Source organism: Brenneria alni, from assembly GCF_003666245.1.
Lineage (GTDB): Bacteria > Pseudomonadota > Gammaproteobacteria > Enterobacterales > Enterobacteriaceae > Brenneria > Brenneria alni.
The window spans coordinates 1-43586 of the sequence record NZ_MJLZ01000038.1 but is presented as its reverse complement, the minus strand read 5'-3'; the positions used below and the strand labels follow the sequence as shown (position 1 = coordinate 43586).

At 52.5% G+C, this 43586-nt stretch carries 32 protein-coding genes and 3 pseudogenes; 23 read left to right on the top strand and 12 right to left on the bottom strand.

Going from position 1 to position 43586, the window contains the following annotated elements; genetic code table 11:
- Positions 1–572: 572 nt before the first annotated feature.
- Together corA and BIY29_RS15360 are read left to right on the top strand one after the other, a co-directional pair.
- Positions 573–1523: a magnesium/cobalt transporter CorA gene (corA, locus tag BIY29_RS15365; protein WP_121575962.1), complete on the top strand. Its 951-nt coding sequence runs from the start codon at positions 573–575 to the stop codon at positions 1521–1523.
- A 134-nt stretch (positions 1524–1657) separates the two neighbouring features.
- Entirely contained in the window at positions 1658–2716 is a 1059-nt protein-coding gene (locus BIY29_RS15360; protein ID WP_121575961.1) for an AbrB family transcriptional regulator, read from the top strand.
- Here BIY29_RS15360 and rarD read toward each other — a convergent pair.
- Positions 2682–3611 carry an EamA family transporter RarD gene (gene rarD, locus BIY29_RS15355; RefSeq protein ID WP_121575960.1) on the bottom strand — a complete coding sequence of 310 codons (930 nt, stop codon included), beginning with the start codon at positions 3609–3611 and terminating at the stop codon, positions 2682–2684. The genes BIY29_RS15360 and rarD overlap by 35 nt on opposite strands.
- Positions 3612–3903: 292 nt before the next feature.
- On the opposite strand from rarD, the gene pldA reads away from it, so the two are divergent.
- Complete coding sequence (pldA, locus tag BIY29_RS15350) at positions 3904–4770, top strand: phospholipase A (protein ID WP_121575959.1); 867 nt, start codon at positions 3904–3906, stop codon at positions 4768–4770.
- 153 nt (positions 4771–4923) lie between these two features.
- On the top strand, positions 4924–6750 hold the full coding sequence (gene recQ / locus BIY29_RS15345; protein ID WP_121575958.1) for an ATP-dependent DNA helicase RecQ: 1827 nt from the start codon (positions 4924–4926) through the stop codon (positions 6748–6750).
- Between the two features lie 64 nt (positions 6751–6814).
- On the opposite strand, the pseudogene BIY29_RS15340 reads toward recQ, so the two are convergent.
- Positions 6815–7120: pseudogene (locus tag BIY29_RS15340) on the bottom strand (LysE family transporter); the annotation flags it as partial.
- 212 nt (positions 7121–7332) lie between these two features.
- Here BIY29_RS15340 and pldB point away from each other — a divergent pair.
- The 4 genes from pldB to BIY29_RS15320 all read left to right on the top strand — a co-directional run bounded on the left by pldB (position 7333) and on the right by BIY29_RS15320 (position 10442).
- On the top strand, positions 7333–8322 hold the full coding sequence (gene pldB, locus BIY29_RS15335) for a lysophospholipase L2 (RefSeq protein WP_121575957.1): 990 nt from the start codon (positions 7333–7335) through the stop codon (positions 8320–8322).
- 32 nt (positions 8323–8354) lie between these two features.
- The gene (yigL, locus tag BIY29_RS15330; RefSeq protein ID WP_121575956.1) at positions 8355–9155 is read left to right on the top strand and encodes a sugar/pyridoxal phosphate phosphatase YigL; all 801 of its coding nucleotides are present in this window, start codon (positions 8355–8357) and stop codon (positions 9153–9155) included.
- Between the two features lie 155 nt (positions 9156–9310).
- Entirely contained in the window at positions 9311–9748 is a 438-nt protein-coding gene (locus BIY29_RS15325) for a CesT family type III secretion system chaperone (RefSeq protein ID WP_147437165.1), read from the top strand.
- Positions 9749–9842: 94 nt separating this feature from the next.
- Positions 9843–10442: an AvrPphF family type III effector gene (locus BIY29_RS15320; protein ID WP_121575954.1), complete on the top strand. Its 600-nt coding sequence runs from the start codon at positions 9843–9845 to the stop codon at positions 10440–10442.
- A 197-nt stretch (positions 10443–10639) separates the two neighbouring features.
- Here the strand turns inward: BIY29_RS15320 and BIY29_RS15315 are convergent.
- Positions 10640–11059: pseudogene (locus tag BIY29_RS15315) on the bottom strand (MFS transporter); the annotation flags it as partial.
- A gap of 308 nt (positions 11060–11367) precedes the next feature.
- Here BIY29_RS15315 and glpA point away from each other — a divergent pair.
- The 5 genes from glpA (at position 11368) to gntR (ending at position 17934) form a co-directional block, all read left to right on the top strand.
- The gene (glpA, locus tag BIY29_RS15310) at positions 11368–13077 is read left to right on the top strand and encodes an anaerobic glycerol-3-phosphate dehydrogenase subunit A (protein WP_121575953.1); all 1710 of its coding nucleotides are present in this window, start codon (positions 11368–11370) and stop codon (positions 13075–13077) included.
- A complete protein-coding gene (gene glpB, locus BIY29_RS15305) occupies positions 13067–14329 on the top strand; it encodes a glycerol-3-phosphate dehydrogenase subunit GlpB (protein ID WP_121575952.1) in 1263 nt (420 codons plus the stop codon). Before glpA ends, glpB begins: the two co-directional genes overlap by 11 nt.
- Positions 14326–15534: an anaerobic glycerol-3-phosphate dehydrogenase subunit GlpC gene (gene glpC, locus BIY29_RS15300; protein ID WP_121575951.1), complete on the top strand. Its 1209-nt coding sequence runs from the start codon at positions 14326–14328 to the stop codon at positions 15532–15534. The genes glpB and glpC overlap by 4 nt, the downstream gene beginning before the upstream one ends.
- Before the next feature lie 568 nt (positions 15535–16102).
- Positions 16103–16798 (top strand): pirin family protein, encoded by a 696-nt coding sequence (locus tag BIY29_RS15285; RefSeq protein WP_121575949.1) that lies wholly within the window; start codon positions 16103–16105, stop codon positions 16796–16798.
- A gap of 140 nt (positions 16799–16938) precedes the next feature.
- On the top strand, positions 16939–17934 hold the full coding sequence (gene gntR, locus BIY29_RS15280; protein WP_121575948.1) for a gluconate operon transcriptional repressor GntR: 996 nt from the start codon (positions 16939–16941) through the stop codon (positions 17932–17934).
- 44 nt (positions 17935–17978) lie between these two features.
- On the opposite strand, the gene BIY29_RS15275 is transcribed toward gntR, so the two are convergent.
- On the bottom strand, positions 17979–18497 hold the full coding sequence (locus BIY29_RS15275; RefSeq protein WP_121575947.1) for a gluconokinase: 519 nt from the start codon (positions 18495–18497) through the stop codon (positions 17979–17981).
- A gap of 158 nt (positions 18498–18655) precedes the next feature.
- Between BIY29_RS15275 and BIY29_RS15270 the strand changes: the two genes are divergently transcribed.
- Complete coding sequence (locus tag BIY29_RS15270) at positions 18656–20032, top strand: GntP family permease (protein WP_121575946.1); 1377 nt, start codon at positions 18656–18658, stop codon at positions 20030–20032.
- A gap of 44 nt (positions 20033–20076) precedes the next feature.
- Here the strand turns inward: BIY29_RS15270 and BIY29_RS15265 are convergent, their stop codons facing one another.
- Positions 20077–20670 (bottom strand): YhgN family NAAT transporter, encoded by a 594-nt coding sequence (locus tag BIY29_RS15265; protein WP_121575945.1) that lies wholly within the window; start codon positions 20668–20670, stop codon positions 20077–20079.
- Between the two features lie 464 nt (positions 20671–21134).
- On the opposite strand from BIY29_RS15265, the gene asd reads away from it, so the two are divergent.
- The 4 genes and pseudogenes from asd to BIY29_RS15240 all read left to right on the top strand — a co-directional run.
- Positions 21135–22238 (top strand): aspartate-semialdehyde dehydrogenase, encoded by a 1104-nt coding sequence (gene asd, locus BIY29_RS15255; protein ID WP_121575944.1) that lies wholly within the window; start codon positions 21135–21137, stop codon positions 22236–22238.
- 110 nt (positions 22239–22348) lie between these two features.
- Positions 22349–22747, top strand: coding sequence for a nickel-responsive transcriptional regulator NikR (gene nikR, locus BIY29_RS15250; RefSeq protein WP_121575943.1), 399 nt, complete (start codon positions 22349–22351; stop codon positions 22745–22747).
- A 186-nt stretch (positions 22748–22933) separates the two neighbouring features.
- Positions 22934–23713 carry a class I SAM-dependent methyltransferase gene (locus BIY29_RS15245; RefSeq protein WP_121575942.1) on the top strand — a complete coding sequence of 260 codons (780 nt, stop codon included), beginning with the start codon at positions 22934–22936 and terminating at the stop codon, positions 23711–23713.
- Positions 23714–23840: 127 nt separating this feature from the next.
- Positions 23841–25145, top strand: a pseudogene (locus tag BIY29_RS15240) (ABC transporter substrate-binding protein); the annotation flags it as partial.
- A 351-nt stretch (positions 25146–25496) separates the two neighbouring features.
- On the opposite strand, the gene BIY29_RS15235 reads toward BIY29_RS15240, so the two are convergent.
- Complete coding sequence (locus tag BIY29_RS15235; RefSeq protein ID WP_121575941.1) at positions 25497–27215, bottom strand: sensor histidine kinase; 1719 nt, start codon at positions 27213–27215, stop codon at positions 25497–25499.
- 398 nt (positions 27216–27613) lie between these two features.
- Between BIY29_RS15235 and glgB the strand changes: the two genes are divergently transcribed.
- The 5 genes from glgB (at position 27614) to glgP (ending at position 37166) form a co-directional block, all read left to right on the top strand.
- Positions 27614–29791 (top strand): 1,4-alpha-glucan branching enzyme, encoded by a 2178-nt coding sequence (gene glgB, locus BIY29_RS15230; RefSeq protein ID WP_170158953.1) that lies wholly within the window; start codon positions 27614–27616, stop codon positions 29789–29791.
- Positions 29792–31765 carry a glycogen debranching protein GlgX gene (gene glgX, locus BIY29_RS15225; RefSeq protein ID WP_121575939.1) on the top strand — a complete coding sequence of 658 codons (1974 nt, stop codon included), beginning with the start codon at positions 29792–29794 and terminating at the stop codon, positions 31763–31765. It abuts the gene before it with no gap.
- Between the two features lie 13 nt (positions 31766–31778).
- Complete coding sequence (gene glgC, locus BIY29_RS15220; protein WP_121575938.1) at positions 31779–33059, top strand: glucose-1-phosphate adenylyltransferase; 1281 nt, start codon at positions 31779–31781, stop codon at positions 33057–33059.
- 157 nt (positions 33060–33216) lie between these two features.
- The gene (gene glgA, locus BIY29_RS15215) at positions 33217–34656 is read left to right on the top strand and encodes a glycogen synthase GlgA (protein WP_121575937.1); all 1440 of its coding nucleotides are present in this window, start codon (positions 33217–33219) and stop codon (positions 34654–34656) included.
- Between the two features lie 62 nt (positions 34657–34718).
- Positions 34719–37166, top strand: a complete 2448-nt coding sequence (gene glgP, locus BIY29_RS15210; RefSeq protein WP_121575964.1) for a glycogen phosphorylase — start codon at positions 34719–34721, stop codon at positions 37164–37166.
- A gap of 115 nt (positions 37167–37281) precedes the next feature.
- Here the strand turns inward: glgP and ydhT are convergent, their stop codons facing one another.
- The 6 genes from ydhT to BIY29_RS15180 all read right to left on the bottom strand — a co-directional run bounded on the left by ydhT (position 37282) and on the right by BIY29_RS15180 (position 43249).
- Positions 37282–38214, bottom strand: coding sequence for a protein YdhT (gene ydhT, locus BIY29_RS15205; protein WP_121575936.1), 933 nt, complete (start codon positions 38212–38214; stop codon positions 37282–37284).
- Between the two features lie 35 nt (positions 38215–38249).
- Positions 38250–39035: a thiosulfate reductase cytochrome B subunit gene (gene phsC, locus BIY29_RS15200; protein ID WP_121575935.1), complete on the bottom strand. Its 786-nt coding sequence runs from the start codon at positions 39033–39035 to the stop codon at positions 38250–38252.
- Entirely contained in the window at positions 39032–39703 is a 672-nt protein-coding gene (locus BIY29_RS15195) for a 4Fe-4S dicluster domain-containing protein (protein ID WP_121575934.1), read from the bottom strand. The genes phsC and BIY29_RS15195 overlap by 4 nt, the downstream gene beginning before the upstream one ends.
- A gap of 75 nt (positions 39704–39778) precedes the next feature.
- Positions 39779–40450: a YdhW family putative oxidoreductase system protein gene (locus BIY29_RS15190; protein WP_121575933.1), complete on the bottom strand. Its 672-nt coding sequence runs from the start codon at positions 40448–40450 to the stop codon at positions 39779–39781.
- Between the two features lie 11 nt (positions 40451–40461).
- The gene (locus BIY29_RS15185) at positions 40462–42564 is read right to left on the bottom strand and encodes an aldehyde ferredoxin oxidoreductase (RefSeq protein ID WP_121575932.1); all 2103 of its coding nucleotides are present in this window, start codon (positions 42562–42564) and stop codon (positions 40462–40464) included.
- A 55-nt stretch (positions 42565–42619) separates the two neighbouring features.
- Positions 42620–43249: a ferredoxin-like protein gene (locus tag BIY29_RS15180; RefSeq protein WP_121575931.1), complete on the bottom strand. Its 630-nt coding sequence runs from the start codon at positions 43247–43249 to the stop codon at positions 42620–42622.
- Positions 43250–43586 lie beyond the last annotated feature (337 nt).

Genomic DNA, 43586 nt, shown 5'->3' with positions numbered 1-43586 from the left:
TTGTAATCCATTAAGTAATAGGTGAATTTCATGATCATGATAATAATATTATGCGTAATATATTGATGGTTATTAACTTAGTGTGTTTTGTGAATATGAATGCTTATTTTTATCAATAAATTGAACGGTTTGATACGTTATCAGTCAACATTTTCCTTGTGCAGATTGGGCGGCTGATGATGCCTATACCCTTCGTTTAACCACTACTGCATCACGATTATCTGAGGGGAAAAACAGATTATTTATGCAATTGGCGGCAGAGTGTTGCAGCAGCGGTTTTGAAGTTGACAGCCTTTTTCATCTCGGCGTAACATGCGCGCATCATTATTCCCGGAGGACCCACGCCTTGGACACACCCAGTCGATGCTGGCTCAATAACCTGATCATTAGGTACAACTTCTAAGGCTATCTCCCTGTTGCTGATAGCCTTCGTGGTTGTCAGCGGCGCTACTCCATGTCGCTGCGAGTCAGATCCGTCGAACGGACTGAAACCTGCCGGTGACGCTTTCACCCTTGTTTCTGTGCTTCAATCGCGTTGTCCATCTCTGTTACTGTAAAAGGAGCTATGGCCTATGCTGAACGCATTTAAACTGGATAATTGCCGTTTATCTCGTCTGGAACTGGATGACTCCGATGATCTTATCTCGTCTGTCTGGGTCGATTTAATCGAGCCGGAAGATGACGAACGTGAGAAAGTACAAAAGGAACTGGGGCAGAGTCTGGCGACCCGGCCAGAGCTGGAAGACATTGAGGCATCTGCACGTTTCTTTGAGGATGAAGACGGATTACATATCCACTCCTTCTTCTTTTTCGAAGATGCCGAAGACCATGCCGGTAATGCCACTGTGGCATTTACCATCCGTGATGGCCGCCTCTATACGCTGCGTGAGCGTGAGCTGCCGGCGTTTCGCCTTTACCGGATGCGCGCTCGTAACCAGACGCTGGTGGATGGCAATGCCTACGAACTGCTGCTCGATCTGTTTGAAACCAAAATTGAACAACTGGCCGATGAAATTGAGAACATCTACAGCGATCTGGAATCACTGAGCCGCATTATTATGGAGGGGCGTCAGGGGGACGAATATGATGATGCGCTCTCCACGCTGGCTGAGTTGGAAGATGTGGGCTGGAAGGTTCGCCTGTGTCTGATGGATACCCAGCGTGCGCTGAACTTTCTGGTGCGCAAGGCCCGCTTGCCGTCCGGCCAGTTGGAGCAGGCCCGTGAGATCCTGCGCGATATCGAGTCGCTGCTGCCGCATAATGAATCGCTGTTCCAGAAGGTCAACTTTCTGATGCAGGCGGCGATGGGTTTCATCAATATCGAACAGAGCCGTATCATCAAGATCTTCTCGGTGGTATCCGTGGTGTTCCTGCCTCCGACGCTGGTGGCCTCCAGCTATGGGATGAACTTTGCCTTTATGCCGGAGCTTAAATGGTCGTTCGGTTATCCGGGGGCGATCGTGTTGATGATTCTGGCGGGTTTGGCGCCTTATCTTTATTTCAAACGTAAAAACTGGCTCTGATGTTGACCGCGCCCCGGAAGTTGCCTGGGGCGCGATACCGGTGTTTTACGTCTCCTTTGATTTCCTCATATTAATTATCAGGCTAATCTGTTTAGAATGACGGACGGTGTCTTATTTCTGAAACAGGTGTGTGCATGGGAAGGATTTCACCCTTAATGCAGTGGGGGATCCTGCTATCGGTCTCGTTGATCCTGGGCTTCGGGCTACAGATCTATCACGTTCCGGCAGCTCTGCTGCTTGGCCCCATGCTGATTGGCGCTGTAATGGGACTGAATGGCGCCACCATCCGTATTCCGCCTGTCTTTTTTGCCGGCAGCAATGCGGTGCTGGGTTGTCTGGTGGCGCAAAGCCTTTCCCTTTCCATCCTGAGTCCTTTGCTGAATAACTGGCTGCTGGTGCTGTTTATTTTACTGGCGACCCTTGCCGCCAGCGGTCTTTCCGGCTGGCTATTGGTGAAATTCAGCGAGTTGCCCGGCTCGACAGGCACATGGGGCGCTTCTCCCGGCGGCGCTTCAGCTATGGTGGCGATGGCGGGTGAATTTGGCGCCGATGTTCGGCTGGTCGCGTTTATGCAGTATCTGCGGGTGTTGATGGTGACGGCTGCGGCTGCTTTTGTCGCCCGTATCAGCCTGGGAGATGAAGCCGCACAGAACAGCGCCATGCTGGTGTGGTTTCCAGCGTTGGACTGGCGTTTTCCCGCTACCCTGTGCGTCGCGTTTGGCAGTGCATGGCTCGGCAGGCGCTTGCGCATTCCCTCTGGCCCTTTGCTGGGGCCGATGATCGTCGGTTCACTTTTGCATTCAACCGGAACACTGACGTTACAGACACCGGAATGGCTACTGGCGCTGGCCTATGCGTTTATTGGCTGGAGCGTTGGTTTATGTTTTACCCGTCCGATATTTCTGCTGGCGATACGCACACTGCCGCAGATGATGGCGTCGATTATCGGACTGATGCTGCTATGTGGCGGCATGGCGCTGATGGTAACGCGGATCCTGCCGGTTGATCTGCTGACGGCTTATCTGGCAACCAGTCCGGGCGGGCTGGATTCCATTGCCATTATTGCCGCAGGCAGCAATGTCGACATGGCATTTGTGATTGCGATTCAAACGCTGAGGCTGTTTTCTACCCTGATTTTCAGTCCGATACTGTCGCGCTTTATCTCTCGCCGTGTTGATCTTGGCGTGACGTGATTTGAATCTGCAGCCGCTTACGTTGTGTATAAAGCGCATCCAGAATAAACAGCGCCAGTGCGCTCCAGATAAAAACAAACGTAATCAACTTATCGTTACCAAAGGTTTCGCCATAAAAGATAACCGCCAGCAGAAACATCATGGTTGGGCCGAGATACTGAAAAAACCCTAATGTAGAAAGGGGTAAACGCATGGCGGCGGCGGTAAAGAACAGCAACGGCACGGTGGTGATAATACCGGCGGACATCAAGAGTAAATTCAATGACCAGGCGTTTTCAATCAAATGGCTGCTTGGGGTATCGGCAATAAAAAACAGATAAACGATAGCGATCGGCAATAGCCACAGTGTTTCAATTAACATGCCGGTCTGGCCGTCAATGCCGATTTTCTTTCGCAGCAGGCCATATACGGCAAAACTGAATGCCAGCGTCAGTGCGATGATCGGCAGCGATCCGAAAGCCCAGAGCTGGACAAATACACCAGCAACAGCCAGTAAAACGGCAAACCATTGCAGACGGCGAAAACGCTCACCAAAAAACAGCATCCCCAGTATGACGTTCACCAGCGGGTTAATAAAGTAACCCAGACTGGCTTCCAGCATATGATGATTATTGACGGCCCAGATATATAATAACCAGTTGCCGCCGATTAATACGGCTGTCAGCGCCAGTAACAACAGGTGTTTGACATTACGGCAGGCATAACGAACCTGACGCCATTTCCGGCTGATGGTCAACAGGATCAGCATAAAGAAAAACGACCAGATAATACGATGCGTCAGTATTTCATCGGCGGGAACATGCTCAAGCAGCTTAAAGTAAACCGGCGCAATTCCCCAGATGAAATAGGCGCCCAGCGCGAAAAAAATCCCCTTGCGGGTTTGCTGCGTATCCATTGGTGACTCAATAAAAACGGCGGGAAAATAGGAGTTTACCCAAAACGGCGTTCGTTTTCATCCTTACTATTAGCCAATGATATAAGTCGCCAGCCGTGCGGGTAATATCTCATCCTTGTTCATGGCGCTTAATATCAACCTGATAGTTAAATAATTTTTTGATGTGTCTGGTTTGTTTCTTTCCAGAAAAGACTGAGAAACAGTCGAACGTTGATTCATATACCGCTGAACTGTGTAGAATGGCGGGTTTTAGGTTGAGGTAATTATTATGATTGCTCAGGGGAGAAAATGAATGCGTAAAATAGTAGCCATGTTGGTTATGCTGCTGGCGACACAAGTTCAGGCGGAAGAAGCGAAAATAGAGCCAGTGCATGACAAACCTGCGGTACGTGGCAGCATCATTGCCAGCCTGTTACAAGAACATGATAGTCCGTTTATTCTCTATCCGTATGAGAGTAACTTTCTGCTGTACACCTATACCAGTAATATTAATAAAGCGGCGATACAGAGCTATAACTGGGGTGATGAAGCGCGCAAGGATGAAGTGAATTTCCAGCTTAGTCTGGGTTTCCCGCTCTGGCGCGGCATTTTCGGCGACAACTCCTTGCTGGGCGCTTCCTATACTCAGCGTTCCTGGTGGCAGTTATCCAATAAAAGCGAATCTTCGCCATTTCGTGAAACCAACTATGAGCCACAGGTTTTTCTTGGCTGGGCCACAGATTACTCTTTGGCAGGATGGACGTTGCGGGATGTGGAAGTCGGATTCAATCACCAATCGAACGGACGTTCGGAACCGACATCTCGCAGTTGGGATCGCGCCTATGTTCGCCTAATGGCGCAAAACGGCAACTGGCAGGTGGATCTAAAACCGTGGATTCGTTTCTCCGACAGTCAGGACGATAATCCAGATATCACCAAATATATGGGGCATTACCGTCTGCGCGTCGGTTACGTCTGGGGCAACAGCGTATTCAGCGCTGAAGGGCGTTATAACTGGAACAGCGGCTACGGCGGCGGTGAACTTGGCTGGAGCTACCCGCTGACGAACCATGTGCGCTTTTATACCAAAGTGTTCAGCGGCTATGGCGAGTCGCTGATTGACTATAATCACCGCCAAACCCGTTTTGGGGTTGGGGTGACGCTGAACGATATGTTTTGACCCTCCGCCAACCTTAATACAAATAGGATTGGGGACGTTGCGCGTCATGGCGTTGGTTAATATGTATTTAAAACATGAGCAGGTAAAATGTTGCGGTTTTACCGGGCGGCGCTGAAAATAGCGTCTGTTTGATTTCATTGGATTGGGGAAGGCGTGTCTACGGCGGAAGTATTAAATAAGGAAGCGCTGGCGGTTCAGGTTTTACGGGATACGTTCGGCTACCAGCAATTCCGACCGGGTCAGCAGGAAATTATTAACGCGACCATCAGCGGGCAGGACTGTCTGGTGATTATGCCGACCGGCGGTGGGAAATCACTGTGCTATCAAATTCCTGCTCTGGTGATGGACGGCCTGACGCTGGTGGTTTCCCCGCTCATTTCACTGATGAAAGATCAGGTCGATCAGCTACAGGCCTATGGCGTATCCGCGGCTTGCCTCAACTCGACCCAAACCCGTGAACAACAGCTTGACGTTATGGCTGGTTGCCGTTCCGGGCAGATCAAGCTGCTGTATATCGCCCCGGAGCGATTGACCACCGACAGCTTCCTCGACCATCTTATTCACTGGCGGCCTTCGCTGATTGCAGTGGATGAAGCGCACTGCATTTCGCAGTGGGGCCATGATTTCCGTCCTGAATACCGGGCGCTGGGGCAGGTTAAACAGCATTTTCCCGGTCTGCCGGTCATTGCGCTCACCGCCACCGCTGATGAAACCACCCGGCGGGATATTGTTCGCCTGCTTGATCTTCATGCTCCGCGGGTACAGATCAGCAGTTTTGACCGGCCAAATATCCGCTATACGCTGGTGGAAAAATTTAAGCCGCTCGACCAATTGTGGATGTTCGTACAGGGGCAGCGCGGCAAAAGCGGCATTATTTACTGTAACAGCCGGGCAAAGGTGGAAGATATCAGCGCCCGCTTGCAAAACCGTGGACTGAGCGTGGCGGCATACCATGCCGGGTTGGATAATGACCGTCGGGCGCAGGTGCAGGAAGCCTTCCAGCGCGATGATCTTCAGGTGGTGGTGGCTACCGTCGCATTCGGTATGGGGATTAACAAACCCAACGTCCGTTTTGTGGTGCATTTTGATATCCCGCGCAATATTGAATCCTACTATCAGGAAACCGGGCGAGCCGGGCGGGACGGTTTAGCGGCAGAAGCGGCATTATTTTACGATCCGGCGGATATGGCATGGCTGCGGCGTTGTCTGGAAGAGAAACCTGCCGGACAACAGTTGGAAATTGAACGTCATAAGCTGAATGCGATGGGCGCTTTTGCCGAGGCGCAAACCTGCCGCCGTTTGGTATTGCTCAACTATTTTGGTGAGGGGCGTCAGCAGCCGTGCGGTAACTGTGATATCTGCCTCGATCCACCCAAACGGTATGACGGATTGGTGGAGGCCCAGAAGGCGCTCTCTTGTGTTTATCGTGTGGGGCAGCGCTTTGGCATGGGATATATCGTCGATGTGTTGCGTGGCGCCAATAACCAGCGTATCCGCGAATTTGGCCATGACAAACTGCCGGTTTATGGTATTGGTCGGGATAAATCACAGGAGCACTGGGTCAGTGTGTTGCGTCAATTGATTCATCTGGGTCTGCTAAGTCAGAATATCGCCCAGCATTCGGCGCTGCAACTCACCGAGTCGGCCCGTCCTGTTCTGCGCGGCGAAATTCCGTTGCAGCTTGCAGTACCACGGGTCATTAACCTGAAGCCACGAGCCAGCCAGAAGTCTTACGGCGGTAACTATGATCGTAAGCTGTTTGCCAAACTGCGTAAGTTGCGTAAATCCATTGCTGATGATGCCAACATTCCACCCTATGTGGTGTTCAGTGATGCGACCTTGCTGGAGATGGCTGAACTGATGCCGATTACTGCCGCTGAACTGTTGAATATCAATGGCGTCGGGCACCGCAAACTTGAGCGTTTCGGTTCCTCTTTTATGATGATGATCCGCGATCATGTCGATAATGACGACGAATGATGTTTGCAACACGCAGGTATTAACGGCGTTATGGATGACGTACCGGGCTACCCGGTACGATTTGCTATGCCTTTCTGGCCGCAGCCAATAGCGCGCCGACCAGCATAAACAAGGAACCGAAAACCCGGTTCAGTAGCTGCATCTGTCGCGGTCCTTTCAGCCAGCCGGAAATGCGTGTCGCCAGTGTGGCATAGCCAATCATGACGATAATATCGACGACCACGGTGGTTGCGCCCAAAACCAGATACTGTGCCGCCTGAGGCTGGTGGGGAATGATGAACTGGGGAAACAACGCGGCTAAAAATACCATGCTTTTCGGATTGGTTAGATTAACCAGAACCGCACGTTTCAATAGCTTGCGGCGTGGTATGACGCTGGGCCGTCGTAAACGACGTTAAAAATTTCTCCCGGAAATTTTTTATGGCGGGCTATCCCTGCCCGCCACCCTCCGGGCCGTCGTAAACGACGTTAAAAATTTCTCCCGGAAATTTTTTATGTCACAATACGCGAATACTTATATTTGCGCCATAAAGCGTAAAGTCATTCCAATAGCTATACTGGCCTGCGCCGGAGACCTGTGTGATGCCCTATCACGATAGCCTGTTAACGCGAGAAGCGCAGTTTTCGGCGTTTGCAACCGGGGAGTTATTGGATTTCTGGCGCCAGCGTGAAGAAGGGGAATTTAGCGGCGTTGATAACGTGCCGATCCGCTTTGTGCGTTTTACGGCGCCGCAGCACGATAAAATCGTCGTTGTGTTTCCTGGGCGTATTGAAAGCTATGTAAAATACAGCGAAGTTGCTTACGATCTCTTCCACAACGGCTATGACGTGCTGGTGATGGATCACCGTGGGCAGGGGCGCTCCGGGAGGCTGCTCGACGATGGTCATCGTGGGCATGTATTGCGCTTCAGCGACTATGTGGATGATATCGAATGGCTGTGGCAACAGCAGATTGCTCCATATGCGCATACCCGGCGATTCGCACTGGCTCACTCTATGGGTGGAGTGATTCTGGCTCAGTTTCTGGCCCGCCAGCCGCAGGCTTTTGATGCCGTAGCACTGTGCGCCCCCATGTGCGGCATCCATCTGCCGATCCCGCACTGGCTGGCATGGCGGGTGGTTGACTGGGCGGAGCGTCACCCCTCGGTGCGTGACTATTATGCGATTGGTACGGGGCAGTGGCGGCCATTGCCCTATATGGTCAATATGCTGACTCACAGCCGTGAACGTTACCAGCGTAGCGTACGTTTTTATGCAGATTCCCCAGAGTTACGCGTTGGCGGACCGACCTATCATTGGGTGCGCGAAGCCATGCTGGTGGGTAAGCAATTACTGGCGCAGGCCGCCGATATCACGACACCGATACTGTTGTTGCAGGCGGAAGAAGATCGTGTGGTTGATAACCGTAGTCAGGATACGTTTTGCCAGGCCCTGGCGCAGAGTGGGCACCCTTGTGTAGGCAGAATTCCTCAGATTATTAAAGGGGCGCGGCATGAAATTCTGTTTGAAAAAGATAACATTCGTGCTCAGGCATTTGCGCTGATTCTGGCACATTTTGCTCATTATTATTAAATTAACATCACCAGAGGTTAGATCTCACCGTTATGTACCATGTCGTAGCTTCCGATTTAGATGGCACCTTATTGTCACCCGACCATACCCTTTCCCCGTATGCGAAAAAAATCCTCAGGTTGCTGACCGAAAAGGGAATTCATTTTGTATTTGCCACCGGGCGGCATCATATGGATGTGGCGCAAATCCGCGACGGTCTGGGTATCAGCGCGTTTATGATCACCTCCAACGGGGCGCGGGTGCACAACACGCAGGGCGATCTGATCTTCAGCCATAATCTGGATGCGGACATTGCCCGCGATCTTTACGGCGTAGCACACAATAACCCGGATATGCTGACGCATGTTTACCGCGATGATGACTGGTTTATGAACCGTCAGCGGCCGGAGGAAGAGCGCTTTTTTAAGGAGTCGGTGTTTAAATATAAGCTGTTCGAGCCAGCCTTACTGGAAACCGACGGCGTCAGCAAAATCTTTTTCACTTGTCATTATCATGAGCAACTTCTGGCGTTGGAAGAGGCGATCAATGCGCGTTGGGGCGATCGCGTCAATGTAAGTTTTTCGACACTGACCTGCCTGGAAGTCATGGCCGGTGGTGTATCCAAAGGGCATGCGCTGGAGCAGGTGGCGAAAATAATCGGCTTTTCGCTTAAAGAGTGCATTGCTTTCGGTGATGGCATGAATGATTACGAAATGCTGTCGATGGCAGGCAAAGGCTGCATCATGCAAAATGCCCATCAGCGGTTAAAGAATTTGCTGCCTGAACTGGAGGTGATCGGCGCCAACGCGGAAAACGCGGTGCCGAACTACCTGCGGGATTTATTTCTGGGATAATTGCCCCTCGCTATCCTCGTTTACACAAAGATGGCAAGCCTGGACACCGACGCCCACAAGATCGGGCGGGAACAGATAGCCGTCTTTTTCCACTCAGAGTCTATTAGCGCCCTCAGGGATGCCGAGTGCTGGGTCTGGCGGTGAAAGGGGGTAAAATGTCTACAGGCCGCATGTTTAATATCCTGATATCGCAGTTATTAACGCAATATAAAATAGAAAACAGCTATAGCCATTCTGATGAAGATAATATTTATGCATTTGAGCTGGCTAATGGAATTAAAATAAATATTCTTGCTGATAAGAACAATTATCTCCATATGGTAGGTTTTCTGGGGCAGGATATTCAGCAGTTGGATAATACAAAACTTGTTGAATTACTGGATATTAATAGATTCAGCTTATACCACCCGATATATGTTGTTGGCCTGCATCGTGAAACAAAACAGCTTACCATCCATACCCGCCAGTCGTTAGCCGGGCTGAATTCCGCCGATATTTTTGCACTTTTCGAAATCTTTGTTGATAAGGCTGCGGCGTTACAACGCTGGCTGAATAATAACGCTGCCCTGAATTGGGAAGGTAATTCCACCTGAAGCGAGAAGCCATATTGTAAGCCCACTCGATCACGGGTGATTTTTATCATGTTGGAAATAAGCGAATAAAAATTTATTGTCAAGGGGATATATTATGGGAAACCTATGTATTACGAAAAACAAGGCTGCCTCTCCTTATGAGGCTGAATCGTCTAATCGCGCTTCCAGTTCGACAGACACTAATACCAGGGGCGGGCAAACAATAAACTCTGTGAATGATTTGCCCCCTGCGGAGAAAGAGGCTTTTCTCAACGTGCATGATCCGGTACGCGCAATGAATCTGAACGAAAATACCTTGCTTTATCGTTCGACGGACAAGCGTTTTATTTCCAGAGGGCACCTGAAAGGTAATCCGAATTCCATCGCCAGAATTTTCAACTATGATAGATTACGGCCCAATCCATATTTGCAGCTCGTCACCCATAGAAATGCGCCGCCTTATTTTCCGGTAGAAATGAGAGCGTCCGAGCTTAAAGATCCCTCGTTAAATGTAATGGTAGGCCTGCAGGCCAGAGAGGCGATCTTGCAGTACGCTAAAAGGGATAACGTTTCGGTTGAAATGAGGCTGGGCGATTTTATGCGGCAGGGAGGAAAGGTTTACAGCGATACCTCTTCCGCTATAAGTTCGAACTATGCAACAGCGCTGGTTGTGACGTTACCTAAAGGGAGTTCAGTTCCGGTAACGATCATATAGTTAATAAGCTGATATATGGCGTCTGGCATCAAAGGCGGCGTCGTGGAAGGCACCGCCATAGGGGGACGTAATAGATAGGCTATGCGCGTTTGGCCAACGCTTCTTTATGCTTATTCTCACTGAGTATGACGATGATGAGCAAAACCACCGCCACTATGCTGCCGCCGATCATCACCATAAAGCCGCCGTCCCAGCCATGGCGGCCAGCCCATGCCTTGAAACCAACCACATAAGAACAGCAGCACGAACATGACTGCAATGCTGGAGGTGGCCCAGGGCACAAAGCCCATAAACAGCATGACGGATGATGCCAGTATCAGGCTGGCAGGTAAGAAAACGCGTGGATTGGATCGGTCAGACACCGAACCCATGATAAATTTGGAAAAGCCGTAGGCGATCGAAATACCGGATAGTGCGAAACCGAGATCGCCGCGAGAGAACCCCTGTTCGATCAAGAATGGCATCGCCAGGGCGAAATTTTTTCGCACCAGATAGTAAGCGGCATAGCCAAAAAAGATCCCCATAAAAATTTGCCAACGCAGGCGACGGTACAGTGGGTCAACCTGATCTTCTGCGACACGGGCCTGGTGTGTAGCGGGTTTAAAAATACTCAGCATATTTGCCTCCAATACGCCCAAAACGTTATTTTTTTGTTCTATATCGAGCGACATCGTATTCGTCAGCGCTATTTTCATTTGTGAGTCATCGCTCAAATGTTTCACTTTTATGACTTAGTACATTGCTTTGTGCTGTTGTTAACAAAATTGCTGCAATTTCAGGATTACTTTTAGTGATACTCATCACGAACATGGATGTTAATGCCCTTTGAATTTTCGTTTTATGCTCGTTTTTGCTCTTTATCAAACATTAACCCTGCGTTTTGTGTCCCAATAGCAACATGTAGCGATCCACGTGGAGAGGTAACATGCAAAATAATGGGTCATACCGGGAAACCGACATCGTGGTGATTGGCGGCGGCGCGACGGGGGCGGGAACCGTGCGGGACTGTGCGCTGAGAGGGTTACGCTGCCTGCTGCTAGAACGGCATGACATCGCCACCGGCGCGACCGGGCGTAATCATGGCCTGCTGCACAGCGGATCGCGTTATGCGGTGACGGACGGTGAATCTGCCCGTGAATGTATTGAAGAAAACCGGATCCTCAAGCGTATTGCCCGCCATTGCGTCGAGCCGACAGATGGTCTGTTTCTGACCTTGCCGGAAGACGACCTCGCCTATCAGGCCGGGTTTATTGCCGCCTGCCATCAGGCGGGCATCAATGCACAGGCGATTGATCCGCAGGAGGCGCTGCGTCTGGAACCTGCCGCGAATCCGGCGCTTATTGGCGCGGTCCGGGTGCCGGATGGCACCATCGACCCTTTCCGCCTGACCTCGGCCAATATGATCGATGCCTGTGAGCACGGTGCCGAGGTACTGACTTATCATGAAGTTATCGGTTTGATCCGCCAGGGTGATCGCATCACCGGGGTGCGCGTTTTCGACCATAAAAACGCCATTGAAAGCGAGATATATGCGCAGGTTGTGGTGAATGCCGGGGGTATCTGGGGGCAACATATCGCGGAGTATGCCGATCTGCGCGTGCGTATGTTCCCGGCGAAAGGGGCGTTGCTGATTTTGGGGCACCGTATTAATAACATGGTGATTAACCGCTGCCGCAAACCGGCTGATGCCGACATCCTGGTGCCGGGTGACACCATTTCGTTGATCGGCACCACCTCCACCCATATCGATTACGATCAGATAGATAATATGGCGGTTACGCCTGCGGAAGTGGATATCCTGATGCGTGAAGGCGCCAAACTGGCGCCGCAACTGGCGGCCACGCGTATTCTTCGGGCCTATGCCGGGGTTCGTCCGCTGGTGGCGAATGACAGTGACCCCAGCGGGCGCAGCGTCAGTCGTGGCATTGTGCTGCTCGACCATGCCAGCCGTGACGGTCTGGAAGGTTTTATTACCATCACCGGCGGTAAATTGATGACCTACCGGCTGATGGCGGAATGGGTGACGGATAAAATCTGCGAAAAGCTGGGTTGCAGCGTGGCTTGTACTACGGCACAAACGCCATTACCCGGTTCGGAACAATCGGCTTCGCACTGTTCTGCCGTATGGCAACATGTTTCAGCAAGGCTTTCCTCTGAACAAAAAAACCATTTGCCAGAAAATAATGACCGGGCATTACCCTTATCTGCGCCGTTGCGTGGTTCGGCCACTTACCGTCATGGCGAACGGGCCGGGCGCTTGTTATCCGGCGAACGCCTTGATAGCAGTCTGGTATGCGAGTGTGAAGCCGTCACCGCTGGTGAAGTGCGTTATGCCGTGGCGTCGTTGCAGGTTAATAATCTGATTGATTTACGTCGGCGTACCCGCGTCGGAATGGGAACCTGTCAAGGGGAGCTTTGCGCCTGCCGGGCCGCAGGGTTGCTGTGTCGGCTGGGGCAGTCGACGCCGGAGCAATCCATTACTCAACTTAGCCAGTTTCTCAATGAACGCTGGAAAGGCATTCGCCCGGTCGCCTGGGGCAATACCCTGCGCGAAAGCGAGTTTACCAGTTGGGTGTATCAAGGATTGTGCGGCCTGACAGCCAGTGACGGTCAGGAGGCGCACCATGCGTTATGACGTGGTTATTATCGGCGGTGGTCTGGCGGGGTTAACCTGCGGCATCCGTTTATCCGAACAGGGAAAACGTTGCGCCATCGTCAGCGCCGGGCAAAGTGCTTTGCATTTTTCCTCGGGCGCGCTGGATCTGCTCGCCTGTCTGCCGGATGGCCAGCCAGTCAGCCAGCCGTTAAGTGCGCTGGATGAGCTGGCCCGGCAAGCGCCTTATCATCCCTATTCGCTGATGGGGGCCGATCAGGTGGCTGCATTGCTGCCGGAGGCTCAGGCGCTGCTGGTTGGTTGCGCGATACCTATGTTGGGCGATTATCGGCAAAATCATATGCGTATGACGCCATTGGGTAAGTTTCGCCCCTGCTGGCTTAGTCCGTCGGACAGCGTTACCCGTGGGTTATCCGGTGCTGACCACCGGGAAAGACCGCTGGTCGCCGGTATAGAAGGTTTTCTGGATTTTCAGTCCGGTATTGTGGCCGGAACGCTTCAGACACAGGGGATTGCCGCCCGCAGTGATGATTTGAAACTGCCAGTGCTGGATCGGCTGCGCCGCAACCCCAGCGAGTTCCGGGCGGTGAATATTTCCCGTGTGCTTGACCTGCCGGAAAATCTGACTGCGCTGGCGGAAGAGCTGGCTTTATTAGCCAGTGGTAATGATGCGGTGATCATGCCTGCCTGTCTGGGGCTGGAAGGGACGTCTGTACTGACCGGGCTGCGCAAGACGCTTGGCAAGCCGGTGCGGTTATTGCCGACCTTGCCGCCCTCATTGCTGGGTCTACGTTTGCATCAGGCATTATTGCGTCGTTTTTGCCAACTGGGCGGCATCATCATGCCGGGTGACCGGGTAGAACGCGCCATGTCGCAACCGCAGGGCACAGCCCTCTATACCCGTAATCACCGCGATATTCCGCTGTGGGCGCAGCACGTGGTGTTAGCCAGCGGCAGTTTTTTTAGTAACGGTCTGGTGGCGCAATGCGATCGGGTCACTGAACCTGTCTTTGGGCTGGATGTTCGTTTTGAGGCGCGGCGAGAGGCCTGGAGTCGGCAGGATGTGTTTGCCGCCCAACCCTACATGCAATTCGGCGTGATAACCGATGAAAAGCTGCGCCCCGGTATCTATGGTAAAACGGCGCATAACCTGTATGCCATTGGCGCGGTGTTGGCAGGATTTGATCCCATTGCACAAGGGTGCGGCGCGGGGGTGTCGATGATCAGCGCATTGTATGCCGCCAGCCTGATAATACAGGAGGACAACCAATGAGCCTGCTGACCGATAACAGTTTTGAAAATTGCATCAAATGTACGGTTTGCACCACCTATTGTCCGGTGTCGCGGGTCAACCCTCTCTATCCGGGGCCGAAACAGGCCGGGCCGGATGGCGAGCGTCTGCGGCGTAAAGATCCTGCGTTGTATGATGAAGCACTGAAGTACTGTACAAACTGTAAACGTTGCGAAGTGGCCTGTCCGTCTGACGTCAAAATCGGCGACATTATTCAGCGGGCGAAAACCAGCTACAGCACCCATAAGCCCAAGCTGCGCGACGCTATTCTGAGCCATACCGATCTGATGGGCACCGTCGCTACGCCATTTGCCCCTCTGGTGAATACCGCGACCAGCCTGAAACCGGTACGTCAGCTACTGGATAAGGCCTTAAAGATCGACCATCGTCGCCAGTTACCGAAGTATTCCTTCGGCACGTTTCGTCGCTGGTATCGCCAGCAGGCGGAAACGCAGCGGCGTTACCCGGAACAGATTGCCTACTTTCACGGTTGTTACGTTAACTATAACCATCCTCAGTTGGGTAAAGATCTTATCCGGGTTTTTAATGCGCTGAATGTGGGCGTCCAACTGTTGAGCAGAGAAAAGTGCTGTGGTGTGCCACTGATCGCCAATGGCTTTCATGATCAGGCAAGAAAGCAGGCACGGGTGAATATTGCATCGCTGGATGAGGCGATCAACAGCAAAGCCATGCCGGTAGTGGCGACATCGTCCAGTTGCGCCTTTACGCTGCGGGATGAATACCCGCACTTACTGGGCGTTGATACCGACCATGTGCGTGATGGCATCGAACTGGCCACCCGTCAATTATACCGGTTGCTGGAAGAGCAAGGGCGTACCCTGCCGTTACGCACTCTGCCGCTGCGGGTAGCGTATCACACCCCTTGTCATCTGGAAAAAATGGGCTGGACCGCTTACACGTTGTCGTTGCTGCAAGGTATCCCCGGTATTGAACTGATTGTGCTGGATTCCCAGTGCTGTGGGATTGCCGGAACCTATGGTTTCAAAAAGGAAAATTATGCTACTGCGCAGGGGATTGGCGCACCGCTGTTTCGCCAGATTGAGGAAAGCGGCGTCGACGTGGTGATCACCGACTGTGAAACCTGCAAATGGCAAATCGAAATGTCCACCAGCAAGCCGTGTGAACACCCGATAACGCTGCTGGCCCAGGCGCTGGTTCAGGCGTGAAGGGAGCAGGAAAGCCCATCATAAAAAATCGCCGGTATCTTGAGGGTTCCCCAGAAAATAATTAAGCATTATTTGATAAGTCATCTTTGATGACAGAATGTTGTTTTTAGGGTTTTCCTTCGCGTAAAAAATCGCGCTGAGGTGGGCGTGGCCGCCGGGTGAGCGGCAGGGACGCCGCGAAAGCCAGTGCCGCGCCGGGAGCGCGTCAATGGCGGCCCGAAGGGGGATGGGCAAGGATGCCCATCATAAAAAGCACTTTACAAACGCGAATGATAATGATTATTATTGCATTGCTTTCAGGGGAGACTGGCATATCGGTTTTACCTTGGATGCACGACATTGCTCACATTGCTTCCAGTATTATTTTAGCCAGCTCGGGTGCTGGCTTTTTTTTATGGCGAGCTACCCCCGCGTGACTTCCATCCTGTTCTGATTTTTGTGGCTTGGCCGCAGTAAGCGGGGTTTTTTTCTCCCGGAAATTTTTTGAATAACGCGTTAAGTTTTTTGCGCTATCTTATTCGCAGCGACCCGTTAGACTTTAGATAAAGAAAAAGCGGGAGAAACTAACATGATCTATTCACGTAAAGCACAACAGCGCGGACATGCAAATCACGGCTGGCTTGATAGCTGGCATACTTTCTCATTTGCGGATTATTACGAGCCGGAATTCATGGGTTTCTCGGCACTGCGTGTTATCAATGAAGACCGTATTGAAGGCGGACGCGGCTTCGGCACGCATCCGCATAAAGATATGGAAATTCTGACCTACGTACTGGATGGTACGATAGAGCATCAGGACAGCATGGGTAATAAAGCGCACATTCAATCCGGTGAATTTCAGATTATGAGCGCCGGTACGGGGATCCGACACTCGGAATACAACGCCAGTCGTGATGATTTACTGCACCTGTATCAGATTTGGATTATCCCTGAAAAAACCGGGCTGATGCCGCGTTATGAACAAAAACGCTTTGATATCCCGCAGGGGCGCCAATTGGTGTTGTCGCCGGATGCCCGTGACGGCTCGCTGAAAGTTTTTCAGGATATGACGCTGTGGCGGTGGGCGCTGAAACCGCAGGAACAGTCGATTTATCAGATACAAGCCGGGCGCAGAGTCTGGCTCCAGGTGGTTCGTGGCAGTGTGGAAATTAACGGCCACCAGGCTGGCGCCAGTGATGCATTCGCCATTTGGGATGAAGAAACACTGTCGGTTCATGCTGGTAAAGAGAGTGAGATCCTGTTGTTTGATCTACCGCCGGTATAAGACCTCTGCTCGTGTTTCCCTTTTCGGGAGCAGAGGCGCAATGGTGTTTGGGGTTTTTTATTTCAGGATGCTGCATATGCCCTGTGCGTTTTTTTTTTGCTAGACTCCCGCTCAACATTTTCTGACGTTCTCCGTGGATGATGAAGAAAAAAAGACCAGTTCTCCAGGATGTTGCCGATCGGGTTGGCATTACTAAAATGACGGTGAGCCGTTATTTGCGCAACCCGACTCAGGTTTCTGCGGCATTGCGGGAAAAGATAGCCATTGCGCTTGATGAGTTAGGCTACATCCCCAACCATGCTCCCAATATGCTTGCCAGCGCCACCAGCCGGGCCATCGGCGTTCTGCTGCCGTCGTTGACCAATCAGGTGTTTGCGGAAGTGCTGCGTGGTATCGAACGGGTTACTGAAGCACACGGTTATCAGACCATGCTGGCACATTATGGTTATCACCCCGAAAAGGAAGAGCGGCGGCTAATGTCGTTGCTGGCCTATAACATTGATGGCCTGATTCTGTCTGAACGTTTCCATACAGATCGCACCCGTCAGATGATTGATGTTGCGGGCATTCCCGTGGTGGAGCTGATGGACTCGGTTTCTCCCTGCCTTGATATGGCGGTGGGGTTCGATAATTTTGAGGCAGCACGACAGATGACTCAGTCTATGATCTCACTGGGGCGCCGCCATGTGGTTTATCTCGGCGCACGGCAGGATGAACGCACCATCATAAAATGCCAGGGCTATGAACAGGCCATGCGGGATAACGGGCTGGTGAGCTACTGCGTGATGAGTGAACGCGCCTCTTCCTACTCGCTGGGTGGCGAATTGCTGCGGCAGGCGCAGGCTGAGTATCCGCAAATCGACAGTATTTTTTGTACTAACGACGACCTGGCCGTGGGCGCGATGTTTGAGTGCCAGCGTCAGGGATTACGCGTCCCCCAGCAGATGGGAATCGCCGGTTTTCATGGTCACGACATCGGCCAGGCGATGGTGCCGAAGCTGGCCAGCGTGCTCACCCCGCGTGAGCGCATGGGGCAGATTGGCGCGGAACGTCTGCTATCGCGTTTACGGGGTGAACCGGTGGCGTCGTCCGTGGTCGATGTCGGTTTTACCTTGCTGGACGGAGACAGCCTTTAGCTGACCATGCATGTTCGGGTATCGCCGCAATATGAAAGGCGATATCACGCTTGCCGGTGGCGGCGTAATGCCTCAACGCAGCGGTTAACCACCTCTTCCATACCGCCATCAATGTCTATCGTCAGTACATCCGGCTCGTCGCTGCCCGGTTCTTCCAGCGCGTCAAACTGGCTTTTTAACAGTTCCGTTGGCATGAAATGCCCGGCACGGGCTTTATGCCGCGCCAAAATGATATCAAAACTGCCTTTCAGATAGAGAAAGATCATTCCTTGATTGTCGCGCCGTAAGTGGTCGCGGTAACGTTTCTTTAATGCCGAACAGACGATGATGCCGGTTTCATTTTTGTGAAACAGGCTGTAGGCGGCGTCGTTCAAGCGATCCAGCCAGGGGGCGCGGTCTTCGTCATTCAGCGGCGTACCGCTGGCCATTTTCTGGATATTGGCGCGAGGATGCAGATCGTCGCCGTCAATGAATTTTGCATGGATCGCACGGGCAAGCTCGGCGCCAACTGACGATTTCCCGCTACCCGACACACCCATAAGAATAATGCTTTGACCTGGCATAATTTGATCTCCATCCCAAACTGTAAATTAAATGATACTTATTAGTTCCTGATCTTAACATGTTACCCGTATCATGTTACCGGTATCAGATGATGATGTGACATATCTCACAAACAATCAGCCAGTCCAAATCAGGTGACTGAAACGAGATTATTAATATGACAGAAATAGCATCCGTTTATAGCGCCAGCGTACTGTTAATCATTGCGGTAGGCGCAGTAGCACTGTTACTGGTGCTGATCATGCGTTTTAAAATCCATGCGTTCCCTGCGCTTGTATTAGTCAGCCTGCTTACCGCACTCGTAACAAAAACCCCTTATGAAAATATCGTCCCCACATTGCTAAGTGGTTTTGGCGGCACGCTGGCATCGGTGGCGTTGTTGGTCGGTTTGGGCGCCATGATCGGGCGTTTGCTGGAGATCACTGGTGGCGCTAATGTGCTGGCCGGTACGTTAATCGGTAAATTTGGTGAGCGCCGTGCGCCGTTCTCATTAGGTATTGCGTCGCTGCTGTTTGGTTTCCCCATCTTTTTTGATGCGGGCCTGATCGTTATGCTGCCGATCATTTTCAGCGTGGCGAAGCGTTTTGGCGGATCAACCCTGAAATATGCGCTGCCCGCCGCCGGGGCCTTTGCGGTAATGCACGCGTTGCTGCCGCCGCATCCGGGGCCGGTTGCCGCCAGCGAACTGCTCGGCGCCAATATTGGTCTGTTGGTGATTGTCGGCCTCATTATTGCTTTGCCGACCTGGTATTTTGGCAGTTATCTGTTTGGCCTGTGGGCGGGTAAGAAATTCCATTTACCGCTGCCTTCTACCTTTCTGGAAGAGGTAAAAGTTGACAGCCAACACACGCCGCCCTCGTTTGCCGTGGTATTGAGCGTACTGTTGTTGCCGCTGGTATTGATTTTTCTCGATACCGGGCTGAATACGCTGACCGTAATGGGGGTGATCAACGGTGACAATGGCCTGGTGCAGTTCCTGAGAATGTTGGGGAAAACCCCGGTGGCGCTGTTGATCACCGTGCTGTTTTCGCTGGTCATGTTCAGTGGGAAGCACAGCGGCAGGCATCTTGATAAAGTTTGTGAAGGGGCGTTAGGGCCAGTGTGTTCCATTATTCTGGTCACCGGGGCCGGCGGCATGTTCGGCGGCGTATTGCGTGCCAGCGGTATCGGTACGGCGTTGGCCGATATGCTGTCCGATACCGGTATGCCGGTGATTGTTGCTGCGTTTGTTGTCTCCGCCGCATTACGTATCGCCCAGGGCTCGGCCACGGTGGCATTGACCACCACGGCGGCGTTGATGGCGCCCGCCGTGGCGGCGACGACCGGGGTGAGTCAGTTCGACCTGTGTTTTATTGTGATAGCCATCGCGGGTGGAGCAACGGTGCTGTCGCATGTGAATGATTCCGGTTTCTGGCTGGTGAGCCGTTTCCTTGAAATGGACGAGAAAACCACGCTGAAAACCTGGACGGTGATGGAAACGCTGCTCGGTACTATTGCTTTCCTGTTAGCAGCGGTAGGCAGTATCTTGCTTTGATGGCGATAAGACAGGGTGCCGTGGTGCCGCAGCACCCTGTTTGTTTACAGTTTCATATAAGCCCGCACGCCGTCCAGAAACATCTGTGTTGACAGCATGACCAGAATTAATCCCATCAGTTTCTCCAGCGCGCTGACGCCTTTTTCACCCAGCAGACGTAAAAACAGGTCAGACAGTAACAGGATGATGAAAGAGGTCATCCAGGCAATAAATAACGCCAGCGTCAGGTGCGGCAACTGATGGGGATATTGATGGGACAACAGCATCAGCGTCGCCAACAGCGAGGGGCCGGCGACCAGGGGGATCGCCAGCGGCACCAGAAACGGTTCTTCCCCGGCGGGCAGGCCGGTACTGCTGCCTTGCTGTGAGGGAAAAATCATACGGATGGCAATCAGAAACAGGATGATACCGCCGGAAATCGACACCGTTTCGGTGCGCAGATTAAGAAAGGATAGGATCCGCTCTCCGGCAAACAGAAAGATCAGCATCAGCCCCAACGCAATAAGCATCTCACGGATTAGCACGACGCGCCTGCGTTTGGGGTCCAGATGTTTCAGCACCGACATAAAAATAGGCAGGTTGCCGAGGGGATCCATAATTAACAGCAACAGGACGGTTGCAGAGATCATTTCTGTCATTGTGGTATTTAGCTCCTGAAGTCCAATTTCCTGAAATCGGCTTTTCTTTAATCGAATGATGTCGTGCGTCATTCTGTATTAGGGTGATGATATTAGAAAGACTGTTAAAAAGCGTGGCGCTATCGAATAAATTCACTTGCGACTTTGCGTGCATTTTGTATGGTGGAAAGCATACACATTGAGGTTGATGACAAACCCATAGCGGTGAGATCGAGATACCCGGGCTTATCGCACCGAGGGGCCATTATGGGACACATCCTTGTGTCCCACCCTATGGGCCAGCATAAATGCTGTTCAAATTTGCTCCTGGCAAATTTGTCGGCGGCTTACGCCGCTACGGCCCCATCGGCACGCTGTCCCTAATATCGGACTTTGTCAGCACTCTGACACATTTAATGTGTTTACTATTCTAATCTAAGACAGCAGTCAGAATTTTTTGTTACCCCCAAGGCAGGACAGTTACCATGAAAAATGTTGGTTTTATTGGCTGGCGCGGTATGGTCGGTTCGGTTCTCATGCAGCGCATGGTGGAAGAACGTGATTTCGACGCCATCCGCCCGGTATTCTTTTCCACTTCTCAGCACGGTGAGCCGGCGCCAACGTTGGGTGGTCAGCAAGGCGTATTGCAGGACGCTTATAATCTGGACGCATTGCGGACGCTGGATATTATTATCACCTGTCAGGGTGGCGATTATACCAATGACGTTTATCCCAAGCTGCGTGACAGTGGCTGGCAGGGTTATTGGATTGACGCCGCTTCTTCCCTTCGTATGCAGGATGACGCGATTATTATTTTGGATCCGGTCAACCATGATGTGATCAAGCAAGGGTTGGATAAAGGCGTTAAAACCTTTGTTGGCGGTAACTGTACCGTCAGCCTGATGCTGATGTCGTTGGGGGGCCTGTTCGCCAACGATCTGGTGGACTGGGTATCTGTCGCCACCTATCAGGCGGCTTCCGGCGGCGGTGCGCGTCATATGCGTGAACTGCTGGTGCAGATGGGTATGCTGAATGGTGAAGTGGCGAAAGAACTTCAGGATCCCGCTTCAGCCATTCTGGATATCGAACGTAAAGTCACCGCGCTGACCCGCAGTGGTACGTTGCCGACCGACAACTTCGGCGTGCCGTTGGCGGGCAGCCTGATCCCGTGGATCGACAAACAGTTGGATAACGGCCAGAGCCGTGAAGAGTGGAAAGGCCAGGCGGAAACCAATAAGATCCTCGGCAGCAGCCGTGTGATCCCGGTTGACGGTCTATGCGTGCGAGTGGGCGCGCTGCGCTGCCACAGTCAGGCATTTACCATCAAGCTGAAAAAAGATGTGGCGCTGGCGGAAATCGAACAAATGCTGGCAACCCATAATGACTGGGTAAAAGTGGTGCCGAACGATCGTGACATCTCGATGCGTGAACTGACCCCGGCAGCCGTGACCGGCACGCTGTCTACCCCGGTGGGCCGTCTGCGTAAGCTGAATATGGGGCCGGAATACCTGTCTGCCTTTACGGTCGGCGATCAGCTGCTGTGGGGAGCGGCCGAACCGTTGCGCCGTATGCTGCGTATCCTGCTCTAACGGTTTCTGCTCTGGCGCAATTCCATTAACGGGTTGCGCCAGTATGGTTTTACCTGCTGATAGTTTCCTGCCGACGCCATGACTCCTTCCATTTTTCCACGAGGCTTTTGATGCAAAGACTGACGATTTCATTGGATGATCAACTGGCGCAGGACTTTGATGAGCTGATGCAGCGTAAGGGTTATGCCAACCGTTCTGAAGCGTTCCGCGATATGCTGCGCCGTGAACTGGGTGAAATGACGCTGGAGACGGACAAAAATGGCAAATGCGTGGCGGTGCTGAGTTATGTTTACGATCATCATGAGCGTCAACTCTCCAGTCGGCTGGCCGAAATGCAGCATGACCATCACGATTTAACGGTTTCCACCATGCACACGCATTTGAGTCATGAGGAGTGTGTGGAAACCATTATCCTGCGTGGTACTGCGGCACAGGTTGAGCATTTTGCGCAATCTGTGATGGCGCAAACCGGTGTGCGTCACGGGCGGCTGAACCTTATTCCTTTATAAGCCATGATCCTCTTCGCTGATAACCGGATCGCTGCCTGTGCCGGAATGACCCGTTTGCGAACTGAGGTAAATTAAGCCAGATCAAGAAAGTATGATTTTTTTTATAAACTTCATACTCTGCGGTTAAATCACCCAATCCTATCTGTTATAAATCGGGCATAAAAATCTATAACAGGACAAACCCGCGTGAGCCAGCTCCTTGTCGAAAATGAAAGCCGTGAGCTATTGGATGATGTGCAATGCTATTGGACATCCCGTGCCGCCAGCTACAGCCAATTGAATGCCGCCGAACTCACCAACGCCAAACGCGTCGCCTGGTTAAAAAAAATCAACCAATATGCCCCGAAAAAACCGCTGTTAAAGGTGCTGGATCTGGGGGCCGGGCCGGGGTTCCTGGCCATCACGCTGGCGTTGGCCGGGCATCAGGTGACGGCGGTCGATATCACGCAGGCGATGTTGGATCAGGCGCGTAGCAACGCGGCGCACCACGGCGTTGAGGTGAACTTCGTCTTATCGGATGTGCATTCGCTGCCGTTTGCGGATGACGGCTTTGATCTGATCGTCACGCGTAATGTGACCTGGAATCTGGATGCCCCGCAATGTGCCTATAAAGAATGGCATCGGGTGCTGGCGCCGGGGGGGCGGCTGGTAAATTTTGACGCCAACTGGTATCTGCAACTGTTTGATGAGCGCAGTCGTCTTGGCTATCTGGAAGACCGGGCCAACGCACGCTATCTGGGGCTGGACGATCACTATGTCAATACCGATACCGTTGCGATGGAAAACATTGCCCGTCAGTTGCCCCTCAGCCGTGAGCGCCGCCCACAGTGGGATAGGCATGCGCTGCTGCGGTGTGGTTATCACAAGATCATGCTGGACATGCGGGTGGGTGATGAGCTGTGGGATGAGACGGAAAAGGTGAATTATGCCTCGACGCCGATGTTTTTGATCTGTGCGGAAAAGTAACTGCGGGGGGGGGGCATGATGAGGCCGGTTCAAACCATAATGCGGTGGATCGCCGCACTGGCGCTGCTGATGGGGGGGGAGCCTGCCTGTAACCGCCGCGACTGAAACCACGCTAAACTATGCCACGCTAAACTACGCCAGCACTCAGGACATCCGTGATATTAACCCGCATCTCTACAGCGGTGAGATGGCCGCGCAGAATATGGTGTTTGAACCGCTGGTCGTTAATACCGCGCAGGGCGTCCAGCCGTGGCTGGCGCAATGCTGGGACATCTCGCCGGACGGTAAACAGTATACTTTCCATCTGCGCCAGGATGTGACCTTCAGCGATGGTGAAAAATTTAATGCGCAGGCGGTGAAACAGAATTTTGATGCGATATTGGCGAATTATTCGCGTCATGCCTGGCTTGAGCTGGTACAGCAGATCGAAAAAACCGAGGTGGTGGATGATTACACCTTTGCATTGCATCTGAAAAATCCGTACTACCCCACGCTGGTGGAGCTTGGGTTGACCCGGCCTTTCCGCTTTATCTCCCCCAGGAATTTTATTAACGGTCAGACCAAAGACGGCGTCAGCGCTTATACCGGGACGGGGCCGTGGCTGCTGGTGAAACAGGTGAAAAACCAGTATGCGCGGTTTAACGCTAACCCACACTACTGGGGAACGCCGCCAAAGCTGAAAAGTGTGATGTGGAAGGTGATCCCCGATCGTCAAAGTATGCTGATGGCGCTGGAGAAAGGCAACGTTCAGCTTATTTTCGGCACCGATGGCGACATGCTGGACAGCGACAGTTTTGTCGCGTTGCAGGCTGAGGGCAAATTTCACACTGCCATCAGCGAACCCGTGGCATCACGGGCGCTGGTACTCAACAGCAGCCGGGCGATTACTGCCGATCGTCAGGTTCGCCTTGCGTTGCAATACGCGGTGGATAAACAGGCGATTGCCGAAGGGATCATGTCCGGCAGTGAGAGCGTGGCGGATACGCTGCTGGCGATATCGTGGATTGCTTTCGTGCTGATCCAGCTTTCTCCGTCCGATCCCGCCGAGGTGGCGTTACGGGTTAATATGATTGTGCCTACGGATGACGCCATTGCCGCAATGCGGCATGAGCTGGGATTGGATCAACCGTTCTGGCGGCAATACGTTTCCTGGCTGCAACGCGTCCTGCACCTGGATTTCGGCACCTCGTTTGTGACCCGAACCAGCGTGTGGCAAGAACTGCTGCTGGCGGCCATCGCGGGCTTCGTCGTCGCCAATACCGTCACCACGTTTTCCAGCAGCTATGTCCTGACGATGGTGGAGCGCTTCCTCGCGGGCGTGTCGGCCGGGCTGCTATGGGCGCTGCTGGCGCTGCTTGCGGCAACGCTGGTCGTGGTGTGGGCTGCCAGGCAGCACGGCTTTCCAGCGATCACGCTTTCTGCTGGCCCATGACAACCGTTTTACGGTGATTGACAACCAACTCCGTCGCCTTACGCACCGGGCCACGCTTACCGCAGTGGTTGCTTGCGGGTGAGAAACGAATCTTTCTACACCCGTCAGTGCCAACAATGGCATTTCCCAATTCTGGATCAGTAACTAACAATTTTTGAAGCTCTGTATACTCATCTTCATTAAGAGTTTTTCACGTTGTTTGCTAAAAAAGTCAGTTTCAATGAACTCGGCATATTCCATTGCTGCGGCCTTCCCGTTTGTTGATGTGGAAGCATTACTCTTACTTGGTAAGAGCGTCAGAGCGTGTTGACAATTCTTGCGTGAGGGCAACAAGAGAAGAACGTAAAAACCTCAGGCCGCGTTGTCGATATCTGCTAACGCCTTGCGAGGTGAAATAAAGGGTACGCGCACTTCTACCCGGGTAAATCTCTCGGCCTGGCTGACGACGGTGATGCCAAAACGTTTGCCATAACGAGCCTTGATTCGCCTGTCCACCAGATTCATACCCAGACCGTCTCCGCCGCTGGGCGGTTGGTACATACCGGCGTTGTCTTCTACCGTCAACTCCAGCGTATTGGCGTGCAGGCGTCCGCTGATATGAATATGCCCGACGTCGATCATCTGTGAAATACCATGCTTGATGGCGTTTTCGACGATCGGTTGCAGGGAAAAGGCCGGTAACCGTGCCTCCAGCAGTTCGGCTGGCAGTGTGATATCCACTGTCAGGTGATCGGCGAAACGCGCTTTTTCAATTTCCAGGTAAGCGTTAACATGTTCCAGTTCGTCGCTGAGTGGCACCTCATCGTTGCTGCGCTTGAGGTTTTTGCGGAAAAAGGTCGACAGAGACAGAACCAACTGGCGGGCGTGGTCGGGATTGCGCCGTATCACGGCGGAAAGGGTATTGAGCGCATTAAACAGGAAGTGAGGATTAACCTGTGCATGTAATAGCTTGATTTCCGACTGTACCAATAACTGTTTTTGCCGTTCGAACCGTCCGGCCAGAATCTGCTCGGAGAGCAGGTGGGCAATCCCTTCCCCCAGCGTACGGTTGACGCTGGAAAACAGCTTGTTCTTGGGTTCATACAGCTTGATCGTGCCAATAACCTGTTGTTCTTCACCACGTAACGGGATCACCAGCGTTGACCCCAGTTTGCAGTTGGGCGAAATGGAACAGGTATAAGGCATTTCGTTGCCATCGGCATAGACTACCTGATTATTGTCAATCGCCCGATGGGTGTGGCAGGAGGTGATGGGGGAGTCTACGATATGGTGGTCGTCGCCCAAACCGATAAACGCCAGCAATTTCTCACGATCGGTGATGGCAACGGCGCCAACGCCCAGCTCTTCATACAGAATGCGGGCGACGCGCATACTGTTTTGCTCATTAAAACCCTGTCGTAGCGCCCCTTCGGCACGGGCGGCGATTTGCAGCGCCTTAGCGGAGAAGGCCGAGGTGTACTTCTCAAAAATAGCTCGCCTGTCGAGCAGAATACGCATAAACATGGCTGCGCCAATGGTGTTGGTGATCATCATCGGCAGCGCAATGTCTCGCACCAATGCCACGGCATCCGTAAAAGGCCGTGCAACCAGCAGGATAATGGCCATTTGCAGTATTTCGGCTACCAGTGCGGTCAGGCCGACCACCAGGGGCTGAAACAGCAGGTCAATACGGTTACGCTGCGCCAGATAGCGATGCAGCAACCCGCCAATCAGCCCTTCTGCAATGGTAGACAGCATACATGCCAGCGCCGTCATTCCCCCCATCGAGTAACGATGGAGCCCGCCGGTCAACCCGACCAGAAAACCGACGGACGGCCCGCCGAGCATACCGCCCAATACCGCGCCGGTGGCGCGGGTATTGGCAATGGAGTCATCAATATGCAGGCCGAAATAGGTGCCCATGATGCAGAACACGGAGAAAACCAAGTAGCACACCAGCTTGTGGGGCAGGCGGATTGTGACCTGCATCAGCGGAATGAATAACGGCGTTTTACTTAACAGGTAAGCGATCACCAGATAAACGCACATCTGTTGCAGTAAAGAAAGAATCAGGTCGACCTGACTGACCATGGGAAATACCCTCGCAATGCTTAAGCCGTCGAATTGTACCGCTTTTATTGCATACGTGAACTAACTGTGAGCAATGTATCCTAAAAATAAATGTTCATGCTTTATGCTTAAAAGCATGAACGAGAAGAATTTAATGAGTTTGAACGGGTTTGTCGTTTCTTGACTAAAATTAAACAGCTAGTGGGTTTTCTTATATTAGTCGTTGTTTTTATGCATAATTGTTATTGATGATGTTAATTTTAATTATTTGTTTTTAATCATTTTTATTATTTCGATCGTCATAATCTCATTGGGAGGAAATATAACGACGGCACGGTGATTTAACGCTAACGCGCCTGCAACGTGCAGATGAAGAGTATATTTATTTAATTCAAATGCTTAATCAGAGGATGGATGTCATGCCAGAGCTTTCTGATGCGATTAATTCACTTATTGCCGGGCATTATGCCGATCCATTTTCATTATTGGGAATGCACCAAACCCCAAAAGGCATCGAAGTGCGTGCGTTATTACCTGATGCGCAGGACGTGTGGGTGGCAGAGGCCCATAACGGGCGGAAAGTGGCGCAGTTGGCACGCTATGATGAACGCGGTTTTTTTTGTGCCGTGTTGCCGCGCAGAAAAAATTCATTTCATTATCAGTTGGTTGTTACCTGGCAACAGGAAACGTATCTGATCGAAGATCCTTATCGCTTCGGGCCGCTGTTGCAGGATCTGGATATCTGGTTGTTGGCAGAAGGCACGCATTTACGCCCTTACGAACGTTTAGGCGCGCATCCGGCAACGCTGGATGGCGTGGAAGGCACCCGTTTTGCGGTCTGGGCGCCGAATGCGCAGCGGGTTTCCGTCGTCGGGCAGTTCAATTTCTGGGATGGCCGTCGTCATCCTATGCGTTTGAGAAAAGAAAACGGTATTTGGGAATTGTTCCTTCCAGCCGTGACGTCAGGGCAGTTGTATAAATATGAGATGATTGACTGTCATGGCAACGTCCGTCTGAAAGCCGACCCTTACGCATTTGAAGCGCAAATGCGCCCTGATACCGCCTCCCTGATTACCCCTTTGCCAGAGAAAGCGCCGGTTAATGAAGCGCGTCGTCAGGCCAATGGCCTACAGGCGCCGATTTCCATTTATGAAGTCCATCTCGGCTCCTGGCGGCGGCATACGGATAACAACTTCTGGCTCAGTTATCAGGAACTGGCGGAGCAGCTTATCGCCTATGTTAAGGAGATGGGGTTTACGCATATCGAACTGATGCCCATCAATGAACATCCGTTTGACGGCAGTTGGGGCTATCAGCCGCTCGGCCTGTATGCGCCAACGCGCCGTTTTGGTACGCCGCAGGAATTCAGAAAATTTATCGACGCCTTGCATGAGGCGGGCATTAACGTCCTGCTGGACTGGGTTCCGGGGCATTTCCCCAGTGATGAATATGGTCTGACCCAGTTTGACGGTACGGCGCTGTATGAATATGCCGATCCCCGTGAAGGCTATCATCAGGACTGGAATACCCTGATTTATAATTATGGCCGCCATGAGGTGCGTAACTATCTGGCCGGCAACGCCCTGTTCTGGATGGAGCGCTATGGCATTGACGGGCTGCGGGTGGATGCCGTCGCCTCCATGATTTACCGTGACTACAGCCGCAGTGAAGGGCAATGGGTGCCGAACTATTTCGGCGGAAAAGAGAACCTTGAAGCGATCGCCTTCCTGCGCTACACCAATCAGATGCTGGGCCATGCTGCGCCGGGCGCGATTACCGTCGCGGAAGAGTCTACGGATTATCCGGGCGTGACCTTACCCCCTGACTGCAATGGGTTGGGATTCCATTACAAATGGAATATGGGCTGGATGCACGACACTTTGTCTTATATGCAACTCGATCCGGTTCACCGTAAGTACCACCATGATCGGCTGACGTTCGGCATGTTGTATGCCTACAGCGAAAACTTCGTGCTGCCGATCTCTCATGATGAAGTGGTTCATGGCAAGCGTTCGCTGCTTGACCGTATGCCCGGCGACGCCTGGCAGAAATTCGCTAACCTGCGGGCTTACTACGGCTTTATGTGGGCCTATCCCGGCAAAAAACTGCTGTTTATGGGATGCGAATTCGCCCAGGGGCGTGAATGGAACTACGACGCCAGTCTGGACTGGCATTTGCTGGACGAGCCGGAAGGCTGGCACCGGGGCGTGCAGCATCTGGTGCGCGATCTCAACCATTGCTATCGCTGTCAGCCGCCGCTCCACCAACTGGATTTCCAGCCGCAGGGATTCGAGTGGCTGGTGGTGGATGACCGGGAAAACTCGGTGTTTGCCTTTGTGCGGCGCGACGAACAGGGAAATGAAATCCTGGTGGTCAGTAATTTTACCCCGGTGCCGCGTTATGGCTATCGCATTGGTATTAATCAGCCCGGTCGCTGGCGGGAGATAATCAATACCGACTCCTATCACTACCACGGCGGTAATCTGGGTAATGAAGGCCCGGTTCACAGCGAAGATATCGGTAGTCATCAACGGCCACAGTCGCTGGTGCTGACCATTCCTCCACTGGCAACGCTGTATTTGGTGAGGGAGGTATGAATGACGGTATTACAAGCGGGCAGCCCTACCCCGCTGGGGGCGAGCTTTAATGGCGAGGGCGTTAATTTCGCCGTGTTTTCGGCAGAGGCCGAACGGGTTGAGTTATGTCTGTTTGATGAACAACAGCAGGAACAGCGGCTGGAATTAACCGCACGCAGCGGCGACATCTGGCATGGTTATCTGCCCGGCGCGAAACCAGGATTACGCTATGGGTTGAGGGTGGACGGGCCGTTTGAACCGTCGCAAGGCTTGCGTTTTAATCCGCATAAACTGTTGCTGGACCCGTGCGCCCGTCAGTTGGATGGCTGGGTGGTGGATGACGACAGCCTGCAAGGCGGCGTCGATCGGCGTGATGAGCGCGACAGCGCGGGCGTGATGGCCAAATGCGTCGTCATCCATGAGGATTACGACTGGCAGGACGATCGCTACCCGCACACGCCCTGGCATCAGACCGTGATTTATGAAGCACATGTGCGCGGGCTGACGCAATTACACCCTGAGATTCCCGCAGCGATTCGCGGCAGCTACGCGGCGCTGGGGCACCCGGTGGTCATCGACTATCTGAAAACGCTGGGCATCACCGCGCTGGAGTTGCTTCCCGTCCAGCAACATGCCGATGAACCGCGGCTACAGCAGATGGGGTTGCGTAATTACTGGGGCTACAACGTGCTGCTGCCGTTCGCGGTGGATAACGGTCTGGCTGCGGGCGAAGATGCGTTGAACGAGTTTCGGGATGCGGTAAAAGCGCTGCATCAGGCCGGTATCGAGGTCATTCTGGACGTGGTATTTAACCACAGCGCCGAGCTGGATGTGGCAGGGCCGACGCTTTCCCTGCGTGGTATTGATAACCGCAGCTATTACTGGCTGACCGAACAGGGCGAATACCACAACTGGACGGGCTGCGGCAACGTGCTGCGCCTTAATCATCCGGCGGTTATCGACTGGGTGATAAGCTGCCTGCGCTTTTGGCGCGACGTCTGCCATGTTGACGGTTTCCGTTTTGATTTGGCGACGGTGTTAGGACGCACGCCGGATTTTGACCCCTCGGCGCCGTTATTCATGGCGATGAGAAACGATCCTCAGCTTCAGGGGTGCAAACTGATTGCCGAACCCTGGGATCTGGGCAACGGCGGTTATCAATTAGGGCAATTCCCCGCGCCATTCGCCGAATGGAGCGATCGTTATCGTGATGACATGCGCCGCTTCTGGCTGCATGGCGACATTCCGCTGGGCGTGTTCGCCCGCCGTTTTGCCGCCTCCAGCGACATCTTTCAGCATCACGACCGCCTGCCTTACGCCTCTGTCAACAAACTTACCGCCCATGATGGCTTTACCCTGCGTGATCTGGTCAGTTTTAACCATAAGCACAATCAGGCGAATGGGGAAAACAACCGCGACGGCACCGACAACAATTACAGCTATAACCACGGAACGGAAGGGCTGGATGCCGATGAGCAGACGCAACGGCGCCGTCATGCCAGCCAGCGGTCATTGCTGACCACGCTATTGTTATCGCAGGGAACCCCCATGCTGTTGGCGGGTGATGAACTGGGACACAGCCAGCAGGGTAACAATAATGCCTATTGTCAGGATAACGAACTGACCTGGCTGCACTGGGATACCGCCGATCGCGCCCTGATGCGGTTTACCGCCGGGTTAATCCACCTGCGCCGCACGATACCGGCGTTGCAGCAGGAGGGGTGGTGGCATGAGGGGGATAACGCTGTTCAATGGCTGGACAGACAAGGACAACCACTGACTCCGCAGCAATGGGAGCAAGGGGCGCATCAGTTACAGATTTTGCTTTCCGAACGTTGGTTACTGGTGATTAACGCCTGTGTACAAGCGGAGGATTTCACCCTGCCGCCAGGGCAGTGGCGCGTTTCCCCTCCCTTTGATGAACAAGAGAACCGGGTTAACGATGGGGTATGGCTCGGCAATGCACCGGCGGTTTGCATTCTTATAAAACAATAAGAAGGAGTTAGCCATGGTGAATAACGACAAAAACGATCCCCTGATGCTGGCAAGACAATTACCCCTTAAGTCAGTGGCATTAATTCTGGCAGGGGGCCGGGGAACGCGTTTAAAAGATTTGACGGCGCTAAGAGCCAAGCCTGCGGTTCATTTCGGCGGCAAGTTCCGCATTATTGATTTCGCCCTGTCCAACTGCCTCAACTCCGGGATACGGCGTATCGGGGTAATTACTCAGTATCAGTCGCATACGCTGGTGCAGCATATTCAGCGCGGCTGGTCTTTCCTGAATGTGGAAATGAACGAGTTTATCGATCTGCTGCCGGCACAGCAGCGTAACTCCGCCGCCGAGCACTGGTATCGCGGCACCGCCGATGCGGTCTGTCAGAATCTGGATATCATCCGCCGTTATCGGGCGGAGTATGTGGTGATACTGGCCGGCGATCATATCTACAAAATGGATTATTCACGCATGTTGATCGACCATGTCGAAAAAGGGGCGGAATGCACCGTGGCCTGTCTGCCTGTGCCGCTGCAAGAAGCCAGCGCCTTTGGCGTCATGAGCGTGGACAAACAGCACCGTATCCTCGATTTCGCGGAAAAACCGGAGAAGCCCATCCCCATGCCGGATAACCCGGATATGGCGCTGGCAAGCATGGGCATCTATGTTTTTAATGCGAACTACCTTTATCGCTTACTGGAAGAAGATCTTTGCGTGACGGATTCCAACCATGACTTTGGCCAGGATCTGATCCCGAAAATTGTCGCGCAACGTTCAGCCTGGGCGCATCCATTTACCCTCTCGTGTGTGACAACGGGCGAGAGTGGCCAGCCCTACTGGCGGGATGTCGGTACGCTGGAGGCATACTGGCAGGCGAACCTCGATTTGGCGTCGGTTACGCCGGAACTGGATATGTACGACCTTAGCTGGCCGATTCGCTCGGCGATTGAGTCATTACCCCCTGCAAAATTTGTGCAGGACCACTCCGGCAGTCACGGTATGACCATGAACTCTCTGGTGTCAGGCGGCTGCATTATTTCCGGTTCGGTGGTGACGCACTCGGTGATGTTTCCTCGCGTTCGGGTGAATTCGTTTTGCAGCATTGATTCGACGGTATTGTTGCCGGATGTCACCGTCGGTCGTTCCTGCCGCCTGCGCCGCTGTGTCATCGACCGCGCCTGTAAACTCCCGGAGGGTACGATCATTGGCGAAAACGCGGAAGAAGACAGCCGCCGTTTTTATCGTTCGGAAGACGGCGTTGTGCTGGTGACGAGGGCGATGCTGGAAAAGCTGTAAGAGAAATATCAGGTTTGCGCCCTCAAGATGGAGAAAGCGGGATGACGGGTGGCGTAGGAATCGTGGGTAACGAAACTGGAAGTCAAATTGGCAGGTTGTTATCGGACTCGTCATGGTGTTTCCCGCATAAAGTCATTGGGGCAAAACAGGAGTGATAATGCAGGTATTACACGTTTGTTCAGAGTTGTTTCCGCTATTGAAAACCGGGGGGTTGGCGGATGTTACCGGGGCATTGCCTGCGGCACAGATTGAGGCCGGCATGGATGTTAGGGTTATGTTGCCTGCGTTTCCCGCGCTGAAAAAAAGTATTACCAATACGCAGGTGGTGCGTGAACTGGACACGTTCGCCGGTCATGTCACCTTGCTGTATGGTCATTTTAATGGCGTCGGTATTTATCTGATTGATGCGCCGACGCTGTACCAGCGTGCGGGTAGCCCTTATCACGATCCCGCACTGTACGCTTATTCGGACAACTATTTACGTTTTGCCCTGTTGGGCTGGATGGGATGCGAGATAGCCTGCGGGCTGGATCATTACTGGCGGCCTGACGTTGTGCATTCTCATGACTGGCACGCCGGGTTGGCCTGTGCCTATCTGGCGGCTCGTAACCGCCCGGCAAAATCGGTATTTACCGTCCATAATCTAGCGTATCAGGGGCTATTTGATGCCCGGCATATGGCTGAACTTCAGCTTCCGCCGGACTTCTTTCAGGTTTATGGGCTGGAGTTTAATGGGCAGATTTCCTACCTTAAAGCCGGGCTGTATTACGCCGATCATGTCACCACCGTCAGCCCGACCTATGCGCATGAAATCACCCTGCCTGAATACGGTTATGGTATGGAGGGGCTATTGAAAAGCCGGGAAGAAGAAGGGCGCTTATCAGGCATTCTCAATGGGGTTGATGATGCTATCTGGAATCCGGCGCATGATTCGTTATTGACCAGCCATTACAACCGGGACGTGCTGGCGAATAAGGCTGAGAATAAACGGCATCTGCAAACGGCGATGGGACTTAAGGTGGATGACAAAGCGCCGGTGTTTGCCATTGTCAGCCGTCTTACCAGCCAAAAGGGACTGGATATTGCCTTGAGCGCGGTGCCTGACTTGTTGGATCAGGGAGGGCAACTGGCGGTGCTGGGGGCGGGAGATGCCCAATTGCAGGAAGGGTTTCTGGCCGCCGCCGCCAAGTATCATGGCCAGGTCGGGGTGCAGATTGGTTATCACGAAGCCTTTTCTCACCGTATTATCGGCGGGGCGGATGTCATCATGGTTCCCAGCCGGTTTGAGCCTTGCGGGTTAACGCAGCTCTATGGGCTGAAATATGGAACCTTGCCGCTGGTGCGCCGTACCGGCGGGTTGGCGGATACGGTCGCTGACTGCTCGCTGGAAAATCTGGCGGATGGTCTGGCGAGCGGGTTTGTGTTTAATGATTGTAATGTTGGATCGCTCTCCAGGGCGATTCGTCGTGTGTTTGTATTATGGTCGCGCCCAACGCTCTGGCGTTATGTGCAGCGTCAGGCGATGGCAATGGATTTTGACTGGCAGGTAGCCGCTCAGGCTTACCGTGCGCTATATCAACGCTTGTATACCCAGTAGATTTCAGGTGCGGTAGCCTGAAATATCAAGGGCATAGTGACACTTACTTGGGAATGAATATTATGAACACGCCGTTTATCTATACTGCACCAACGCTCAGTGTGGAAGCGTTGAAACATTCCATCGCTTACAAACTCATGTTCGCTATTGGCAAAGATCCGGCGATAGCCACTCAGCATGACTGGCTGAATGCCACCCTGCTGGCGGTGCGTGACCGCATGGTTGAACGCTGGCTGCGCTCTAACCGGGCGCAGCTTTCGCAGGATGTCCGTCAGGTCTATTACCTTTCCATGGAATTCTTGCTGGGGCGCACACTATCTAATGCGTTACTGGCCATGGGCCTTTATGACGATTTAAAGGCGGCGCTGGATGGTATGGGGCTGGAACTTGACGATCTTTTACAGGAAGAGAACGATCCGGGCCTGGGTAATGGCGGTCTGGGGCGGCTGGCGGCCTGTTTTCTGGACTCATTAGCCACTATGGCGCTGCCGGGGCGTGGCTATGGCATTCGTTACGAATACGGCATGTTTAAGCAAAATATCGTTGATGGGCGGCAGGCGGAATCGCCGGATTACTGGCTCGAATACGGTAATTCATGGGAGTTCCCCCGCCACAGCACACGCTACAAAGTGCGTTTTGGCGGACGTATCCAGCAGGAGGGCGCCAAAGTCCGCTGGGTGGAAACGGAAGAAGTTCTGGCTTGCGCTTACGATCAGATCATTCCCGGTTTTGATACCGATGCGACCAATACTTTGCGTTTATGGAGTGCGCAGGCCAGTAATGAAATCAATCTGGGTAAATTTAATCAGGGCGATTATTTCGCGGCGGTTGAAGATAAGAACCATTCGGAAAACGTATCCAGAGTACTTTATCCTGACGACTCAACCTATTCAGGGCGTGAGCTGCGGCTGCGTCAGGAATATTTCCTGGTTTCCGCCACGGTGCAGGACATCCTCAGCCGCCACTGGATGATGCATAAAACCTACAACCATCTGGCGGAAAAATTCGCCATCCACCTGAATGATACCCACCCGGTGCTGGCAATCCCTGAACTGATGCGGCTGCTGATTGATGAACATAAATTCAAGTGGCAGGATGCCTGGAAGGTCGTCACCCAGGTTTTTTCCTATACCAACCATACGTTGATGCAGGAAGCGCTGGAAACCTGGCCGGTTGATATGCTGGGCAAAATTTTGCCGCGCCATCTGCAATTGATTTTCGAGATTAACGAGCATTTTCTGGAGTACGTCCAAAAACAGTTCCCTGACGACAATGATCTGTTGGCGCGGGTTTCCATCATTGAGGAAACCAACGGGCGTAAAGTCCGCATGGCCTGGCTGGCGGTGGTGGCAAGCCATAAAGTGAACGGGGTGTCGGAGCTGCATTCCGATCTGATGGTGCAGTCGCTGTTTGCCGATTTTGCGCGTCTGTTCCCCAACCGCTTCTGTAATAAAACCAATGGGGTAACGCCGCGGCGCTGGCTGGCGCTGGCAAACCGCCCGCTTGCCAGGGTGCTGGACGATGCCATTGGGCAGACCTGGCGTACCGATCTTAGTCAACTGAGCGAACTGAAACAACATATTGACTACCCGGCTTTTGTGCAGAAGATCAGTGAGGCCAAGCTGGAGAACAAGGAGCGCCTGGCAGACTACATTGCGGAAAACTTAAATATCGTCGTCAATCCAGAGGCGCTGTTTGATGTGCAAATCAAACGCATACATGAATACAAACGGCAATTGCTGAATGTGTTGCACATCATCACGCTTTACAACCGCATTAAGGACGATCCGGATCTTGACCGGGTGCCACGCGTGGTGATCTTTGCCGGAAAAGCCGCATCGGCCTATTACATGGCCAAGCATATTATCAATCTGATCAATGATGTGGCGAAAGTGATCAACAATGATCCCGCCGTGCACGATCGGTTGAAGGTGGTGTTTATTCCCAACTATAGCGTCAGCCTGGCGCAGATCATTATCCCGGCGGCGGATCTCTCTGAGCAAATTTCACTGGCGGGTACGGAAGCCTCAGGCACCAGCAATATGAAGTTTGCGCTAAACGGCGCCTTGACCATCGGTACGCTGGACGGCGCCAACGTGGAAATGCTGGAACACGTTGGCGAAGAAAATATGTTTATTTTCGGTAATACCGCCGATCAGGTGGAGGCACTGCGCCAAAATGGTTACAACCCGCGTGAATATTACGATAAGGATGATGAGTTGCACCGGGTGCTCACCCAGATTGCCACCGGCGTTTTCAGCCCGGATGACACCAGACGCTACAGCGACCTATTTGATTCGCTGGTGAACTTTGGTGACTACTATCAACTGCTGGCAGACTACCGCAGCTATGTTGATACGCATGACAGAGTGGACGATTTGTATCGCAATAAGGAAGAATGGACGCGCTGCACCGCGCATAATATTGCCAATATGGGCTACTTCTCCTCCGATCGCACCATCGGTGAATATGCTGAGGAAATCTGGAATATCAAGCCGATAAGACTTTGATATGTAAATTCTTATTTTGATAATGGCGCGGCGTGGGGGCGATCTTATGCGGCGCTTTTTACTATCGGGTGGGAAAGTGGAATAGGTGCCGCCGCCGGTTGCTGTTAACGGCGATTTACCCGCACACCTCAAGTTCAAATGCATCGTTAAACCGATATTTTACCCCGGCGGTGATGCCGTTTTCGCCCTCATAGACCACCAGAAAACGGGTTCGAACGCCATCGTGATAGGTCAATGCGGCACAGCCGCCTTTACCCAGCACCAGCGTGTTAATCAGGCCGGACGAGGTAACCACGGTGTTTTCACCCGTTACCGAGATTGAAACGTTGTTGCCCGTATTGGCAATACGGTTGTCATTTCCTGATGTGCCGATTTTACACATATCACCCACATTGGCGATGGTCGTTGATTCGCCCACGCTGCTGATATAGCTGCGCATACCGCTGTTGGATATGTGTGAGCCACGGCCCGCGCTGCTGATTTTAGCGGAATTGCCACTGTTACTGATGCGTGCCCGTCCGCCTAAACTGCCGATACGACAGTGCTGACCGGCATTACTGATCTTCACTGCAAAGCCGGAACTGGCGAGCTGACAGGCGTAGCCTACGCTGGCAATGCCGCTGTTTTCGCCTGAATTGCCGATAAAGTTATAGGGGCCTGACGTGGCGACTTTGCTTGGCAGGCCAATGCAGCCGATATCCAGCATCGGGTCGCCAGTGGCCAATTGCACTTCACTGAGCATATCAGGTGTATATTTTCCAGAACGGGAACGCGGCCTTACCTGAATAACCCCGTTATTACCGTCAGTCAACCTGTCAACCATCGCCTGTGTGGCGCTTATTTCCTGTGCAATGAACGACGGCGTGTCGAAGCTGACGGCATAGCTGTACGCCACCAGGCTTTCCATCCATTCAATGTATCCGTCACACATCAGGGCATGATGAATCTCTGTATAATCACCGCCTTGCGGAAAACGGCGCAGGAACCAGCGATAAATCTGCGGGCTTACCTGTAATGAATGTAATTGCTGACGGGTAATTTTGTTCATTCTCGCCTGATATCCTGCGTCGCTTATTTTCCGCCTTAATGACGATGATAACCATCAATCATGCAGCGGAACGTTTGGGTAGGCGTTCGCCCGGTGGTACACAGATAAATATGCCCGCAAAGGAAGAACAGGCTGGCAACGGCCAGCGCCAGATGCAGCGGCAACAGCCAGGCTTTGACCAGCACAAAATCAGCCGGGAGCCACAGCGGGTTGCTTAACAACACGCCCGTCGCCAGCAAGGCTGGCAGCAACGCGTACATCACGCCAAGATAAGCAACCTGTTGCAACGGATTAAACTTGGCGCGTGGCGTGGCCGGGAACGGGTGTTCTTCCCCTTTGATGATGCCGTACAGATAAAAACGAACCTGTAGAAAGGCCCGTTGTCCCCAGCTTTTACGCTCAATAAGGTAATGATGGCCGTTGCCGCCAAACGCATTGATCAACACAAAAGCAACCCAACTGATTAATAATAGATAGCCGCACAGTTCATGCAGAGCCACCAGTATCACGGTATCTTTCACCGAGCCAACCGCGAAGTGGTTAAGTAAGCCACTGGCGAGCAACAGAATAAACAGTGACGCATTACTCAAGTGCCATAAGCGGATCGCCCGTGAGTAGAGATACACTTTTTCCTGGTGTAAGCCGACGTGAGGCCGGGCGAATTTGTAACGCAGCAATCCATGCAGGGTTAATACGCCCAGCATTCCCACCAACAAAATCCCCGCCAGAATCAGCCATACCGGCCAAAAATCAGGCGTATAGATATAAACATATTGATAAAGCTGCTCCTGAAACCGCTCTGCATTCGGCATGATATTCATACATTTACCTTTTCGACGTCATGGGGGCCGGGGCGACGATAAATATGCGGCTTACCGACATCGGGCAGTTGGTATTGATAATATTCATGGGTTTTCAGCCAGGTCTGGACGGGTTCACTGTCCTCACGCCCAAAAATAAGCGCACTCTGCGGACAGGCGCTGACGCAGATTGGCGGAAAGCCTTTATTCAGCCGCGACTCCAGACAGAAATCGCATTTATCGGCCACGCGGGTTATCGGATTGAGGTAACGCACTTGATAGGGACAGGCTGAAATACAGTAGCTGCAACCGATACATTTCGCCTTGTCCACCCGCACAATGCCGTTGCTTTCATCCCGATAGGATGAACCGGTCGGGCATACGGAGATGCAGGGCGCATCTTCACAATGTTGGCAGGCGTGGCGGAAAAAGTGATAGGTGTTTCCCTGTTCGGGGGGCGTCATGGCAATATGGGCAATGCTCATCCTTGAGGCGCCGACAGGAACTTTGTTCACTTTATGGCAGGCCACGGTGCAAATATTGCAACCGTTACACAGCACTTCGTCGTGGATCATGGCGTAGCGCACCGGTTTGTTTTTGTCTGTTCCGCCGAAGGCGGAGAAGAGCGGCGCGCTGAAAAAAATCACCGATCCCATGCCGAGCACAAATTTACGGCGTGAGCATGTCATCTTCCTTGCCTCCCAGAAAATGAGTCGTTCAAAGTCGGTTGCATCCGAAACGTCAATGCGCACTTTTTAGAACCGTTAAGGGTTGTCATATTGTTCAACCTCAATCCACTCACACAGCCCTTTTGCCTTGCCATAACTCATGAAACGTTCACTGAACAAATAAGGTTCGCCATTAGAAGCCGCGACGAGGCGGATATCCTGAAATTCATCGGACTGCTCAAAAAAGCGAACCGCGCCGTCAATCTTTTCCTGATCGAAAGCGTAGGGCGGAAATCGCAGCATCTGCACCTTGTATGGCCGCGGATAGGTTTGGCACTCAAAACGGACGGTATCGGCAATGGTTTTACAGACATCCGGCTGGTGAGTGAAAACCAAAATCCGGGCATAGTTGTGACTCATGCTGCGATCCGAGTAGTAATACCGTTCTTCATCGCTGCCGATGGAGAGAATGTCCGTACACGTTTCGCTGGCGTTGATTTGTTCAAACAGCCCTTTGATGGCCTGTACATCCAGAGCATAAGGGGCTTGTTGAAAGCACTGAATGTTGACCAGTTCGCCCGCCGCCGAACACTGGCGGATATAATCCGCCACGGCTAAAAACGGCGCTTTGGGTTCGGTAACCTCGTCTGCTGTCTGCTCACGGGGAGATAAGGGCAACAGTAACCGTCTTTTGCTTAAGTCCGGCAGGGCCTCTTGATGCGCGTCTGACTCGGATGGCCCTGATGTGAATGATGGTGTCTTATTCATAATCAATACCGCTATGCGGGAAGCAAATTCCGGGACGCCAGATCGTCGGCGACGTCTTCCATATCCAACCTGATTAGTGTCGCTCTGGTCGGACAGCCCAGTTCAGGGTCCCAACCCATTGCCGTATAGAACATCGTCAGTGATTTTTGCATATCCTCACGATCCATCTTGTCGGTGCCTTCGGTAAATACCGGGATATCAGGATCTTTATCAAATACCCACGAACAGATTTGGTCATGTTCATGGCGCATGTCTTTGGTATTCATCAGTTTCACGGTATAAGCACGGTGCAGGGTGAAGATACGTTCGGCGGCCAGATCCAGGCTTTGTTCCGTGGTATTTTCACCGGTCACCGCAGCGAAGAATTTGGCTTCCAGCGCTAAATCACCGCGATAGTTACGGCTTTTCAGCGGCGATACGGTCATCGGCCATACCCAATTACACAGCGTTACCGCGTCATGCAGGCAGCTTCTGAGGATCGTCCATTTGGCGTAGTTGATTTTGTACGGGTTAATCGGGGTGTAGTTCTTGGTTGCGTCATAGGCATCCGCTGAACCGAACAGTTCGGCGGCGACCTCTTTTTGCAGTTTTAACGGTAACCCGCTGCCGATGTAGTTAATGTGGGTGTGGGTCATGGCATCACGGTTAAACATGCAGTTGACGATGGCGCCAACCTGAGCCGAAGCCTCGTTGGCGTGGTGAACCGGAAAGCCCATCGGCGACCACAGCTTATTCTTGGTGGTCGACCAGTATTCCTCGCCCAGATTCCACCTTTGCGCCAGCAGATAAGAACCGTCCGCCAGGTGACTGATTTCACCTTGCCGGTGAGCCAGACGAAGATAGAGATCTTTAATAAACGCCGGATCGCCCGCTTCCAGCAGATCCCAACGAATGGAGGCGTATTCATCCGCCGGGAGCACGCGTTTGAAGACGTTATGTGAATAGCAGTACACAAAATCGCGCTGTAGTTGGGCGTAGTTACACCACAGCCCCATATCGTCAAACAGGTTTAATGCGACAAAATTGGCGATGACTTTACCATCCCCTTTTTCCTCAAAGTCTTTGGGGCCGTGCGGGAACAGTGAGCTATGGGCGGTTTGGGCGACACAGGTGTTGCCGCCGGTGGTTGGGACGCCGTATTCGCTGGCCTGCGGGACTTTCAACTGCGCTGAACAGCGGATCGGGCAGGAGTGACATCCACCCATTTTCACCGTGTACTTTTCAGCGGCAGGCCCCAGATCAAAGACCGACTTCATGGTACGGAACCCGACGGTATTCTGGTCGCCGGGGGGGATCTCGCCGGTTTCAATCGGGCCGCCTTCTGCGGCTTTCCAGTACAGCCCCTTACGGGCCGTCCAGCGTGATTTAGGATCGGAATATTCGGCCCAGGCTTGTGGCGTGCTGGGCACCACATGGTTATTATTCGCGCCGATAAGCTGCGTCATCATGTAATCGTTCAGGTTTTTAAGTTCTTCCCTGTCCGATACGTTCACCCCCCTGGTGCCTATTACCGCGATGGCTTTCAGGTTTTTGGCGCCAAGTACCGCGCCGGTGCCGGCTCCGCCGCTGTGGTTACGGCTGTTCAGAATGCCCGACAACGGCACCAGATTTTCTCCTGCCGGGCCGATAGCGGCGACGCAGGCTTCCACATTGGTGGCGCGGCAAATTTCTTCTGTGGTGTCGCGGGTTCCTTTTCCCCACAGGAAAGCGGCATTTTCAATGCTGACCTTATCATCCTGAATATTAATCCACACCGGGGTGGCTGATTTCCCTTCAATAATAAGGGCGTCATAACCGGCATATTTCATATAGGCGGCAAAGAATCCGCCCATATGGGCGTCAATGACTAAATTACCGCGGGTAAAGGTAGAAAGCGTGGTGATATTAACGCGTGAACTACAGGGGGCGCCGGAACCGGTTAACGGCCCGACGGCAAACACCACCTTATTCGCTTCGTCAAAAGGTTTGGTGCCCGGTGCGACTTCGTCATACATAATTTTATAACCAAATCCCATTCCACCAATAAATTTTTTATATTTACTGGAATCTTCTTTGGTAATGGCGCCCGTGGTTAAGTTGATGCGTAATATATTCCCAGTCCAACCGTTGATCATAATTTATTTCCTGCGTGTGAAGCATCGTCATGGATAGATATAAAAACCGAACGACTCAGATCGTAATATTTTTCCAGTCGATGATACTCAATGCACCAGTAGGGCAAGCGGCAGCGCATTCGCCACATAAATTACACTTACCGGATTTTTTGATCTGTGGATTTACCGTCGCCATCATCCACGGGCAGGCGGTGGTACAGGCGGCACAACCAATACAGCGCCTGGCATCCACCGTAATACAACCCTGCTCCTCGTTATAAGCGATCACGTTGATCGGGCAGACCTTCATACATTCGGGATCTTTACATTGCCGACAGGTGTCGGTAGTAAAATTGAGATCGCCATACAATCCGCCGCCAGAGCCAATACCGCCATCACCGTAATAGAAGTGGCGGTGGATTTTCACCCGTGAGAAGAAGGAACCGACGCTACCGTCGTTATAGGTAGTACAGGCGGTTTCACAGCGGTGGCAGCCAGTGCATCTGGCTCTTTTGGTTACCAGTACCCCCTTCGGGGTGGTGGTCAGCCCGACATTGCCGCTGTTAATGTCTTCCTGTCGGCATCCCAATAAGGAAAGCAGTGCTGGCGCGACAGTGATTCCCGCCAGACCTTTGCCTGAAATACGCAGGAATTCCAGTCTTGTTAATCCCAGATCCAGTAAAGGACGTTCAACCTGATTCGGCATTTAATTCTCATCCCCCGAATAAACCCATAGCAGAATGTCAAAGACCAATTTTATGGATAATATACTCGTCATACTTCAAGTTGCATGTGCGTTGGCTTCATTACTCGCCTGAATGACAGCCTTATTTCACTGCGGGTCATGCTTTTTACACAAGACCGTTTTTATGTATTCCATTAACCTTATTTATAATGTGGTTATGGCGTTTTTTATTCTGTGATTAAGGTCTTATAAATTATTTATTTTGAATATATTTATGGTTATTGATTCTTATTCCTATTCTTATTCACCGGATTTAGAGTAAGATATTGATGGATGTTTTTAACGGATAGATAAATAT

Coding starts and splice junctions, on each gene's coding strand:
- BIY29_RS15185 (WP_121575932.1), bottom strand. CDS start 42,564: ATGATCAACGGTTGGACTGGGAATATATTACGCATCAACTTAACCACG.
- glgX (WP_121575939.1), top strand. CDS start 29,792: ATGACGGTATTACAAGCGGGCAGCCCTACCCCGCTGGGGGCGAGCTTT.
- glgB (WP_170158953.1), top strand. CDS start 27,614: ATGCCAGAGCTTTCTGATGCGATTAATTCACTTATTGCCGGGCATTAT.
- BIY29_RS15235 (WP_121575941.1), bottom strand. CDS start 27,215: ATGGTCAGTCAGGTCGACCTGATTCTTTCTTTACTGCAACAGATGTGC.
- glpC (WP_121575951.1), top strand. CDS start 14,326: ATGAGCCTGCTGACCGATAACAGTTTTGAAAATTGCATCAAATGTACG.
- gntR (WP_121575948.1), top strand. CDS start 16,939: ATGAAGAAAAAAAGACCAGTTCTCCAGGATGTTGCCGATCGGGTTGGC.
- rarD (WP_121575960.1), bottom strand. CDS start 3,611: ATGGATACGCAGCAAACCCGCAAGGGGATTTTTTTCGCGCTGGGCGCC.
- BIY29_RS15180 (WP_121575931.1), bottom strand. CDS start 43,249: ATGCCGAATCAGGTTGAACGTCCTTTACTGGATCTGGGATTAACAAGA.
- pldA (WP_121575959.1), top strand. CDS start 3,904: ATGCGTAAAATAGTAGCCATGTTGGTTATGCTGCTGGCGACACAAGTT.
- nikR (WP_121575943.1), top strand. CDS start 22,349: ATGCAAAGACTGACGATTTCATTGGATGATCAACTGGCGCAGGACTTT.
- corA (WP_121575962.1), top strand. CDS start 573: ATGCTGAACGCATTTAAACTGGATAATTGCCGTTTATCTCGTCTGGAA.
- glgC (WP_121575938.1), top strand. CDS start 31,779: ATGGTGAATAACGACAAAAACGATCCCCTGATGCTGGCAAGACAATTA.
- yigL (WP_121575956.1), top strand. CDS start 8,355: ATGTACCATGTCGTAGCTTCCGATTTAGATGGCACCTTATTGTCACCC.
- BIY29_RS15320 (WP_121575954.1), top strand. CDS start 9,843: ATGGGAAACCTATGTATTACGAAAAACAAGGCTGCCTCTCCTTATGAG.
- BIY29_RS15270 (WP_121575946.1), top strand. CDS start 18,656: ATGACAGAAATAGCATCCGTTTATAGCGCCAGCGTACTGTTAATCATT.
- asd (WP_121575944.1), top strand. CDS start 21,135: ATGAAAAATGTTGGTTTTATTGGCTGGCGCGGTATGGTCGGTTCGGTT.
- BIY29_RS15195 (WP_121575934.1), bottom strand. CDS start 39,703: ATGACATGCTCACGCCGTAAATTTGTGCTCGGCATGGGATCGGTGATT.
- glpA (WP_121575953.1), top strand. CDS start 11,368: ATGCAAAATAATGGGTCATACCGGGAAACCGACATCGTGGTGATTGGC.
- BIY29_RS15325 (WP_147437165.1), top strand. CDS start 9,311: ATGTCTACAGGCCGCATGTTTAATATCCTGATATCGCAGTTATTAACG.
- BIY29_RS15275 (WP_121575947.1), bottom strand. CDS start 18,497: ATGCCAGGTCAAAGCATTATTCTTATGGGTGTGTCGGGTAGCGGGAAA.
- BIY29_RS15265 (WP_121575945.1), bottom strand. CDS start 20,670: ATGACAGAAATGATCTCTGCAACCGTCCTGTTGCTGTTAATTATGGAT.
- BIY29_RS15190 (WP_121575933.1), bottom strand. CDS start 40,450: ATGAATAAGACACCATCATTCACATCAGGGCCATCCGAGTCAGACGCG.
- glgP (WP_121575964.1), top strand. CDS start 34,719: ATGAACACGCCGTTTATCTATACTGCACCAACGCTCAGTGTGGAAGCG.
- ydhT (WP_121575936.1), bottom strand. CDS start 38,214: ATGAACAAAATTACCCGTCAGCAATTACATTCATTACAGGTAAGCCCG.
- BIY29_RS15360 (WP_121575961.1), top strand. CDS start 1,658: ATGGGAAGGATTTCACCCTTAATGCAGTGGGGGATCCTGCTATCGGTC.
- glgA (WP_121575937.1), top strand. CDS start 33,217: ATGCAGGTATTACACGTTTGTTCAGAGTTGTTTCCGCTATTGAAAACC.
- glpB (WP_121575952.1), top strand. CDS start 13,067: ATGCGTTATGACGTGGTTATTATCGGCGGTGGTCTGGCGGGGTTAACC.
- phsC (WP_121575935.1), bottom strand. CDS start 39,035: ATGAATATCATGCCGAATGCAGAGCGGTTTCAGGAGCAGCTTTATCAA.
- BIY29_RS15285 (WP_121575949.1), top strand. CDS start 16,103: ATGATCTATTCACGTAAAGCACAACAGCGCGGACATGCAAATCACGGC.
- pldB (WP_121575957.1), top strand. CDS start 7,333: ATGCCCTATCACGATAGCCTGTTAACGCGAGAAGCGCAGTTTTCGGCG.